This is a genomic window from Pseudomonas sp. zfem001 (genome assembly GCF_032621725.1).
GTDB classification, from domain to species: domain Bacteria; phylum Pseudomonadota; class Gammaproteobacteria; order Pseudomonadales; family Pseudomonadaceae; genus Aquipseudomonas; species Aquipseudomonas sediminis.
The window spans coordinates 1-56,775 of the sequence record NZ_JAVYJI010000008.1 but is presented as its reverse complement, the minus strand read 5'-3'; the positions used below and the strand labels follow the sequence as shown (position 1 = coordinate 56,775).

The 56,775-nt window shown below is 61.8% G+C and carries 53 protein-coding genes and 2 tRNA genes (1 of these 55 only partly in view); 30 read left to right on the top strand and 25 right to left on the bottom strand.

All coding sequences use genetic code 11. The annotated features are described in order from the left end of the window. The 13 genes from tpiA to RTH74_RS22285 all read left to right on the top strand — a co-directional run. Positions 1-212, top strand: the 3' end of a protein-coding gene (gene tpiA / locus RTH74_RS22350; protein ID WP_316916100.1) for a triose-phosphate isomerase. Its footprint begins 544 nt before the window's first position; only the last 212 of its 756 coding nucleotides appear in the window; its start codon lies beyond the left edge, outside the window; it ends in the stop codon at positions 210-212. Positions 213-215: 3 nt separating this feature from the next. Beyond that, positions 216-593, top strand: a complete 378-nt coding sequence (gene secG, locus RTH74_RS22345) for a preprotein translocase subunit SecG (RefSeq protein ID WP_125835137.1) — start codon at positions 216-218, stop codon at positions 591-593. Positions 594-600: 7 nt separating this feature from the next. Next, positions 601-686 (top strand) — tRNA-Leu (locus RTH74_RS22340). 97 nt (positions 687-783) lie between these two features. Then, positions 784-860: transfer RNA gene (locus RTH74_RS22335), tRNA-Met, on the top strand. Positions 861-989: 129 nt separating this feature from the next. Then, entirely contained in the window at positions 990-1,448 is a 459-nt protein-coding gene (gene rimP, locus RTH74_RS22330) for a ribosome maturation factor RimP (protein ID WP_099526098.1), read from the top strand. A 160-nt stretch (positions 1,449-1,608) separates the two neighbouring features. Then, the gene (gene nusA / locus RTH74_RS22325) at positions 1,609-3,090 is read left to right on the top strand and encodes a transcription termination factor NusA (RefSeq protein WP_099526097.1); all 1,482 of its coding nucleotides are present in this window, start codon (positions 1,609-1,611) and stop codon (positions 3,088-3,090) included. A 27-nt stretch (positions 3,091-3,117) separates the two neighbouring features. Further along, entirely contained in the window at positions 3,118-5,604 is a 2,487-nt protein-coding gene (gene infB / locus RTH74_RS22320; RefSeq protein ID WP_316916099.1) for a translation initiation factor IF-2, read from the top strand. A 109-nt stretch (positions 5,605-5,713) separates the two neighbouring features. Then, positions 5,714-6,106 (top strand): 30S ribosome-binding factor RbfA, encoded by a 393-nt coding sequence (gene rbfA / locus RTH74_RS22315; protein WP_004424397.1) that lies wholly within the window; start codon positions 5,714-5,716, stop codon positions 6,104-6,106. A gap of 3 nt (positions 6,107-6,109) precedes the next feature. After that, positions 6,110-7,030, top strand: coding sequence for a tRNA pseudouridine(55) synthase TruB (gene truB / locus RTH74_RS22310; protein WP_125880305.1), 921 nt, complete (start codon positions 6,110-6,112; stop codon positions 7,028-7,030). Between the two features lie 170 nt (positions 7,031-7,200). After that, positions 7,201-7,470, top strand: a complete 270-nt coding sequence (gene rpsO / locus RTH74_RS22305) for a 30S ribosomal protein S15 (RefSeq protein ID WP_004424394.1) — start codon at positions 7,201-7,203, stop codon at positions 7,468-7,470. 171 nt (positions 7,471-7,641) lie between these two features. Further along, positions 7,642-9,747 carry a polyribonucleotide nucleotidyltransferase gene (pnp, locus tag RTH74_RS22300; RefSeq protein ID WP_125835134.1) on the top strand — a complete coding sequence of 702 codons (2,106 nt, stop codon included), beginning with the start codon at positions 7,642-7,644 and terminating at the stop codon, positions 9,745-9,747. Between the two features lie 348 nt (positions 9,748-10,095). Beyond that, positions 10,096-10,449, top strand: coding sequence for a BON domain-containing protein (locus tag RTH74_RS22295; RefSeq protein ID WP_099526094.1), 354 nt, complete (start codon positions 10,096-10,098; stop codon positions 10,447-10,449). A gap of 189 nt (positions 10,450-10,638) precedes the next feature. After that, entirely contained in the window at positions 10,639-10,836 is a 198-nt protein-coding gene (locus RTH74_RS22285; protein WP_017675326.1) for a CsbD family protein, read from the top strand. 280 nt (positions 10,837-11,116) lie between these two features. Here RTH74_RS22285 and RTH74_RS22280 read toward each other — a convergent pair whose 3' ends face one another. The 16 genes from RTH74_RS22280 to dksA all read right to left on the bottom strand — a co-directional run bounded on the left by RTH74_RS22280 (position 11,117) and on the right by dksA (position 31,233). Then, a complete protein-coding gene (locus RTH74_RS22280; protein ID WP_316916098.1) occupies positions 11,117-11,419 on the bottom strand; it encodes a DUF2845 domain-containing protein in 303 nt (100 codons plus the stop codon). A 13-nt stretch (positions 11,420-11,432) separates the two neighbouring features. Beyond that, positions 11,433-11,741 (bottom strand): DUF2845 domain-containing protein, encoded by a 309-nt coding sequence (locus RTH74_RS22275; RefSeq protein ID WP_179544096.1) that lies wholly within the window; start codon positions 11,739-11,741, stop codon positions 11,433-11,435. Then, on the bottom strand, positions 11,738-14,620 hold the full coding sequence (locus tag RTH74_RS22270; protein WP_316916097.1) for a DUF748 domain-containing protein: 2,883 nt from the start codon (positions 14,618-14,620) through the stop codon (positions 11,738-11,740). The genes RTH74_RS22275 and RTH74_RS22270 overlap by 4 nt, the downstream gene beginning before the upstream one ends. A gap of 102 nt (positions 14,621-14,722) precedes the next feature. Further along, positions 14,723-15,739 (bottom strand): class I SAM-dependent methyltransferase, encoded by a 1,017-nt coding sequence (locus RTH74_RS22265; protein WP_316916096.1) that lies wholly within the window; start codon positions 15,737-15,739, stop codon positions 14,723-14,725. A 73-nt stretch (positions 15,740-15,812) separates the two neighbouring features. Continuing rightward, positions 15,813-16,685, bottom strand: coding sequence for an oxygenase MpaB family protein (locus tag RTH74_RS22260; RefSeq protein ID WP_316916095.1), 873 nt, complete (start codon positions 16,683-16,685; stop codon positions 15,813-15,815). Between the two features lie 70 nt (positions 16,686-16,755). After that, positions 16,756-18,693 carry an acetate--CoA ligase gene (acs, locus tag RTH74_RS22255; RefSeq protein ID WP_316916094.1) on the bottom strand — a complete coding sequence of 646 codons (1,938 nt, stop codon included), beginning with the start codon at positions 18,691-18,693 and terminating at the stop codon, positions 16,756-16,758. 149 nt (positions 18,694-18,842) lie between these two features. Next, positions 18,843-20,507, bottom strand: coding sequence for a glucose-6-phosphate isomerase (pgi, locus tag RTH74_RS22250; RefSeq protein WP_099526087.1), 1,665 nt, complete (start codon positions 20,505-20,507; stop codon positions 18,843-18,845). 80 nt (positions 20,508-20,587) lie between these two features. Further along, positions 20,588-21,445, bottom strand: coding sequence for a pantoate--beta-alanine ligase (gene panC / locus RTH74_RS22245; protein ID WP_099526086.1), 858 nt, complete (start codon positions 21,443-21,445; stop codon positions 20,588-20,590). Beyond that, a complete protein-coding gene (gene panB / locus RTH74_RS22240) occupies positions 21,442-22,242 on the bottom strand; it encodes a 3-methyl-2-oxobutanoate hydroxymethyltransferase (protein WP_143506239.1) in 801 nt (266 codons plus the stop codon). Before panB ends, panC begins: the two co-directional genes overlap by 4 nt. Positions 22,243-22,506: 264 nt before the next feature. After that, complete coding sequence (gene folK, locus RTH74_RS22235) at positions 22,507-22,995, bottom strand: 2-amino-4-hydroxy-6-hydroxymethyldihydropteridine diphosphokinase (RefSeq protein ID WP_316916093.1); 489 nt, start codon at positions 22,993-22,995, stop codon at positions 22,507-22,509. Continuing rightward, a complete protein-coding gene (locus RTH74_RS22230) occupies positions 22,992-24,386 on the bottom strand; it encodes a polynucleotide adenylyltransferase PcnB (RefSeq protein WP_316916092.1) in 1,395 nt (464 codons plus the stop codon). The genes folK and RTH74_RS22230 overlap by 4 nt, the downstream gene beginning before the upstream one ends. A gap of 769 nt (positions 24,387-25,155) precedes the next feature. After that, complete coding sequence (locus RTH74_RS22225; protein WP_316916091.1) at positions 25,156-26,589, bottom strand: sigma-54 dependent transcriptional regulator; 1,434 nt, start codon at positions 26,587-26,589, stop codon at positions 25,156-25,158. Between the two features lie 53 nt (positions 26,590-26,642). Beyond that, positions 26,643-29,597: a sensor histidine kinase gene (locus tag RTH74_RS22220; protein WP_106735405.1), complete on the bottom strand. Its 2,955-nt coding sequence runs from the start codon at positions 29,595-29,597 to the stop codon at positions 26,643-26,645. Further along, positions 29,581-29,757 (bottom strand): hypothetical protein, encoded by a 177-nt coding sequence (locus tag RTH74_RS22215; RefSeq protein ID WP_003244646.1) that lies wholly within the window; start codon positions 29,755-29,757, stop codon positions 29,581-29,583. The genes RTH74_RS22220 and RTH74_RS22215 overlap by 17 nt, the downstream gene beginning before the upstream one ends. A 94-nt stretch (positions 29,758-29,851) precedes the next feature. Next, complete coding sequence (gene gluQRS, locus RTH74_RS22210) at positions 29,852-30,736, bottom strand: tRNA glutamyl-Q(34) synthetase GluQRS (protein ID WP_316916090.1); 885 nt, start codon at positions 30,734-30,736, stop codon at positions 29,852-29,854. 50 nt (positions 30,737-30,786) lie between these two features. Further along, entirely contained in the window at positions 30,787-31,233 is a 447-nt protein-coding gene (dksA, locus tag RTH74_RS22205) for an RNA polymerase-binding protein DksA (protein ID WP_099526079.1), read from the bottom strand. A gap of 258 nt (positions 31,234-31,491) precedes the next feature. Between dksA and RTH74_RS22200 the strand changes: the two genes are divergently transcribed. Both RTH74_RS22200 and sfsA read left to right on the top strand, forming a co-directional pair. Then, positions 31,492-32,673: a pyridoxal phosphate-dependent aminotransferase gene (locus tag RTH74_RS22200; protein ID WP_316916089.1), complete on the top strand. Its 1,182-nt coding sequence runs from the start codon at positions 31,492-31,494 to the stop codon at positions 32,671-32,673. Continuing rightward, positions 32,663-33,370, top strand: a complete 708-nt coding sequence (sfsA, locus tag RTH74_RS22195) for a DNA/RNA nuclease SfsA (protein WP_316916088.1) — start codon at positions 32,663-32,665, stop codon at positions 33,368-33,370. Before RTH74_RS22200 ends, sfsA begins: the two co-directional genes overlap by 11 nt. Positions 33,371-33,424: 54 nt before the next feature. On the opposite strand, the gene RTH74_RS22190 is transcribed toward sfsA, so the two are convergent. Both RTH74_RS22190 and RTH74_RS22185 read right to left on the bottom strand, forming a co-directional pair. Continuing rightward, on the bottom strand, positions 33,425-33,742 hold the full coding sequence (locus RTH74_RS22190) for a Rieske (2Fe-2S) protein (RefSeq protein WP_316916087.1): 318 nt from the start codon (positions 33,740-33,742) through the stop codon (positions 33,425-33,427). A gap of 137 nt (positions 33,743-33,879) precedes the next feature. Continuing rightward, positions 33,880-36,090 carry a TonB-dependent hemoglobin/transferrin/lactoferrin family receptor gene (locus RTH74_RS22185; protein WP_316916086.1) on the bottom strand — a complete coding sequence of 737 codons (2,211 nt, stop codon included), beginning with the start codon at positions 36,088-36,090 and terminating at the stop codon, positions 33,880-33,882. Positions 36,091-36,282: 192 nt separating this feature from the next. Between RTH74_RS22185 and RTH74_RS22180 the strand changes: the two genes are divergently transcribed. The 6 genes from RTH74_RS22180 (at position 36,283) to RTH74_RS22155 (ending at position 41,470) form a co-directional block, all read left to right on the top strand. Further along, complete coding sequence (locus RTH74_RS22180) at positions 36,283-37,347, top strand: ChuX/HutX family heme-like substrate-binding protein (RefSeq protein WP_316916085.1); 1,065 nt, start codon at positions 36,283-36,285, stop codon at positions 37,345-37,347. Between the two features lie 53 nt (positions 37,348-37,400). Further along, positions 37,401-38,297 (top strand): ABC transporter substrate-binding protein, encoded by an 897-nt coding sequence (locus RTH74_RS22175; RefSeq protein ID WP_316916084.1) that lies wholly within the window; start codon positions 37,401-37,403, stop codon positions 38,295-38,297. Positions 38,298-38,347: 50 nt separating this feature from the next. Beyond that, on the top strand, positions 38,348-39,334 hold the full coding sequence (locus RTH74_RS22170; RefSeq protein WP_316916149.1) for an iron chelate uptake ABC transporter family permease subunit: 987 nt from the start codon (positions 38,348-38,350) through the stop codon (positions 39,332-39,334). Continuing rightward, positions 39,334-40,101 carry a heme ABC transporter ATP-binding protein gene (locus RTH74_RS22165; RefSeq protein WP_316916083.1) on the top strand — a complete coding sequence of 256 codons (768 nt, stop codon included), beginning with the start codon at positions 39,334-39,336 and terminating at the stop codon, positions 40,099-40,101. The genes RTH74_RS22170 and RTH74_RS22165 overlap by 1 nt, the downstream gene beginning before the upstream one ends. Before the next feature lie 15 nt (positions 40,102-40,116). Then, entirely contained in the window at positions 40,117-41,001 is an 885-nt protein-coding gene (locus RTH74_RS22160) for a ChaN family lipoprotein (protein ID WP_316916082.1), read from the top strand. A gap of 61 nt (positions 41,002-41,062) precedes the next feature. After that, positions 41,063-41,470 (top strand): nuclear transport factor 2 family protein, encoded by a 408-nt coding sequence (locus RTH74_RS22155; RefSeq protein WP_179574394.1) that lies wholly within the window; start codon positions 41,063-41,065, stop codon positions 41,468-41,470. Between the two features lie 294 nt (positions 41,471-41,764). Here the strand turns inward: RTH74_RS22155 and RTH74_RS22150 are convergent, their stop codons facing one another. The 4 genes from RTH74_RS22150 to RTH74_RS22135 all read right to left on the bottom strand — a co-directional run bounded on the left by RTH74_RS22150 (position 41,765) and on the right by RTH74_RS22135 (position 45,041). Then, positions 41,765-42,562, bottom strand: coding sequence for a cyclic nucleotide-binding domain-containing protein (locus RTH74_RS22150; RefSeq protein ID WP_316916081.1), 798 nt, complete (start codon positions 42,560-42,562; stop codon positions 41,765-41,767). Positions 42,563-42,667: 105 nt separating this feature from the next. Beyond that, complete coding sequence (locus RTH74_RS22145) at positions 42,668-42,940, bottom strand: TfoX/Sxy family protein (RefSeq protein ID WP_099526068.1); 273 nt, start codon at positions 42,938-42,940, stop codon at positions 42,668-42,670. Positions 42,941-43,046: 106 nt separating this feature from the next. Then, a complete protein-coding gene (locus RTH74_RS22140; RefSeq protein WP_099526067.1) occupies positions 43,047-43,391 on the bottom strand; it encodes a pentapeptide repeat-containing protein in 345 nt (114 codons plus the stop codon). Between the two features lie 87 nt (positions 43,392-43,478). Next, entirely contained in the window at positions 43,479-45,041 is a 1,563-nt protein-coding gene (locus RTH74_RS22135) for an AAA family ATPase (RefSeq protein ID WP_316916080.1), read from the bottom strand. Between the two features lie 114 nt (positions 45,042-45,155). Here RTH74_RS22135 and mrcB point away from each other — a divergent pair, with 114 nt between their 5' ends. Genes mrcB through RTH74_RS22120 form a run of 3 tightly spaced genes read left to right on the top strand, consistent with a single transcriptional unit; the run spans position 45,156 to position 48,551 of the window. Beyond that, positions 45,156-47,474, top strand: coding sequence for a penicillin-binding protein 1B (mrcB, locus tag RTH74_RS22130; protein ID WP_316916079.1), 2,319 nt, complete (start codon positions 45,156-45,158; stop codon positions 47,472-47,474). Between the two features lie 43 nt (positions 47,475-47,517). Further along, complete coding sequence (locus RTH74_RS22125) at positions 47,518-48,222, top strand: tetratricopeptide repeat protein (protein ID WP_316916078.1); 705 nt, start codon at positions 47,518-47,520, stop codon at positions 48,220-48,222. Beyond that, on the top strand, positions 48,222-48,551 hold the full coding sequence (locus RTH74_RS22120) for a YqcC family protein (RefSeq protein WP_316916077.1): 330 nt from the start codon (positions 48,222-48,224) through the stop codon (positions 48,549-48,551). The genes RTH74_RS22125 and RTH74_RS22120 overlap by 1 nt, the downstream gene beginning before the upstream one ends. Positions 48,552-48,569: 18 nt before the next feature. On the opposite strand, the gene RTH74_RS22115 is transcribed toward RTH74_RS22120, so the two are convergent. After that, on the bottom strand, positions 48,570-49,004 hold the full coding sequence (locus RTH74_RS22115; RefSeq protein ID WP_316916076.1) for a DUF4124 domain-containing protein: 435 nt from the start codon (positions 49,002-49,004) through the stop codon (positions 48,570-48,572). Between the two features lie 402 nt (positions 49,005-49,406). Here RTH74_RS22115 and RTH74_RS22110 point away from each other — a divergent pair, with 402 nt between their 5' ends. Then, positions 49,407-51,131 (top strand): acetolactate synthase 3 large subunit, encoded by a 1,725-nt coding sequence (locus RTH74_RS22110; protein ID WP_316916075.1) that lies wholly within the window; start codon positions 49,407-49,409, stop codon positions 51,129-51,131. A gap of 1 nt (position 51,132) precedes the next feature. Next, the gene (gene ilvN, locus RTH74_RS22105) at positions 51,133-51,624 is read left to right on the top strand and encodes an acetolactate synthase small subunit (protein ID WP_003462832.1); all 492 of its coding nucleotides are present in this window, start codon (positions 51,133-51,135) and stop codon (positions 51,622-51,624) included. A 53-nt stretch (positions 51,625-51,677) separates the two neighbouring features. Here ilvN and ilvY read toward each other — a convergent pair whose 3' ends face one another. Further along, the gene (gene ilvY, locus RTH74_RS22100) at positions 51,678-52,559 is read right to left on the bottom strand and encodes an HTH-type transcriptional activator IlvY (RefSeq protein WP_316916074.1); all 882 of its coding nucleotides are present in this window, start codon (positions 52,557-52,559) and stop codon (positions 51,678-51,680) included. Positions 52,560-52,685: 126 nt separating this feature from the next. Between ilvY and ilvC the strand changes: the two genes are divergently transcribed. The 4 genes from ilvC to msrQ all read left to right on the top strand — a co-directional run bounded on the left by ilvC (position 52,686) and on the right by msrQ (position 56,368). Next, on the top strand, positions 52,686-53,702 hold the full coding sequence (gene ilvC / locus RTH74_RS22095) for a ketol-acid reductoisomerase (protein ID WP_037001483.1): 1,017 nt from the start codon (positions 52,686-52,688) through the stop codon (positions 53,700-53,702). A gap of 147 nt (positions 53,703-53,849) precedes the next feature. Then, positions 53,850-54,665, top strand: coding sequence for a CDP-diacylglycerol--serine O-phosphatidyltransferase (pssA, locus tag RTH74_RS22090; protein ID WP_026088416.1), 816 nt, complete (start codon positions 53,850-53,852; stop codon positions 54,663-54,665). A 66-nt stretch (positions 54,666-54,731) separates the two neighbouring features. Continuing rightward, positions 54,732-55,742 carry a protein-methionine-sulfoxide reductase catalytic subunit MsrP gene (gene msrP / locus RTH74_RS22085; protein WP_316916073.1) on the top strand — a complete coding sequence of 337 codons (1,011 nt, stop codon included), beginning with the start codon at positions 54,732-54,734 and terminating at the stop codon, positions 55,740-55,742. Further along, positions 55,742-56,368, top strand: coding sequence for a protein-methionine-sulfoxide reductase heme-binding subunit MsrQ (gene msrQ / locus RTH74_RS22080; RefSeq protein ID WP_316916072.1), 627 nt, complete (start codon positions 55,742-55,744; stop codon positions 56,366-56,368). The genes msrP and msrQ overlap by 1 nt, the downstream gene beginning before the upstream one ends. 82 nt (positions 56,369-56,450) lie before the next feature. On the opposite strand, the gene RTH74_RS22075 is transcribed toward msrQ, so the two are convergent. Beyond that, positions 56,451-56,775: hypothetical protein (locus tag RTH74_RS22075; protein ID WP_316916071.1), on the bottom strand; the 325-nt coding region annotated here is incomplete at its 5' end.

Sequence of the window (56,775 nt, the reverse complement as noted above, 5' to 3'; positions counted from 1 at the left end):
AAGCTCAGGAAGTGCATGCGGCGATCCGCGCGCAAGTTGCGCAGCTCGATGCTGATGTCGCGAGTGAGTTGAGAATTCTTTATGGCGGCAGTGTAAAGGCCGCCAGTGCTGTCGAGTTGTTCGGCATGCGGGATATCGATGGGGGGCTCGTAGGTGGTGCCTCTCTGAATGCGGATGAATTCGGTGCGATCTGTCGCGCTGCAGGAAACTGAAGAATGCTGGAAACAGTCATTGTTGTTTTGCACCTGATGGGTGCGATCGGGATTGTAGCGCTGGTGCTGTTGCAGCAGGGTAAGGGCGCTGACGCAGGTGCGTCGTTCGGTTCGGGTGCTTCGGCAACTGTATTCGGAAGCCAAGGTTCCTCTACCTTTCTGAGTAAGTTTACTGGTATACTCGCCGCAGCTTTTTTCATTACCAGCTTGGGTTTAGCGTACTTTGCTAAAGAAAAAGCTGATGCACTGACTCAGGTTGGTCTGCCAGATCCAGCGGTTCTGGAAGTTCAACAAAAACCGGCTGTCGAAGACGTGCCGGTGCTCGAAGAGCAAGCTCCAGCGTCTGATGCTTCGGACGTGCCGGAGGCTCCAGAGCAGTAACAGTTTTGCCGAGGTGGTGGAATTGGTAGACACGCTACCTTGAGGTGGTAGTGGCCATAGGCTGTAGGGGTTCGAGTCCCCTCCTCGGTACCATACTCAAGAAAGCCCGCAGTTCGCGGGCTTTCTTGTTGCTGGAGTGTTTGGTTGACCCTCGCCAGGGGGTGGCCGTATAATTCCGGCCCAGCTTTGACGCGGGGTGGAGCAGTCTGGTAGCTCGTCGGGCTCATAACCCGAAGGTCGTAGGTTCAAATCCTGCCCCCGCAACCAGTTTCAGCAGGCCCCTTTTCAGGGGCTTTTTGTTAGCTGAAAGACAGTGTCCGTTGGTATTCACGGCGGATTGAAGGGATGGGCGTTTCGCCCATTTTTTATTTGCACAGCATGCACGAGGGCCGTTAAGTGTCGAGCAAGCTAGAACAGTTGCAGGCCTTGTTGGCCCCAGTAATCGAGGCGCTCGGTTACCAATGTTGGGGCATCGAGTTCCTGTCGCAGGGGCGTCATTCGCTGCTGCGTGTCTATATCGATAAAGCCGATGGCATCCTCATCGATGATTGTGAAATCGTCAGCCGTCAGCTCAGTGGTGTACTCGATGTCGAGGATCCGATTACCTCGGAGTACACACTGGAAGTTTCTTCTCCTGGCATGGATCGTCCGTTGTTCACCATCGAACAGTTTGCGACGCATGCCGGTGAACAGGTGAAGATCAAGCTGCGTTCGCCTTTCGACGGGCGTCGTAACTTCCAGGGCCTCCTTCGCGGTGTGGAGGAGCAGGACGTGGTAGTTCAGGTGGATGACCACGAGTATCTGTTGCCGATCGACCTGATCGACAAGGCCAATATCATCCCCCGATTTGATTGATATGCGGATTTTGTGGCGCTGCTGAACTGCCGATTTTCGGCGCAGCGCGAGCGACACAGATGGCGCGAAGGTAGCGCGGCAGCTCACGACGATAGCGCCAATGGCGTGAACGTGACGCGGACTGCGCAGAACCAATGGATTGCGAAAGGCGAGGCGTACGATGAGCAAAGAAGTACTGCTGGTTGTTGAGTCGGTATCCAACGAAAAAGGTGTACCGGCCGGCGTGATTTTCGAGGCGCTGGAGCTGGCTCTGGCGACCGCCACCAAGAAACGTTTCGAGGACGAGGTCGACCTGCGTGTGTCGATCAACCGTCAGAACGGTAGCTACGAAACTTTCCGGCGCTGGACCGTGGTCGACGAGTCCGAGTTCGAGGACCCTGCCTACCAGGTGACCGAGGATATGCCGCAGGCCGTTGAGGCCAACGCCAAGATCGGTACCGTGCTCGAAGAGAAGGTCGATTCCATCGAGTTCGGCCGCATCGCCGCGCAAACCGCCAAGCAGGTCATCGTGCAGAAAGTGCGTGAGGCCGAGCGTGCCCAGGTGGTAGACGCCTACCGCGAGCGCCTGGGTGAGATCATCTCCGGCACCGTGAAGAAGGTCACCCGCGACAACGTCATCGTTGACCTGGGTAACAACGCCGAGGCGCTGCTGGCCCGTGAAGACATCATCCCGCGTGAGACTTTCCGCGTTGGTGTGCGTCTTCGTGCCCTGCTCAAGGAAATTCGTACCGAGAACCGCGGCCCGCAGCTGATCCTGTCGCGTACCGCTCCGGAAATGCTGATCGAGCTGTTCCGCATCGAAGTACCGGAAATCGCCGAAGGGCTGATCGACGTCAAGGCCGCCTCCCGTGATCCGGGTTCGCGCGCCAAGATCGCCGTGCGCTCCAAGGACAAGCGTATCGACCCGCAGGGTGCCTGCATCGGTATGCGTGGTTCGCGCGTCCAGGCCGTTTCCGGTGAGCTGGGCGGTGAGCGCGTCGATATCGTGCTGTGGGACGACAACCCCGCGCAGTTCGTCATCAATGCCATGTCGCCGGCTGAAGTGGCTGCGATCATCGTCGATGAAGATGCCCATGCCATGGACATCGCCGTCGGCGAAGACAACCTGGCCCAGGCCATTGGTCGTGGCGGTCAGAACGTGCGTCTTGCCAGTCAATTGACCGGCTGGACCCTGAACGTGATGACCGAAGCGGACATTCAGGCCAAGCAACAGGCAGAAACCGGCGACATCATGCAGTCCTTCATCGACGAGCTGGAAGTCGACGAAGAGCTGGCACAAGTCCTGGTTGAAGAGGGTTTCACCAGTCTCGAAGAGATTGCCTACGTACCCATGGAAGAAATGCTCAGTATCGACGGCTTCGACGAGGAGATCGTCAATGAGCTGCGTGCACGGGCCAAGGATCGTCTGCTGACCAAGGCGATCGCCAACGAGGAGAAGTTGGCCGATGCCCATCCGGCAGATGATTTGCTGGAACTGGAAGGCATGGACAAGGCGCTGGCTCTGGAGCTTGCGCTGCGCGGCGTGATTACCCGTGAAGACCTGGCCGAGCAGTCGATTGACGACCTGCTCGACATCGACGGCATCGACGAAGAGCGTGCCGGCAAGCTGATCATGGCCGCCCGAGCCCATTGGTTCGAATAAGCGGTTGCGGCCTGAGGAGAAAGATGCATGACGCAAGTCACGGTGAAAGAACTGGCCACAGTGGTCGACACCCCGGTTGAGCGCCTGCTGCAGCAGATGCGTGAAGCTGGCCTGTCCCACGACAGTGCCGAACAAGTAGTGACCGATAGTGAGAAACAGGCCCTGCTGGCCCATCTCAAGAGCAGTCACGGCGACAAGGTCGAAGAGCCGCGCAAGATCACCTTGCAACGCAAGACCACCAGCACGCTGCGCGTTGCTGGTAGCAAGACCATCAGTGTTGAAGTGCGTAAGAAGAAAACCTTCGTCAAGCGCAGCCCGGAAGAGCTCGAAGCCGAGAAGCAGCGTGAGCTGGAAGCTCAGCAGGCAGCTGCCGAGGCCGAGCGCCTGAAGGCCGAGGAAGACGCCAAGCGCAAGGCCGAAGAAGAGGCCAAGCGTCAGGCTGCAACTGCTACTACCGATACTGCCGCACCTGCTGCCGCGCCGACGCCTGTCAGCGAGCCGGTGGTTGCCGCTCCGGTCATCGAAGTCGAGCGCAAGAAAGAAGAAGTGCGTCGCCCCGAGAAGGCACGCTCTGATGAAGACGAGCGTCGCGACCGCAAGCACACTCAGCATCGTCCTGCTACCAAGGAGAAGGCGCCTGCTCCGCGCGTCGCTCCGCGTAGCGTCGATGAAGAAAGCGACGGTTTCCGTCGTGGTGGCCGCGGCAAGTCGAAGATGAAAAAGCGCAACCAGCATGGCTTCCAGGCTCCGGCCGGTCCCGTGGTGCGTGATGTGGCCATTGGCGAAACCATCACTGTGGGCGATCTGGCTCAGCAGATGTCGGTCAAGGCTGCCGAAGTCATCAAGTTCATGTTCAAGATGGGCACTCCGGCCACCATCAACCAGGTGCTGGATCAGGAAACTGCCCAGCTGATCGCCGAAGAGCTGGGCCACAAGGTCAAGCTGGTCAGCGACACCGCTCTGGAAGATTCCCTGGCCGAGTCGCTGAAGTTCGAAGGTGAAGCCTTCTCCCGTGCTCCGGTCGTGACCGTAATGGGCCACGTCGACCACGGTAAGACCTCGCTGCTCGACTACATCCGTCGCGCCAAAGTGGCCTCCGGCGAAGCGGGTGGTATCACCCAGCACATCGGTGCCTACCACGTGGAAACCGACCGCGGCATGGTCACCTTCCTCGACACCCCCGGTCACGCCGCGTTTACCGCGATGCGTGCACGCGGTGCCAAGGCGACCGACATCGTCATCCTGGTCGTCGCAGCTGACGACGGCGTGATGCCGCAAACTCAGGAAGCCGTACAGCACGCGAAAGCGGCTGGTGTGCCGATCGTGGTTGCAGTGAACAAGATGGACAAGCCGGAAGCCAACCCGGACAACATCAAGAACGGCCTGGCCGCACTGGATGTGATTCCGGAAGAGTGGGGTGGCGACGCGCCATTCGTACCGGTTTCCGCCAAGGCCGGTACCGGTATCGACGAGTTGCTCGAGGCCGTGCTGCTGCAGGCTGAAGTCCTCGAGCTGAAAGCCACTCCGTCGGCCCCGGGTCGTGGTGTGGTGGTCGAATCGCGTCTGGACAAGGGCCGTGGCCCGGTAGCCACCGTGCTGGTTCAGGACGGTACCCTGCGTCAGGGCGACATGGTGCTGGTCGGCGTCAACTATGGCCGCGTGCGCGCCATGCTCGACGAGAACGGCAAGCCGATCAAGGAAGCCGGTCCGTCCATTCCGGTCGAGATTCTCGGCCTCGATGGTACGCCGGATGCCGGTGACGACATGACCGTGGTCGCCGACGAGAAGAAGGCCCGTGAAGTTGCCCTGTTCCGTCAAGGCAAGTTCCGCGAGGTCAAGCTGGCCCGTGCTCACGCCGGCAAGCTGGAAAACATCTTCGAGAACATGGGCCAGGAAGAGAAGAAAACCCTCAACATCGTGCTCAAGTCCGATGTGCGTGGTTCTCTGGAAGCCCTGCAAGGCTCGCTCAGCACCCTGGGCAACGACGAAGTGCAAGTACGCGTGGTCGGTGGTGGCGTCGGTGGTATCACCGAGTCCGATGCCAACCTGGCGCTGGCTTCGAACGCCGTACTGTTCGGTTTCAACGTCCGTGCTGACGCCGGTGCGCGCAAGATCGTCGAGGCCGAAGGCCTGGACATGCGCTACTACAACGTCATCTACGACATCATCGAAGACGTCAAGAAGGCGCTCACCGGTATGCTCGGCAGCGATGTTCGCGAGAACATTCTGGGCACCGCCGAAGTGCGTGACGTATTCCGTTCGCCGAAGTTTGGCGCGGTTGCCGGTTGCATGGTCATCGAAGGTACCGTCTACCGCAACCGTCCGATCCGCGTGCTGCGTGAAGACGTGGTGATCTTCGAAGGTGAGCTGGAATCGCTGCGTCGCTTCAAGGACGACGTCGCCGAAGTGCGTAACGGCATGGAGTGCGGTATCGGCGTGAAGAGCTACAACGACGTCAAGGTCGGCGACAAGATCGAAGTGTTCGAGAAAGTCCAGGTGGCTCGCAGCCTGTAATCGCGAGTCGCAACACGCAACGCCCGGCCCCGCATTCGCGCGGCCGGGCGTTTGCCGCTTTTGAGTCCGCTGGCGAACAGGCAGCGGAGGAAGTAAAGGTAACTAGAAAATGGCCAAAGATTACAGCCGTACCCAGCGTATCGGCGACCAGATGCAGCGCGAGCTGGCCCAGCTTATCCGGCGTGAGGTCAAGGACCCGCGTCTGGGGCTGGTGACCATCACCGCCGTCGATGTCAGCCGTGATATCGGTCACGCCAAGGTCTTCATCACCGTCATGGGGCAGGACGACGCCGAGGCGATCAAGGAGAGCCTCAAGGTGCTGAACGACGCGGCCGGCTTCCTGCGCATGCAACTGGGCAAGGCGATGAAGCTGCGCAGCGTTCCGCAGTTGCACTTCCACTATGACGAGAGTGTCCAGCGCGGTGCTCACCTGTCGGCACTGATCGAGCGTGCCGTAGCGGAAGATCGTCTGCACGACGACACCGCAGGTTCCAAGGAGTAAGGCGTGGCGCAGGTCAAACGTATTCGCCGCAAGGTCGACGGCATCATCCTGCTCGACAAGCCGCACGGTTTCACGTCTAACGCCGCGCTGCAGAAAGTGCGTTGGCTGCTCAATGCCGAGAAGGCCGGTCACACCGGCAGCCTCGATCCACTGGCCACCGGTGTGCTGCCGCTGTGTTTCGGTGAAGCGACCAAGTTCTCCCAGTATCTGCTCGACGCTGACAAGGGCTACGAGACCGTCGCTCAGTTGGGCGTTACCACCACCACTGGTGATGCCGAAGGTGATGTTATCGAACGGCGCCCGGTGACCGTCGGTCGCGCCGAAATCGAGGCACTACTGCCGCGTTTTCGCGGTGAAATCAAACAGATACCGCCGATGTACTCGGCGTTGAAGAAGGACGGTCAGCCACTCTACAAGCTGGCCCGTGCGGGTGAAGTAGTGGAGCGCGAAGCGCGTTCTGTTACTATTGCGCGCCTGGAACTGCTGGCCTGCGAAGGCGAGCAGGCCCGTCTGGCGGTTGATTGTAGTAAAGGCACCTATATTCGTACGTTGGTCGAGGATCTTGGCCAATTGCTGGGCTGCGGTGCGCATGTCGCCGAGTTGCGTCGTACCAAGGCCGGACCGTTCGATTTGACGCGCACCGTGACGCTGGAAGAACTGGAAGCTGCACACGCCGAAGGTGGCAACGAGGCGCTGGATCGCTTCCTGCTACCGGCCGATAGCGGTCTGCAGGACTGGCCTTTGCTGCAGTTCTCCGAGCACAGCGCGTTCTACTGGTTGCAAGGGCAGCCGGTGCGAGCGCCGGAAGCACCGAAGTTCGGTATGGTGCGGGTGCAGGATCACAATGGTCGCTTCATCGGCATCGGTGAAGTGAGTGACGATGGGCGTGTTGCCCCGCGTCGATTGATTTATACCGGTGCGTAGCACCGAACGATTCGGCCGAGATGGCTGAAAGCCTGATGCTGACGATGTCGTCATCAGGTACTGCGAGGGTGGCTGTTAGTAGGCACGGTCATACCTCTTTTTAAAACACGGGGAGCGATTCCCGGCCTATTGAGACTGCTTCGGCAGTTTCCAGATGAGAGGAAGCCAACATGGCACTCAGCGTTGAAGAAAAAGCCCAGATCGTTAACGACTACAAGCAAGCTGAAGGCGATACCGGTAGCCCGGAAGTGCAGGTTGCCCTGCTGACCGCCAACATCAACAAGCTGCAAGGCCACTTCAAGGCCAACGGTAAAGATCACCACAGCCGTCGTGGTCTGATCCGTATGGTTAACCAGCGTCGTAAGCTGCTGGACTACCTGAAGGGTAAAGACACCAGTCGTTACAGCGCCCTGATCGGTCGCCTGGGCCTGCGTCGTTAATAGACGCGAGCTGCACAAGTTGGAAGCTGGGAGTTCGGCGTCGCGGGTGGGGAGTGATCCTCACCTCGTGGCGCTGGGCTTCCAGCTTTTGGCTTTTCGAGGGATGCATCGGGTCCGACTCCCGCGCCTCTTTCCAATTTCCCCCAAGGCAACAAAGAGAAGGAAAACACCGTGAACCCGGTAATCAAGAAATTCCAGTTCGGTCAGTCGACCGTTACCCTCGAGACTGGCCGTATTGCCCGTCAAGCCTCCGGCGCAGTGCTGGTCACCGTTGACGACGACGTCAGCGTACTGGTCGCCGTAACTGGCGCCAAAACTGCCGACCCAAGCAAAGGCTTCTTCCCGCTGTCCGTGCACTATCAGGAAAAGACCTACGCTGCCGGCAAGATCCCTGGCGGTTTCTTCAAGCGTGAAGCGCGTCCTTCCGAGAAAGAAACCCTGACCTCGCGTCTGATCGATCGCCCGATCCGTCCGCTGTTCCCGGAAGGCTTCCAGAACGAAGTGCAGGTCATCTGCACCGTGGTTTCCACCAGCAAGAAGACCGATCCGGACATCGCTGCGATGATCGGTACCTCGGCTGCCCTGGCCATCTCCGGTATTCCGTTCAACGGCCCGATCGGTGCTGCGCGCGTTGCCTTCCACCCGGAAACCGGCTACCTGCTGAACCCGAACTACGAGCAACTCAAGGCCTCCAGCCTGGATATGGTCGTAGCGGGCACCAAGGACGCCGTGCTGATGGTCGAATCGGAAGCCAAAGAGCTGACCGAAGACCAGATGCTGGGTGCCGTACTGTTTGCCCACGAGGAATTCCAATCGGTTATCCAGGCTGTTACCGAGCTGGCCGCCGAAGCCGCCAAGCCGACCTGGGACTGGCAGCCGAAAGCCGAGAACACTGCTCTGCTGAGCGCTATCCGTAGCGAGTTTGGTGAGGCAATTTCCCAGGCTTACACCATCACCATCAAGCAAGACCGCTATGCGCGTCTGGGCGAGCTGAAAGATCAGGTCGTTGCCAAGTTCTCCGGTGAAGAAGGTCAGCCTTCCGCCGGTGAAGTCAAAGAAGCCTTCGGCGAAATCGAATACCGCACCGTGCGCGAGAACATCGTCAACGGCAAACCGCGTATCGATGGCCGTGACACCCGCACCGTGCGTGGCCTGAACATTGAAGTCGGCGTTCTGGACAAGACCCACGGCTCGGCGCTGTTCACCCGTGGCGAAACCCAGGCACTGGTCGTTGCCACCCTCGGTACCGCCCGTGACGCGCAACTGCTCGACACCCTTGAAGGCGAGCGCAAAGACCCCTTCATGCTGCACTACAACTTCCCGCCGTACTCGGTCGGTGAGTGTGGTCGTATGGGCGCCACTGGCCGCCGCGAAATCGGTCACGGCCGTCTGGCTCGTCGTTCGGTTCAGGCCATGCTGCCGGCTGCTGACGTGTTCCCGTACACCATTCGTGTGGTGTCGGAAATCACCGAGTCCAACGGTTCTTCCTCGATGGCTTCCGTCTGCGGCGCTTCCCTGGCCTTGATGGACGCTGGTGTACCGATGAAGGCGCCGGTTGCCGGTATCGCCATGGGCCTGGTCAAGGAAGGCGACAAGTTTGCCGTTCTGACCGACATCCTCGGCGACGAAGATCACCTGGGCGACATGGACTTCAAGGTTGCCGGTACCGCCAATGGCGTTACTGCACTGCAAATGGACATCAAGATCCAGGGCATCACCGAAGAGATCATGGAGCAGGCGCTGGAGCAGGCGCTGGAAGCTCGCCTGAACATCCTCGGTCAGATGAACCAGGTCATCGCCCAATCGCGCAGCGAGCTGTCAGCCAATGCGCCGACCATGATTGCGATGAAGATCGACCAGGACAAGATCCGCGACGTGATCGGTAAAGGCGGCGCGACCATCCGTGGTATCTGCGAAGAGACCAAGGCTTCGATCGACATCGAAGACGATGGCTCGATCAAGATCTTCGGCGAAACCAAGGAAGCCGCCGAGGCTGCCAAGCAGCGTGTACTGGCCATTACCGCAGAAGCCGAGATCGGCAAGATCTACGTCGGCAAGGTCGAGCGCATCGTCGACTTCGGTGCCTTCGTCAACATCCTGCCGGGCAAGGACGGCCTGGTGCACATCTCCATGCTGAGCGATCAGCGCGTGGAGAAGGTCACCGACGTGCTGCAGGAAGGCCAGGAAGTGAAAGTATTGGTACTGGACGTGGACAACCGCGGCCGTATCAAACTGTCGATCAAGGACGTAGCTGCTGCCGAGGCCTCTGGCGTCTAAGTACGGCTGACCTGTTCGAACGAAAAGGCTCCTTCGGGAGCCTTTTTTTGTGCCTGATCGTCAGGGGGCGCTCGAACTCTGCCACTGTCCAGATCATCCAGGGGCTGCTCCAGATTGCTTTAGACGCGCGCTGGTGGTGGCTTGGTGCCATGTTCATGCAAATTGCCCGAGGTCTTTTATGCGACTCGGCGAAATGCAATCAAAAGCGTAATGGCGGTTTTATTTAAGTTATTGTTTTTAAAGGATTTTTTATTATTTTAAAACCTGGCACAGGCCCTGCAATAGTACTAGTGAACCTGCAACCAGGAGTTGGTTTGCAGATTGTCTGGAATGTACAGGAGTCGAATCATGAAACAGCCAATCAACCGTTTTGCCGCTACTACCCTGACCGCTGCCGTGCTGAGCATGTCTCTGGCCTCCGCAGCCTTCGCCGCTGAGCCGACCATGCTGGCAGCCAGTGACACTGTGGATAAAGCCGAGCAGGCGGTATCCGACACCTGGATCACCAGCAAAGTGAAATCCACCTTCGTTGCTGACTCGAACCTCAGCGCGCTGGACATCAAGGTCGAGACCAACCAGGGCGTAGTTTCCCTGTCCGGCGTGGTCGCTACCGACGCCGAGCGTGATCTGGCTATCGCCAAGACCAAGGAAATCGAGGGTGTGCGTGACGTGTCCGCCGATGCCCTGAAAACCGCTGACTGATAGCCGGGCCGGGGGGGGGSSCTGTCCGGCGTGGTCGCTACCGACGCCGAGCGTGATCTGGCTATCGCCAAGACCAAGGAAATCGAGGGTGTGCGTGACGTGTCCGCCGATGCCCTGAAAACCGCTGACTGATAGCCGGGCCGGCCGGGCTAGCGCCCGGCCCCACCTTCTGTCACTGGGAGAATGACCATGAATAGCGACATCATCAAAGGCAAATGGAAGCAGCTTAGCGGTCGTATGAAGGAGCGTTGGGGCAACCTGACCGATGACGACCTGGACGTCGCCGAGGGCCACAGCGAGTACCTGGCTGGCAAGCTGCAAGAACGTTACGGCTGGACCAAGGAAAAGGCCCAGCAAGAGCTGCGCGATTTCAGCGACAAGCTCTAAGTAGGGATTATCTGGTAAGGATGCCGATTAAGCACGGAAAGCTATGGAAACGGATGTCTCAGCAGCACGGATGGCTGCAGGCAGGATGCCACAAACAGCATGGATGATCGCAGGCATGGTGCCTTACCAGTATGGATAGCTACAGGCAGGACGCCTGATCTGCACGGATAGCGAAAGCATGGATGCGCGAAGGCCCCGCCGGTGTGACCGGCGGGGCCTCGATTTTTGTGCTGAGCACTAGAAATGCGTCAGGCAGGTGCACCCGGCATGCAGGGTTAGATCAGCTACCGCGCTTGCTGCGGACCTCGATCAGGCGGCCGCCCTCGAAACGGAGAAAGTGGTACATGCCGCTTTTCGGGCCGTAGATCCACTCCTCGACACTCACCTCGCTACGGAAACCATAGCTGTCGACCACCTCCTTGTAACCGACAAAGTCGCGGCTGGAAGGCTCGCCACATTTGTTCAGCACCTCTGCAGTGGGCGCTGTCTTGCTGACCAGGGCGCTACCGCAGCGATAGGTGGAGGACGCCTCGGCCATCAGGGGCAGGCAGAGCAGGGTGAGCAGACAGCTGAATTTGCGCATGAAAACCTCCTGCTCAGCGTTCGCGCCGGCGTTCAATGACGGTCAGACGGTTACCCTCGAAACGCAGGATGCTGAGCATGCCGTTGCTCGGGCCGTATACCCATTCCTCGATCATGTACTCACGACGGTCATAGGAGCCCAGGGTGTAGCCGACCGGGTCACGGTGCACTGGCGCGCCACATTTGCGCTCGACCTCGAACGGGCGGTCGCCCAGGCTGACCAAGGCGCTGCCGCAACGTAGCGTGTCGGCCTGCGCGTTGGTACTGCTCAGGCCGGTGACCAAGGCGGTGAACGTGATGATGGATAAGCTGCGCATGATCATTGGCTGTCCAGGTGCAGGGTGGTGAGCACGCGGCCGTCGGCTTCGGGCTCACCCAGGTTGGCATCGATCAGGTAGACACGTTCATCGTACAACCCACCTTGTTCAACCAGATAATCCTTGATCGTTGCAGCGCGTTGCTGAGCCAGTTGACGCAGCAACAACTTGCTTTGCGCCCAGGAGTCCAATACTGCCTTGCGCATGTTCTGCTGGCGTTGTTCTTTGTCCAGCTCGGCCCACTCGGCTGGCGGCTGCTGCTTGAGTCGGGTGCGATAAATACCTTCGAGCAGGGCGGCTTGTTCATCTTCCGCGACCGTCAGTTCATCGGGGCTGGCCGGTACTTTGTCACCACGGCGTTGCAGCACCTTGTACCAGCCTTCGCGAAACTCGCGTTGCAGACGCTGTTCGGCCAGCAGCGGGCCGTCGGCACTCTGCGCGGCCTGACCTTCCACCTCCAGACGCAGATTCGGGCGTTCCTCGAGCGCTTTTGCCAGGGTGTCCAAGGCCTGGCGTGCGTCGCCCTCCAGCTCTGCAGAGCCCGCGGCGAATGGCACGGTACTGAGGTCGACGTTGCTGCCGCCGACCAGCCCGGCGATGAACTTGAATGGTGCCTGTGCCGCGCGCAACACCAGATTGCGCAAGGTCTGCCAGACGATGGGCATGACGCTGAACTGCGGATTGTTCAGGTCTCCCTGTACCGGCAGCTCGATGGCGATGCGCCCCTGAGTGTCCTTGAGCAGGGCCACTGCCAGGCGAATCGGCAGGTCGACAGCATCCGGGCTGTCGACACGCTCGCCCAGTTGCAGGTTCTCCACCAGCACCTTGTTCTCGGCATTGAGCTGGCCTTTCTCGATGCGGTAGTGCAGGTCGAGGTTGAGGCGACCCTTGCGGATGCGATAGCCGGCGAACTTGCCGGAATAGGGGGTGATGGTGGTCAGTTCGACGTTCTTGAAGCTGGTAGCGATATCCAGGCTGTTGAGCGGATCGAACGGCGTCAGCTTGCCCTTGATGCTCATTGGCGCGTAACGGTCGACCTTGCCCTGGATATCGACACTGGCGGCTTGCGGCTTCTGGTTATCGAGTACGCCGATGCGCCCGTTCATTTGCTGAACGGCGGTGGCGAAGCTGGGGGTCAGACTGAAGTCGGCGAAGTTGGCCGAGCCGTCATTGATGGCTACGCCGCCGATGCGGATCGCCAGTGGTTTGCCCGCATCGGCCTTGCTCTCGTTCGGCGTCGCCGGCTGCGGCACGATCAGTTCGCTGACGTTGGTGGTCAGGTCCTCGTTTATCACGAAACGTGCATAGGGCTGATCCAACTCGACGCGCTCGATGGCCAGGCTTTCACCGTGGCGGTAGTCGAGACCATTAACCCGAACCTGCTTCCAGCGCACGAAATCGCGTTCGCGCAGGGTATCGAGGGTGTGCAGTTGATCGACCCTGGCGCTGCCGGTGACGCTGAGTGCCAGCGGTTCGGTGCTCTTGAGTTGCACGTCGAGGTCGCTGCCGAGCAGGCCACTGCGCAGTTCCAGGTGAATGAATGGGCTCAGGTAGGCCTGCGCCAGGCGCAGGTCGATGTCCTGCGTGGCGACCTTGAGTTGAGCGCTGGTCGGGCTCAGTTGTACGTTGCCGGCTGCCTGCAGCTTGCCCTGTTTGCCGAGGCCGCTATCGAGCCTGAGTTCGAAAGGCTTGTCGCCCAGGCTGTCGAAGTTCTTCAGGTCCAGGTTCAGTGGGCCGACCTCCACCGCCACTTCCTGCTGCGGCACGCGGTCGGCCAGGTGAGCCTTGTAGTCGCGTAGCTGCACATCTTGCAGCAGCACTTGCCAGGGCTTGCTATCGCCGGCTTGCGACGTTGGCTCGACAGTCTCGCTACTGGCGCTTTCGGGTTTGGCGAACAGTTTCTGCCAATCCAGCTGGCCGTCGGCTTCGCGCGCCGCCCAGGCTTCGAGGCCCTGGCTACGCACCTGGCCGATCACCACCTGCTGCTTGGCCAGGTCGAGACTGGTGTTGTCGATATCCAGCCGCTGCAGGCGTACCAGCGGTTTGCCTTGCGGATCGTCGATGGCGAAGGGGGCCAACTGCACCTTGACCTTGCTCAGTTGTAGCTCGGTGCCGCTGGAGAGGTCGAGGCGATAGTCGCTGCTGAGGTCGACCTGGCCTTCTTTCAGCACCAACGGCAAGGCATCCCGCACGTAAGGCCAGAAGGTGCTCAGGCGGCCATCGCTGATGCTCAGACTGCCGCTGGAGGTGATGGGCGTCAGGCTGACCTGGCCGCGCCAGTCGATCTGCGCGCCGTGCGGGCCACTGGCGGTCATGGTCATTTCGGCGTTGTCACCGGCCAGGGTGCTGAGGTTGTGCAATTCCAGATCGAGCGCGTCATAGGCGAATTCCACAGCCTCGCTCGGGCGCAGGTCCTGGAAGCGCAGAGACTTTTCGCGCAGACGGATGCTGTCGATGCGCAGCGGGAAGGGCTCGCTGCTTTCTGTCTTGGGTTCCGCCTGACTTTCCGGCAGGTGGAACAACTGGGTGAGATTAAGCGTACCGTCTTTGGCGAAGAGTATTTCAGTGCGCGCACCGTCAAGCTCGACGTCACTCAGGTGCAAGGCACCGCTCCACAGGCTGTCACTTTGCAAGTTGGCGTAGAGGCGCTGGAAGCTCACTTGCTCCTGGCCACTCTCGCCGATACGCAGGCCCCAGAGGCTCAGCTCGAGCGTGAAGGGGTTGAGCTGCACGCGCTGCAGCGAGGCGGGCAGCGTGGCGTACTGCGCCAACTGCTGATTGGCGACACGCAGGGCGATGCCCGGCAGAATCAGGAAGCCGATCAGGCTGTAGAGGAAAACGGTGATCAACAGTGCGCTCAGCGCGCGCTTCAGTCCTTTGGGCATGGCTTGGCGTCATCTATCCAGACGAGGAGACGACTTGGAGTATGGCACGGCGGTTCGGTTCCGGTCGTTATCGCTGCACTCAGATTGCGTGCCGGCCGTGCTTCAAAGCTGCAGGATCAGGGTTTTCAGCGGCGGTTTGGCATCATGCGAAGGGAAGTCGGATGCAGGGACGATGACCTGGCAATCCTGCACTGAGCGGCCGAGTTTCTCGGCGCAGCGCAGCACTTGGGCGCGCCAGTCGCTCATCTCCACTTTTGCCAGGTTGTTGCAGCACACCAGGGTGCCGCCTTCGGCAGTGGCCAGCAGGGCTGGCTTGAGCAGGCTCTGGTAATCGCGCAGCAAATCGACCGTACCGAAGGCACTCTTGGCCCAGGCTGGCGGGTCGAGGAACACAAGATCGAACTGACGCGGTTGCAGGCGCGGGTAACTCGGCAGTTTTTGCCCGCGTCGGCTGCTGATCGGTAGATCGGCCAACTGACGAATCGCCGGGAAGTAATCGGACTGGATGAACTGCATGGCGGGCAACTCGGGGTTGAGCGCACCGTTTTCGCGGCCCACAGCAAGGTTACCCTGGGCGAAGTCGAGGTTGATCACCTCGCGTGCGCCACCCGCCGCGGCGCACAGACCGACGCCGCAGGTGTAGGCGAACAGGTTGAGCACGGACTTGTCGGCGCTGTTGGCCTTGATCCAGCCGCGGGCGTTGCGCAGGTCGAGAAACAGCAGCGGGTCCTGTCCGGCATGCCGGCCGCGTACGCGGTAATTCAGTCCCCATTCGTGGCCGACCATATCCTCCAGCGCTGCCTCGTCGGCCTGGAACAGGGTTGGGTCGCGATCGATCCGCGAATTGCCCTTGGAGCGGTCGTTGTAGACCAGGAGCAGCGGCTGACCCAGATGGGTTTCGACGTTGCCGACGATGCTGTGTAGCTCGCCGGCCTCAAGCGGTTGATGAAAACTCTGTACCAGCAACTGCGGGCCGTAGCGGTCCACGGTCAGGCCCGGCGCGCCTTCCTGGCTCCCGTGGAACAGTCTGTAGCAGTCGGTGCCTTGGGCGTGCAGGTCTGCGAGGAGGTTTTCGCGAGTGGCAAGGGCGGCGCGCAGCGCCTGGTCAAGAGAAGGCATGCGCGGCGTCTCGGAGAAAGGGAGGCGCAAGTTTATCAAGAAAAGCCGCAGGGGATGGACGTGGGACGGTGGCCTACAGGCGCGGCGCTAAACGACGGTGGGCGCGCTGTGCTGCGCTGTTACGAATCGCCCAGCGCAGCAGCGTGGCGGTGCGTTGCACGCTGCTGCGAATCAGCGGACGGCGCCAGGGGGCCTGGTGCTCGCCGAGCAGGTCGCTGGCCCAGTCCGGCAGCAGGTCTACACCGGCCTGCATCATCAGATTGCCGAAGGGTTTGGCGAGAATATTGGGCATCGGTGCGGCAGACAGCAGTCGCACCACTTCGCGTGTTCGCGCGTCACACAGCAATTGCGGGCGCATGCGCTGGAGGTAGTCGCTGATGGCCTGGTGCGACTTAGGCACGTCCTGCGCGCCGAGGCGTTCGGCGATCAATGCCACTTCGCGGTAGTAACGATCCTGTTCGGCCACCGGCAGTTGCGGGTCGACGTAGCGCAGGTAGCCGGCGAGAAACTGGCTGACCTCGGAGACATGCACCCAGGTCAGCAGCTCGGGGTCGCTGGCGGCATAGGGGCGACCGTCCGGCGCGCTGCCGACCACTTGAAGGTGGATGCGGCGCACCTTGTCGATCAATTGCTCGGCATCGTGCAGGCCACCATAGGTGGTGCCGGCGATGAACAGGCTGGTGCGGCGAAGGCGGCCGAGCATGTCCTGACGAAAGGTAGAGTGGTCCCATACGCCGGCCAGCGCCAAAGGGTGGAGCATCTGCAGGAGCAGGGCGGAGATGCCGCCGACCATCATCGCGGTGAAGTCAGCGTGGACTTTCCAGACCATCGACTCGGGGCCGAACAGGCCGGCATCACCGTGCGGCTGATCGAGGTCGAGCACGCCCAGCGAGGCGCCGGTGAGGCTGTGCACCTGTTTTTCGATTTGTCTGCGTAGGGTTTCCATGGCGCGCAGTTTCGGCGCTTGGCTGGCGCAAGACAAGATGAGCCCGGCCCTTTTGGGCCGGGCACGAGGGTCAGCGGTTCAGGCGCTGATCGATCAGGCTGTCGACCACGCTGGGGTCGGCCAGGGTCGAGGTGTCGCCCATGTTCTCCAGCTCGTTGCAGGCGATCTTGCGCAGGATGCGGCGCATGATCTTGCCCGAGCGGGTCTTGGGCAGGCCCGGTGCCCACTGGACCAGTTCCGGCTTGGCGAAGCTGCCGATCTCCTTGCCGACCAGGGTCAGCAGATCCTTCTTCAGCTCGTCGGAAGGCTCCTGGCCATTCATCAGGGTGACGTAGGCATAGATGCCCTGGCCCTTCACATCGTGCGGGTAGCCGACCACGGCGGCTTCGGCCACGGCATCGTGCAGCACCAACGCGCTCTCCACTTCGGCGGTACCGATGCGGTGGCCGGATACGTTGATCACGTCATCCACGCGGCCGGTGATCCAGTAGTAGCCGTCCTCGTCGCGGCGTGCGCCGTCACCGGTGAAGTAGTAGCCGGGGTAAGGCTTGAAGTAGGTATCGATCATGCGTTGATGGTCGCCGTAGACGCTGCGGATCTGGCTCGGCCAACTCGCCTTGATGGCCAGTACGCCGCTGCCGGGGCCATCGATCTCCTTGCCCTGTTCGTCGAGCAGCACCGGTTGTACGCCGAAGAACGGACGGGTGGCCGAGCCGGGCTTGAGGTCGGTAGCACCAGGCAGCGGAGTGATCAGGATGGAGCCTGTTTCGGTCTGCCACCAAGTGTCGACGATGGGGCAGCGGCTATCACCCACCACATGAAAGTACCACTCCCAGGCTTCCGGGTTGATCGGCTCGCCCACCGTGCCGAGCAGGCGCAGGCTGCTACGCGACGTGCTCTTGACCGGGGTTTGACCCTCGCGCATCAGTGCACGCAGGGCCGTGGGCGCGGTATAGAAGGTGTTGACCTGGTGCTTGTCGATCACCTGCCAGAAGCGCGAAGCGTCCGGGTAGTTGGGCACGCCTTCGAACATCAGGGTGGTGGCAGCGTTGGCCAGTGGGCCGTAGACGATGTAGCTGTGCCCGGTAACCCAGCCGACATCGGCGGTGCACCAGTAGATGTCGCCCTCGTGGTAGTCGAACACGTACTTGTGGGTCATCGCCGCGCCGAGCAGGTAGCCGCCGGTGGTGTGCAGCACGCCCTTGGGCTTACCGGTGGAGCCCGAGGTGTAGAGGATGAACAGCGGATCCTCGGCGTCCATTGGCTCGGCCGGGCAGTCGGCATCGACTTCCTTCAGAGCCTGGTGGTACCAGAGATCACGACCTTCCACCCAGGCGATATCGCCCTGAGTGCGTTCGACTACCACCACGGTGGAGACGTCCGGGCAGCTTTGCAGGGCCTTGTCGACGTTGGCCTTCAAGGGGATGTACTTGCCGCCGCGCACGCCTTCGTCGGCGGTGATCACCGCACGGCAGTCGGCATCGAGGATGCGGTCGCGCAGGGCATCGGGGGAGAAACCGCCGAATACCACCGAATGCACGGCGCCGATACGCGCACAGGCGAGCATGGCGTAGGCCGCTTCGGGAATCATTGGCATGTAGATGCACACCCGGTCGCCTTTCTTCACGCCACGGCCCTTGAGCACGTTGGCCAGTCGGCTGACGTTGTGGTGCAACTTGTTGTAGGTGATGTGTGCCGATTCGGCGGGGTTGTCGCCTTCCCAGATGATAGCGATCTGTTCGCCGCGCTTTTCCAGGTGGCGGTCGATGCAGTTGTAGGCAACGTTGAGTTGGCCGCCCTTGAACCATTCGGCGTGGCCCTGTTTCAGGTCGCTGGTATGCACCTTGTCCCAGGGTTTGAACCAGTCTAGAAAGGTCTTGGCCTGCTCGCCCCAGAAGGTCTCGGGTTGCTCGACGGACTGTTGATACAGGCGCAGATAGGCATCGTTATCCAGGTGCGCGCGCTGACGTACCGCGTCGGCCACGGGGTGGCGGGTGATCTCGAACATGGCGGGCTCCTTGTAATTGTTTGTCCGCAACAATCACAAGGGTGCACCCAAGCAGGCGCTTGGTTCAAGGGGTGATATTCGACGCAAGAGCGGCTGCGCGCCGTGAACACTGCCCGGCGCTTGGCCCCGGGCAGCGTCAGACGCGTGCATCAGCCGCGATGATGTTCGCGGAAATGAGCGATCAGGCCCTGGGTCGATGCATCCGATGCACTGCCATCGAGCTGGCCAGTCAGGCGCTGATACACCTCCTTGCCCATCTCCTTGCCCAGCTCCACGCCCCACTGGTCGAAGGCATTGATGCCCCAGATGGCGCTCTGCACGAAGACCTTGTGCTCGTACAGGGCAACCAGCGCGCCCAGCTCGAATGGTGCGATGCGATTCATCACCAGGATGTTGCTCGGGCGATTACCGGGGATCACTTTGTGCGGCGCCAGGCGCTGCACGTCGGCCTCGGCCATGCCTTTGGCGCGCAGTTCGGCCTCGGCCTCCTCACGCGTCTTGCCCTGCATCAGCGCCTGGGCCTGCGACAGGCAGTTGGCGAACAACCACTGGTGATGGTCTGACAGCGGGTTGTAGCTGTTGACGGGGACGATGAAGTCCGCCGGTACCAGCAGGCGGCCCTGGTGCAGCAACTGGTGGTAAGCATGCTGGCCGTTGCAGCCGACACCACCCCAGATGATCGGCCCCGTGGCGATGTCCAGCGCGCTGCCATCCTGGCGCACGCTCTTGCCGTTGGACTCCATGTCCAACTGCTGCAGGTGTTTGGTGAAGTTACGCAGGTAATGGTCGTAGGGCAGGATGGCGTGGCTCTGCGCGTCCCAGAAATTGGTGTACCAGATGCCCAGCAGGGCCATCAGCACCGGCATGTTCTCGGCCAATGGCGCCTGGGTGAAGTGCTGGTCCATGGCGTAGGCACCGGCCAGCAGTTCCTTGAAGTTGGACACGCCGATGGCCAGGGCGATGGGCAGGCCAATGGCCGACCACAACGAGTAGCGGCCGCCGACCCAGTCCCACATGGGGAAGATGTTCTCTTCGCCGATGCCGAACTCGATGGCAGCCTTGCGGTTGCTGGTTACGGCGATGAAGTGACGGTGCAGCTCTTCTTCCGGGCCGCCCATGGCCAGGTACCAGTCGCGCGCGGCCAGGGTATTCTTCAGGGTTTCCAGGGTGCCGAAGGACTTGCTGGAAACGATGAACAGGGTAGTTTCCGGGTTGAGGCGGGCGGTCAGTTCGCGGAATTCGCTGCCGTCGATATTGGCCAGGTAGTGGCAGCGCACGCCACGCTGGGTGAATGGGCGCAGGGCCTCGGAAACCAGTTGCGGGCCGAGGAAGGAGCCGCCAATGCCGATGTTGACCACTTCCTTGATCGGTTTTTCGCTGTAGCCGCGCCACAGGCCACTGTGAATGCGACTGACCAGCTCGGTGACCTGGTTCAGGACGCGGTGAACCTCGGGAATGATGTCATGGCCGTCGACCAGCAGGCGGCGGCCAATCGGGCTGCGCAGGGCGGTATGCAGCGCGGCACGGCCTTCCGAAGCGTTGACCTGTTCGCCGTGGTACAGGCTGGCGATGGACTCCTGCAGACCGGCCTGCTCGGCCAGTTGAATCAGCAGATCGAGGCCGTGCTCATCGATCAGGTTCTTCGAGTAATCCAGCAGCAGCCCGCAGCTGTCGAGGGAAAAGCGCTGGTAGCGCCGTGCGTCTGCAGCGAAGGCTTCGCGCATGCTGAAACCGGCCATCTTGGCGCGATGCTGCTGCAGGGCCTGCCAGGCGGGCAGGGTGGTGACGTCTTGAGGCTGCTGGTAATAGGCCATCGGAGCTCCTGGTCCACAAAAGCAAAAGGCCCGGATCGATCCGGGCCTTTGAGAGTGTAACCGGCTGCCTTTGCAGGCAGCTACTGGCGTGGCAGTTCAACCACCAGATTGTCGATCAGGCGGGTGCTACCCAGCTGTGCAGCGGTCAGCACCACCAGGTGATGATCGTCGAGCTGGGCCGGGCGCAGGTTCACCGCGTTACGGATCTCCAGGTAATCGGGGATGAAGCCGGCAGCACGTTGCTGCGCCTGGGTACTGTCGATAAGCCGTGCGTAATCGCGAGCGCCACGCTGCAGTTCTTCGGCGATCGCTTGCAGGCCTCGATACAGTGCTGGAGCGGCGGCGCGTTGCTCCTCGCTGAGGTAGCCGTTGCGTGAGGACAGGGCAAGGCCATCCTCGGCGCGTTGAGTTGGCGCTCCGATAATCTGGATCGGCATGTTCAGGTCCTGCACCAGTGCGCGGATCACTGCCAGTTGCTGATAGTCCTTCTCGCCGAACACGGCCAGATCAGGCTGGACCATGTTGAACAGCTTGGTCACCACCGTCGCGACGCCCTCGAAATGCCCCGGACGACTGGCGCCGCAGAGGCCTTCGGAAACACCGGGAACGATGACGCGGGCCTGGTCACCCATGCCGTGCGGGTAGATTTCCGCGACATCGGGGTGAAACAGCAGGTGGCAGCCGGCCGCCAGCAGTTTCTCCTGGTCGGCGGCGAGGGTGCGCGGATAGGTGTCCAGATCTTCACCGGCGCCGAACTGCAGTGGGTTGACGAAGATGCTGGCAACCACGAAGTCGGCACGTTGGGCGGCGATCTGTACCAGCGAAACGTGGCCCGCGTGCAGATTGCCCATGGTCGGCACGAAACCGATTTGCTTGCCCTCGGCCCGTGCCTGAGCGATGGCTGCGCGCAGCTCGCGCAGGGTCTTCACCGTGGTCATGCGGAAAAACCATGCTCGGCAGCCGGGAAGCTGCCGTCTTTGACGGCCTGTACGTAAGCGCTGAAGGCACCCTGAATGCTGCTTTGGCCTTCCATGAAGTTACGTACGAACTTCGGTGCACGACCGGACAGCGACAGCCCGAGCATGTCGTGCTTGACCAGCACCTGACCGTCGGTGGCGCTGCCAGCGCCGATGCCGATCACCGGAACCTTCACCGCCTGGGTGATTTCCGCGGCCAGCTCGCTCGGTACGCATTCGAGCAGCAGCATGGCCGCCCCGGCCTGCTCCAGTGCCATGGCGTCGGCACGCATCTGCCGCGCCTGCGCTTCCTGGCGGCCTTGAACCTTGTAGCCGCCGAGAATGTTCACCGCTTGTGGGGTCAGGCCCAGATGCGCGCATACCGGTACGCCGCGCTCGGCCAGCAGGCGGATCGGCTCGGCCAGCCAGCCGGCGCCTTCCAGTTTGACCATGTGCGCGCCGGCCTGCATCAGCTTGGCGCTGTTGTGCAGGGCTTGCTCGGTGGTGGCATAGGCCATGAACGGCAGGTCGGTGACGATCAGTGCGCCCTGGTTGCCGCGTTTGACGCAGGCGGTGTGGTAGGCCATCTCCTCGACGCTGACCGGCAGGGTGCTGTCGTGGCCCTGCAGGACCATGCCCAGGGAGTCGCCGACCAGCAATACGTCGACACCCGCCTGGCAGGCCGCATGGGCGTAGGTGGCGTCATAGCAGGTCAGCATGGCGATCTTTTCACCGTTCTGCTTGAGGCTCTGCAGGGTGGTCAGGGTAACGTCAGGCATTTCAAAGGTCCTCGCTCAGGCTCGGTATACCGCTTCTATCTGGCTGCAATCCGGCCTGGATTGGCATCAAAGGTGCGCCCGGCGCTGGGCGACGGGACGCCTATAGTCCTGATGGGGGGGCGTGAAGTCAATTGCAGGTGTTACCGCTCTGTTACTGGCGTTACCGCCAATGCCCGTGGCGAACGGCCGAGCTAGAGCTGGCGCGGGCTTGCGGCGGGTAGCAGGCGCAGAACAACGTGAAGGTGGCTGGCGGTTGCTCGGGTGTCACTCCGGCAGGCGCTCCAGGCCGGTGAAGGGGCAGGCTTCGAGCAATGCATTGAGGTTGCGGCCGTCCGGCAACTGCAGCTCTGCGGCCAGCTCGGCCAGCGGGTAGAGCACGAAGGGCCGCGCATGCATGTGGTAGTGCGGCACGGTCAGGCGCTCGTCGTCGATCAGGCGCTCACCGAACAGCAGGATATCCAGGTCCAGTGTGCGCGGTCCCCAGCGTTCGGCCTTGCGCACACGACCTTGCTCCTGCTCGATGCGTTGCAGCGCGTCGAGCAACTGCCAGGGCTCCAGTGCGGTCTCCAGCGCTGCCACGGCGTTGACGTAACGCGGCTGATCCGCCGGGCCCAGGGGGTCGCTGATGTAGAACGACGAATGCGCCTGCAAGCGGCTGTGCGGCAACTGGGCGATAGCATGCAAGGCCGCGCGCAGCTGTTGCAGCGGCTCGGCCAGGTTGCTGCCAAGGCCGATGTAAACCCGCTCCATCATTCGCCGCCGCTTTCGTCGCTGCGCTTACGCCGATTGTTGTTGCTGCGGCGACGTTTGCGTGGCGCGGTGCCGGTGCTTTCGCCTTTGCCAGCGAGGTCGCGAATCATCTGCCGGCGCTCACTGTCGTTGGCGTCCTGATAGTCCGTCCACCATTGGCCCAGGCCACCGGTGTCTTCCCCAGCCAGTTCGCGCAGCAGGAGGAAGTCATAGCCGGCGCGGAAGCGAGGGTTCTCTAGCAGCAGATCGGCACGCTTGCCGCTGCGTCGCGGCAGGCGCTCCTGCATATCCCAGATTTCGCGAATCGGGATGGTGAAACGCTTGGGTACGGCAATGCGCTGGCACTGCTCGGCGATGAGTTCGTGGGCGGCTTCCTGCATGGCCGGAATCGGCGGCATGCCTTTGCTTTGCAACTGCAGTACACGGGCGGGCAGGGCAGGCCACAACAGTGCGGCGAAGAGGAAGGCCGGCGTAACCGACTTGCCATCGTGGATGCGGTCGTCGGTGTTGATCAGCGCCTGGCGAATCAGCTTCTCGGTGTACTGCGGGTTCTGCTTGAGCGCTGCGCCGCTGGCCGGGAAAAGTTGAGCGAACAGGTCGTGCTCGAGCAGCAGGTCAAAGGTGTATTCGGCGTAACCGGCGAGGAACAGCTTGAGCACTTCGTCGAACAGGCGTGCCGAGGGAATGTCGCGCAGCATCGGCGCCAGACGGCGAATCGGCGCGGCGCTGTGCTTCTCGATATCGAAATCCAGCTTGGCGGCGAAACGCACCGCACGCAGCATGCGCACCGGGTCTTCCAGGTAACGCTGCTCAGGGTCGCCGATCAGGCGTACCTGATGGTTGCGCACATCGTGCATGCCGCGGGCGTAGTCGAGGATGTGCTCCTGGGTTGGATCGTAGTACAGCGCGTTGATGGTGAAGTCGCGGCGCTGCGCATCGTCTTCCAGGGTGCCGTAGACGTTGTCGCGCAGGATGCGGCCGCTTTCGTTGCGTGCCGCCTGGTTGCTGTTTTCCTCTTCCTCGCCTTGAGGGTGGTTGGCGCGGAAGGTGGCAACCTCGATGATCTCGCGGCCGAAATGCACGTGAACCAGCTTGAAGCGGCGACCGATCACCCGGGCGTTACGGAATTCGGCACGCACCTGCTCAGGCGTGGCGCTGGTGGCGACGTCGAAATCCTTGGGGTCGATATCCAGCAACAGGTCGCGAACGCAACCACCGACCAGATAGGCCTGGTAGCCGGCCTTCTGCAGGCGCTCGACCACGCTGATGGCGTGACGGCTGATCTCGTTGCGCTTGAGCGGATGTTGGCTGCTGCTCAGCACTTCGGGAGTGCTGCGTGGGCGTGGGGCACGGCGCAGAGGTGAGTGGAAAGATTTGAACAGCTTTTTCAGCATGGGATGCACTGTTTGGAGTAGTGGTCGGCCTGCTGCGCATGCGCTTGAAAATCGAATTGCGTGGGCATCACGGCGTTAAACGCAGTTTGCTTTGGCAAGGTTTTTCAACTGCATGCGAAACGATGACCGCATGATTGCTGCGGATTCTAGCATCGTGTAGGGAGAAGGTGTGTAGAAGGGCGGCAGGCGGGGATCTGAGGACCGGAAGCTACTGGGGGAGCCGAAGCTCCCCCCCAAGTTGGTGCGTGCTCTGTTTTTATTGTTATTGAGGGCCTGTTGTTTTTGTTGTTTGGCCCTTCCCGGCTTGCCGTGGCTTACCGGGTGCTCCCCAGAGAGGGGAGCCAATAGCAAACGGATTTCTTTGGACGCTGATGCTGCCTTAATCAACCAGTTCTGGCGCTGCCTTGAAGCAGTTTTATTGTTCTCAGCCTGGTCGCTGGGGCGAACCCCTCGCGGCAACTCCTCTCCAAAAGAATCAGTTAGCTGCGCCTCCGTACCTTGTTGTTTTTGTTGTTCTGGAGTCGTTACGTCTTGTTCTTATTGTGTAGGGCATTGCTTGTTATTGTTGTTGTGCCAGAGATAAAGCAGATGCCGTGCCAGTTTTTGTGATTCCTTGTAAATCAAGGGCTTGCGGCATTTGTGGGTGTTCGGTGGGGGATAAAAAGGCCGGGTTTTCGTTACCGATAGACCCGGCCTTTGTTACGAGATATTGAAACGGTAACAACCTGTGGAACCCATGTGCGGGCAGGTTGTCACCGTCGCCGTGCCGTCAAGGGCCGCTGGTCACACCGGATTTGCGTCGCGGAATGCCCAGGCGCTGGCGGCGTTCCCACAGGCATTTGCGACTGATGCCCAGCTTGCGCGCCAGCTCGGTCTCGGTCATGTGATCCTGGTGCTCGAGGACGAAGTGCTGGAAGTAATCCTCCAGTGACAGGTCCTCCGTCGGCTCGTGGCTGTTACCACTGCTCTGCCCGGCCACTGCCGGCAGGCCGAAGTCCTCGTCATCCAGATCGTCCAGCTCGATATCGATGCCCAGCAGGTCGGCGGAAATTTCCGCACCCTCGCAGAGAATCACTGCGCGCTCGATGGCGTTTTCCAGTTCGCGCACGTTACCCGGCCATGGGTAGTGGCGGATCGCTTGCTCGGCATCATGGGCGAAACGCAACGGCTCGCGGCCCATGCGGGTGTACTGGCGCACCAGGAAGGCCTGGGCGATCTCGATCACGTCGCTACCGCGCTCGCGCAGCGCCGGCAGCTTGAGTGCGATGACGTGCAGGCGGTAATAGAGGTCCTCACGGAATTGGCCGGTCTTGGCCAGGGTCTTCAGGTCGCGGTGAGTGGCGGCAATCAGGCGCACGTCCACTTTCTGCGATTGCACCGAGCCGACCCGGCGAATTTCGCCTTCCTGCAGTACGCGCAGCAGGCGCGCCTGGGCTTCCAGCGGCAGTTCGCCAATCTCGTCGAGGAACAGCGTGCCACCGTCGGCCGCTTCCACCAGGCCCGCGCGCCCGGCGCTGGCGCCGGTGAAGGCGCCTTTTTCGTGGCCGAACAGCTCGGACTCGATCAGGGTTTCCGGAATGGCGGCGCAGTTCACCGAAATCAGCGGTGCCTTGGCGCGCTTGGACAGGTTGTGCAGGGCGCGTGCGACTAGCTCCTTGCCGGTACCTGACTCGCCCTGCACCAGCACATTGGAGTCGGTGGGGGCGACCTTGCGAATCTTGCTGTAGAGCTCCTGCATGGCGGCGCAGGAGCCGATGATGCCGATCTCGCCATTGGCGTTATCCACCACCTTCTCGGCATTGCCACTGCGTGCGCTGCTACCGGTGGCTGGCGCGGGTGCGCTCTTGGCTTCCTGGCGGTCGCGCAGGATGCGAGCGACCGCTTGCAGCATCTCGTCGTGGTCGAAGGGCTTGGCGATGTAATCGACCGCGCCCATCTTCATCGAGTCCACCGCCGAGCGCAGGCTGGCATAGCTGGTCATGATCAGCACCGGCGTGCCTTCGGCCAGCTTGATCAGTTCGGTGCCCGGTGCGCCGGGCAGGCGCAGGTCGCTGACGATCAGGTCGAAGGTGGGAATGCCGTAGCGCTCCTGGGCTTCCTGTACCGAGCCAGCTTCGCTGACCTGGTACTGATTGCGTTCGAGCAGGCGGCGCAAGGCAGAGCGGATAATGGTTTCGTCTTCGACGATAAGAATATGTGGCATCAATTCGGTCTCTCGACGGTCACGGAGGTGCCATGGGCAGCCTCTCTCGCTGTTTACATCGCTACGGACGTCGCCTCGACATGCCTCGGTAGGGTGACCCGAATTCGAGTGCCCAATTGGCGCTCGGGGTCAGCCGGGCTGTCGATTGTTATCTGTCCATAATGCTCTTCCACGATCGAATAGACCAGCGCGAGGCCCAGGCCCGTCCCTTCGCCGGGGTCCTTGGTGGTGAAGAAAGGCTCAAACAGGCGGTCGATGATCGCCTTGGGAATGCCGCTGCCCTCGTCCTCGACGATCAGGTCCACGGTGTGCTCGCTGGCTTCGCTGCGCACGCGGATGGCACCGCCGGGTGGCGAGGCATCACGGGCGTTGGACAGCAGGTTGATCAGCACCTGGGCCAGGCGCTGCGGATCGCCGCAAGCCCAGTGCTGCGGATCGCAGAGGTTGTAGAACTGGATATCGAAGTTGCGCTTGTTCAGCGACAGCAGGCCGATGGCGTCCTGCGCCACATCGGCCAGACACACCGGCTCGTCGCTGCGCTGGTGACTGCCGGAGTGGGCGAAACTCATCAGCGACTGGACGATGCGTGACACGCGCTTGGTCTGTTCGAGAATCTGCCCGCTGATTTCGGTCAGCTCGGCGTCGGTCTCACGCTCCTCGCGCAGGTTCTGCGCCAGGCAGGCGATACCGGTGATCGGGTTGCCGATCTCGTGGGCGACGCCCGCAGCGAGGCGGCCGATGCTGGCCAGGCGCTCGGAGTGCACCAGTTTGTCTTCGAGCATCTGGGTTTCGGTCTGGTCCTCGACCAGTAGCACCAGGCCGCTGTTACCGGGTGCCAGTGGCTCGTTGATGGCCGCCTTGTGCAGGTTGAGCCAGCGGATCTGGCCATCGAGCGCCAGGTGCTGTTTATGCAGGTGCTGGTCGGGGCGTTCGATGAAGTCCTGCAGCAGGCTCTGCCAGGGTTCGCTCAGGGTGCTCAGCCGCGAGCCGACGATGCGTTGCGCGGGGATGTCGGTGAGCTCTTCCATGGCCCGATTCCACATCAGGATCTCCTGGTCCTTGGCTAGCGAGCACACCCCCATCGGCAACTCCTGCAGGGTCTGGCGGTGATAGCGGCGCAGCGCATCGAGCTCGGCGGCCAGGCCGGTGAGGCGCGACTGGTAGTCCTCCAGGCGGCTTTCGATGAAGTGAATGTCCTCGGTGACGTAGCCCTCGGTGCCGGACTTGTAGGGCAGGAAGGTTTCCACGATGTCCTGCGCCACGCTCGGCCCCATCAGGCCGGAGAGGTTGGCCTCGATGCGGTCGCGCAGGCGGCGCAGGGCATAGGGGCGGCTTTCGTCGAAGGGCAGATGCAGGTCGCGCAGAGCCTGTTCCACCTCGCGCTGTGCGGTCTTGGCGCCAAGCGGCTTGGCCAGTTGCGCGGCGAAGTCCTGTGGCGAGTCGGCGACCAGCTCACGCCGTTGCGGGCGGCGCACGTTATCGACTGCGCAGGCTTCGGCGGCGCTCTTCTCCTCGGGGCTGGCGTCGGTGAACAGTGATACCAGGGTGAACACCAGAACGTTGGCGGCGAGCGAAGCGATGGCCGCGAGGTGCCAGCTGGCATCGTCGAGCACATAGATGACGTTGAACAGCGGCAGGTAGAAACCTTCCAGATTGCCCAGCAGCGGCAACAGCATGGTCAGCGCCCAGACGCTGATGCCGGCCAGCAGGCCGGCGAGGAAGCCGCGGCGATTGGCCGTCTGCCAATACAGCACCGAGAGCACGCCGGGCAGGAACTGCAGGGTGGCGACGAAGGCGACGATGCCCAGGTTGGCCAGATCTTGCTGCGCGCCGAGCAGCAGGTAGAAGCCGTAGCCGGCCATGATGATGAAGGCGATCAGGGCGCGGCGCGTCCACTTCAGCCAGCGGTAGATGTTGCCTTCGGCTGGGGGCTGGTACAGCGGCAGCACCAGGTGATTCAGCGCCATGCCGGACAGCGCCAGGGTCGAGACGATGATCAGGCCGCTGGAGGCCGACAGCCCACCGACATAAGCCAGTAACGCCAGGGTTTCACTGTTGACCGCGATCCCCAGGCCCAAGGTGAAGTATTCAGGGTTGGTGGTGGCACCAAGTTTCAGGCCGGCCCAGAGAATCAGCGGCACCGCCAGGCTCATCAGCAACAGGAACAGCGGCAGGCCCCAACTGGCGCTGACCATGGCGCGCGGGTTGAGGTTCTCGGTGAAGGTCATGTGGTACATGTGCGGCATGACGATGGCCGAAGCGAAGAACACCAGCAGCAGGGTGCGCCACGGGCCTTCCTGCAGCGGTGTGTGCAGGGTCGACAGCGCGGCCTGGTTCTGCACCAGCCACAGCTCCAGCTCACGTGGGCCGCCGAATACCTGATACAGCGCGTACCAGCCAATGACGCCCAGCGCGACCAACTTGACCAGCGACTCGAAGGCGATGGCGAATACCAGGCCCTCGTGTTTCTCGCGGGTGGCGATATGGCGTGCGCCGAACAAAATGGTGAACAGGATGATCAGGCCGCAGTAGCTCAGCGCGACCTTTTCCTGCAGTGGCTCGCGGCTGAGGATGCCGATGGAATCGGCCACCGCCTGGATCTGCAGGGCCAACAGCGGCAGTACGCCAATCAGCATGAACAAGGTGGTCAGCGCGCCGGCCCAGGTGCTGCGAAAGCGGAAGGCGAAAAGGTCGGCCAGTGATGACAACTGGTAGGTGCGGGTGATGCGCAGGATCGGGTAGAGCAGCACCGGCGCCAGGAGGAAGGCTCCGGATACGCCGAGGTAGCTGGCCAGGAAGCCGTAACCGTACTGGTAGGCCAGACCCACCGTGCCATAGAAGGCCCAGGCGCTGGCGTAGACGCCCAATGACAGGGTGTAGGTCAGTGGATGGCGGATGATCCAGCGGGGGATCAGACCGTGTTCACTGACCCAGGCGACACCGAACAGCACCAGCAGATAGCCGGCGCTGATCAGGATCAGTTCGCTCAGGCTAAAGCTCGTCAGCATCGCGTTGGCTCTGAAGGATGAAGGTAACGACGATCAGGATCAGCCACAGCAGATAAGGCCGATACCAGGCGCCATTGGGGTCGATCCACCAGTCCATGATGGCCGGTGAGAACAGGTAGATCCCCACTACCAGGATCAGAACCAGTCGGTAGATATACATGTGACATCTCGTCGAAAGATGCCGCGATGGTAAAGGAAGCTGCGCGCTTCAAGCCACAAACTTGAGGCTTGCCGTAGGGTGCGCCGCGCGCACCCTACCTTAATTGCGTTTCGGCCAGGGTGCGGCTGCGCGGAATGCGTGTGGCGTCCCAGTTGGCGATGCCCCAGGTCAGCAGCTCGGCAGATGCCGCGCCTTGCAATTCGGCGGGTGGTTGTTGCCCCAGCGCGCGCAGGGCGCGTAGCAGCAGAGGCCCGGCCTGATCGGCGGGTAGCGGTGGCGAGCGGTAGCTCTTGCCCAGCTTGTGCCCGTCCGGCTGAATGATCAGCGGCACGTGCAGGTAACGCGGTTGCGACAGCCCCAGCAGTTCCTGCAGATAGAGTTGGCGCGGGGTGGAGTCGAGCAGGTCGGCGCCGCGCACCACGTCGGTAACACCTTGCCAGGCATCGTCCAGCACCACGGCGAGCTGATAGGCGAACAAGCCGTCACGCCGGCGAATCACAAAGTCGCCGACTTCACGGCCCAACTGCTGGCGAAATTCGCCCTGCACCCGGTCGATGAAGTGATAGTCCAGCCCTGGCACGCGCAGGCGGATGGCCGCGTCGTGGTCAGGGTGGCAGGCATTACGGCAGAACCCCGGGTAAATGCCGGCGTGGCCTTCGAGCTGCTTGCGCGAGCAGATGCAAGCGTAGGCCAGGCCCTGGCTGAATAGCCGGGCGATCACCGCTGTGTACTCGGCGTGGCGCTCGCTCTGGCGTACCAACTCGCCGTCCCACTCGAAACCGTAGGTTTCCAGCGTGCGCAGAATCGCATCCTGGGCGCCAGGCACTTCCCGTGGCGGGTCGAGGTCCTCCATGCGCAGCAGCCAGCGACCGCCAACGGCACGGGCATCAAGGTAGGAGGCGAGAGCGGCGACCAGCGAGCCGAAGTGCAGATAGCCGCTGGGCGTGGGGGCGAAGCGCCCGATATAGGCAGTGTTCATGGAGCTAGGGCCAGAAACAGAGCGGGGCGCCTAAGCGCCCCGTTGTCAGATCAGGAACCGACCTGCTTTTCCTTGATTTCCGCCAGCGTCTTGCAGTCGATGCACAGCGTGGCGGTCGGGCGGGCTTCGAGGCGGCGAATGCCGATCTCTACACCGCAGGAGTCGCACCAGCCGTAATCGTTGTCTTCGATCAGCTGCAGGGTTTCGTCGATCTTCTTGATCAGCTTGCGCTCGCGGTCACGGGCACGCAGTTCCAGGCTGAATTCTTCTTCCTGGCTGGCGCGGTCGGCCGGATCCGGGAAGTTGGCCGCTTCGTCCTGCATGTGGTGCACGGTACGGTCGACTTCCTGCATCAGCTCCAGCTTCCACTTGTTGAGGATGCCGGTGAAGTGAGCGCGCATCGGCTCGCTCATGTATTCCTCGCCCTTCTTCTCTGGATAAGGCTCGAAACCACGAATCAGCTGGCTGGTGCTTTTGGCTTTTTCTTTTGTGGGCATGGATGACGCCTCTCACTCTTTCAAATCCATCGCGCAGGTTATTCCATTGCCAGGCGTTTGTCCGGCCCTGCGACTGCAAGCCGGCGAACTTACCAGATCAAATCGGGGCGCGCTACTCCCGGTTGTCTATGCCTTGTCCGGGGTGTGAGCGAAATCCGCAAGGGACTGCTCTGCAAGCGTAGCGGCGCTTTGGCGCCCTTGCCGTGGCCTTGAGCTGCCCTGCTAGAATCCGCGCCTCGCAACCCTGAAGACAGACCCATGGCTCAGCTCTACAGTGCGCGCAGTCGCGCCATCGAACCCTTCCACGTGATGGCCCTGCTGGCGCGTGCCAACGAGTTGCAGGCCGCCGGCCATGATGTGATTCACCTGGAAATCGGCGAGCCGGACTTCACCACGGCCGAGCCGATCATCCGTGCCGGCCAGGCCGCGTTGGCCGCCGGGCACACGCGCTACACTGCGGCCCGCGGCCTGCCGCAGCTGCGTGAAGCCATCGCCGGCTTCTACGCCGAGCGTTACCGGCTGAGCATCGATCCGCAGCGTATTCTGGTTACACCGGGCGGCTCCGGCGCACTGCTGCTGGCCGCCAGCCTGTTGGTCGACCCGGGCAAGCACTGGTTGCTGGCCGACCCGGGCTACCCGTGCAATCGCCATTTCCTGCGCCTGGTCGAAGGCGCCGCGCAACTGGTGCCGGTCGGCCCGGACGTGCGTTACCAGCTCACCCCGCAATTGGTGGAACGGCACTGGGACTCTGGCAGCGTCGGCGCCCTGGTCGCGTCGCCGGCCAACCCGACCGGCACCTTGCTGCACAAGGATGAGCTGGCGGCCCTGTCGACCTGCCTCAAACAGCGTGGCGGTCATCTGGTGGTGGACGAGATCTACCACGGCCTGACCTACGGTTGCGATGCACCGAGCGTGCTGGAAGTGGACGACGATGCCTTCGTCCTCAATAGTTTCTCCAAATATTTCGGTATGACCGGCTGGCGCCTGGGTTGGTTGGTGGCGCCTGAGGCGGCGGTGCCTGAGTTGGAGAAGCTGGCGCAGAATCTCTATATCAGTGCGCCGAGCATGGCCCAGCATGCCGCGCTGGCCTGCTTTGAACCGGCCACGCTGGCGATCTTCGAAGAGCGGCGCCATGAATTTCAGCGTCGCCGTGACTACCTGCTGCCGGCATTGCGTGAGCTGGGCTTCGGTATCGCCACCACGCCTGAGGGCGCCTTCTATCTATATGCCGACATCAGTGCCTTTGGCGGCGACGCCTTCGCTTTCTGCCGGCACTTCATCGAAACCGAGCATGTGGCCTTCACTCCGGGTCTGGATTTCGGCCGTTACCAGGCTGGGCACCATGTGCGCTTCGCCTATACGCAGAACGTTGAGCGCCTGCAGCAGGCGGTCGAGCGTATCGCGCGCGGCCTGAAGAGCTGGAAGCCCGATGCACTTTGATCCGCCGCTGGAGGAAGGGCGGCTGTTGCGCCGCTACAAGCGCTTTCTCGCCGATATCGAGACGGCCAGCGGCGAGCAGATGACCATCCACTGCGCCAACACCGGCTCGATGCTCAACTGCATGAGCGAAGGCTGTCGGATCTGGTTCAGCCGCAGTAACGATCCCAAGCGCAAGTTGCCGGGCAGTTGGGAAATCAGCGAAACGCCGCAGGGGCGCCTGGCCTGCATCAACACCGCGCGGGCCAACGCGCTGGTGGAAGAAGCGCTGCGTGCCGGCGTAATCCGCGAACTGGCTGGCTTTATCGCGCTCAAGCGCGAGGTGGCTTACGGGGTGGAAAACAGCCGCGCCGATTTTCGTCTGGATTACCCGGACGGGCCGGCCTTTGTCGAGGTCAAGAGCGTGACGCTGGGCTTCGATGGCAGCGATGTGGCGGCCTTTCCCGATGCAGTGACGCAGCGCGGTGCCAAGCACCTGCGCGAGCTGGCCGCGCTGGCGCGTGCCGGTGTGCGCACGGTGCAGCTGTATTGCGTGAACCTCTCCGGCATTCGCGCCGTAAGGGCGGCTGAGGAGATCGATCCTGCCTACGCGGCGGGATTGCGTGATGCCAAGGCTGCGGGGGTGGAGGTGCTGGCCTACGGCGCCGAGCTCAGCCCTGAAGGGATCACCCTGGTCCGCCGGCTGGATGTCCTTGCGTAGGGTGCGCCGTGCGCAACGGCTACTGCTTTGGGAACGCCGTGCGCACAGCGTATCCTAGGGCGCAATCCAGATTCCGTTCGCGTCTTCCTTGCACGCCAGCCTCTGCAGTGCCTGGCCCTCGCACGGGCCGGCCACGCATTCACCGCTCTCGATCAGAAACAGCGCGCCGTGAGTCGCGCAGCTGATCAGGCTGCCGCTGTCATCGAGAAAATCGTCTGGCCGCCACTCCAGGGCAATGCCGCGATGTGGGCAGCGGTTGATATAGGCGTGCACCTGACCGTCCCTGCGTACCGCAAGCAGGTTCAACTGGTCGAGCACGAAGCCCCGGCTCTGACCCTCGGCCAGTTCCTGTGGGGCGCACAAGCGAATCATCGCGGTTTCCCGTTAGCGTGAAGGTCGACGACCTCGGATGACCTTCCTCCGGCAGGAAGAAGGTGGCGCATAGCGCCGCAAGACGGGCGAATTATCCCGCAAGAAGAAGGAGGGCGCATCCTTGCGCCAAGTGGAACTCAGAACTGCCAGGAGGCCGACACGCGGAAGGTGCGACCCGGCTCGCTGTAGTAGTCGACCGGTTGAGGTGTGGTGCGGCCGCCAATGCTGGGCACATTGAGGGCGTTCCAGTACTTCTTGTCGAACAGGTTGAACAGACCGGCCTGCAGCCGGACGCCATCCAGCGCTGCCGGTTGCCAGTAACCGGTGAGGTCGACCACGCCATAGCCGGGGGCCTTGAAGTCGCTGTCGTTCTCGACCTTGTCGCGACGCCGGGCGGCGGTCAGCATCAGGTCCGCACCGTAGTGCTGCTGGGTGTAGCTGAGACCGAGGGTGCCGGTCAGTGGGGCGACCGAGTTCAGGTGCTGTTTGGTTTCGCGGTCCTTGCCCACGGCCCAGGCGACCGAGCTCCAGGCTTGCCAGGAGGGTGCGAACTGCCAGTGCGCGGTGCCTTCGGCGCCATAGATGCGCACCTTGTCGCGGTTCTCCATCACCTCGAAGAAAGTCGGGAATTCGCCGGGTTGGAAGCCGTAGTCCTCTTCGTTGGCGGTAATGCTGTCGATGAAGTTCTTGTAACGGTTGTCGAACAGGCTGACGGAGCCGCCCAGATGCTTGTCGCCCAGGCGTGCGCCGACTTCGTAGCCGGTGCTTTCTTCGGGCTTGAGGTTGGGATTGCCGACGCGCGCGTAGCCCATGCCGGAGTTGGTGAAGGTGCTGTACAGCTCGTTGACGTCCGGTGCCTTGAAGCCCTGAGCCCACTGCGCGTAGAGGGTCGCCAGCTCGTGCGCCTGCCAGGTCAGCAGCAGGCTGCCGGACCACTTGGAGTCCTTGTTCTCGGTGAGCATCACGCTGTCGCCTGCCAGCACGTAACCGCTGGTGCCGCTCTTGGGTTTGTACTCGTAGCGGTCATAGCGCACGCCTGGCGTCAGGGTCAGTGTGTCGCTGAGGGCGATGTCATCTTTCAGGTAGAGGCCGTACAGGTTGCCCGGCGTCTTCGGCATTTCGGCCTGATTGGTGTGCAGGTTGATGCAGGAAAAGTAGATGCCGGCGGGCGTGCTGTCCGGGCGCGGCGGGAAGGGCGGTACCAATACGCTGGGGCAGGCATCGTAGCCGCCGCTGTACTGCTCGGCCTCAATGCGGCTCCACTCCGCACCCAGGGTCAGGTTGTGCTGCCCCAGTTGCTTGCCCAGGCTGCCGTTGATGCCGTATTGGATTTTCTCGATTTCGTTGTTACGGCCGAACGGGCCGGCGAGGGTTCCGGCGCGAGTGGCGTCCACCTCGTCTTCGCGACGCAGCTTCTGCCAGTAGACGACGGTGTCGGCCCAATCCAGCAGGCTGTCGCTGCTCTCGGCACGGTACTGGTGGTCGAAGGACAGGCGCTTGCGCTCGTTGCTCTCGCGGGTTTCATAGTGCCGTGGATAGTTGGCGGTGCCCTGGTTGATGCGGCTGTCCATGTCCTCGGTGCGCTCGAACAGTTCGGCGGTCACACCAACGCGGTGACCGCCGGCAAGTCTCTGCTGAACCTTGAGCAGCAGGCTGTGCTGATCGGTGTCGCTGGGGTTGGCCTCGGTGCGCTGGCTGCCCAGAACATCACGGTTGCCCTGGTTGTCGAGCTCGTGCCCCTTGCGCCCGCCAGCCTGGAGCAGCCAGGAGGTGTCGTTGAAACGACCGGCCAGCGCGGCATTGAGCCCCCAGCTGCGGTCGGCGCTGTCGTAGTCGTTCTTGATCATGCCGGCGAACTCGTCCTTGTCGCCCAGTAGGTCGTCCGGGTTCAGCGTACGCAATTGCAGCGCTCCGCCGAGGGCGCCTGAGCCAACCTGGCTGGAGTTGGCGCCGCGCACCACGTCGATGGAGGACAGGCCCTGGAAGTCGATGCTGTTGAGGCCGCCGTTGACGTCGCGCACGGCGTCGTTCAGCCAGGGCATGCGAATACCATCGAGGGTGGTGAGCACACGGTCGCGGTCCAGACCACGGATGTTGATGCTGTTGTTGCTGCGGTTGTAGTTCAGTCCCGGCTCGGCACGGCGCGACAGGTCATCGAAGCTGCGAATCTGTCGGCGTTCCAGCGTCTGGGCGTCGGTCTGGGTCGTGGTCGGCAGCGGTTGCTTGGCCGCCACTCCAGTGACCTCGACAGCGGGTAGCTCGGCCGGCGTTTCAGCCAGAGCCAGCGAAGGGCACAGCAACAGCAGCGCGAGCCAGGAGCGGCGAGCGAAGGGCGGGCGAACGTGCATGGTGATACTCCGGTGCATGCGTGGCAGCTCTGCGACTGCCTGGTTGGCGACGGCGCAAGACGTTAACCAGATTACTTATTTGATGCAAATAATTCTCAGGTAGATTATCGTTCTCTCAAATTGCACTGCCGTGTCGGTACGCGTTCGCGTCGCCGACGGTGGTGGTCACTGCCCGTGAGAGAGGAAATCCCGATGAGTACCGCAAATAACTTGGCAGCCCCGGCTGCCGGTCTTTACCAGGCCTGGCAAGCGCTGCGTGATGAGCAACCCCGCCTGCGCGCCCGGGAAGCAGCGGCGCAGCTAGGTGTCAGCGAGGCCGAGTTGATCGCAAGCCGTCTGGGTATCGATGCACAACGCCTGCGCCCGGATTGGGCCGCGCTGCTGCCGGCGCTTGGCGAGCTCGGTCGGGTCATGGTGCTGACGCGTAACGAGCATTGCGTCCATGAGCGCAAGGGGCTGTACCGTGAAGTGAGCGTTGCCACATCCGGACAGATGGGCCTGGTGGTGTCTGCCGACATCGACCTGCGCCTGTTCCTCGGTGGTTGGGCCAGCGTGTTCGCCATCGCCGAGGAAACCGCCAAGGGCACCCAACGCAGCATCCAGGTGTTCGACCAGCAGGGCGTCGCCGTGCACAAGGTCTACCTGACCGAGCGCAGCGAGCTGGAAGCCTGGCAGCCGCTGGTCGAGCGTTTCGCCGGCGAGCAGAATGCCGAGCTGCAATTGCTGCCACCGCCAGTCGCTCCGGTGCGTAAAGCCGATGCGGAGGTCGACAGCCAGGCGCTGCGTGAGGGCTGGTCGACACTGCAGGACACCCACCATTTTTTCGCCCTGCTGAAAAAGCATGAAGTCGCGCGCACCCAGGCGTTGCGCCTGGCGGGTGAGCAATGGGCGCAGCCGCTGGCGACCTCCGAGCTGACAGTGCTGATGGAGCAGGCCGCTGCCCGTGAAGTGCCGATCATGGTGTTCGTCGGTAACCGTCACTGCATTCAGATCCACACCGGCCCGGTGCACAACCTGCGCTGGATGGACAGCTGGTTCAACGTACTTGACCCCGACTTCAACCTGCACCTGCAGACCCGTGGTGTGGTCGAGCTGTGGCGCGTGCGCAAGCCCAGCGTAGATGGCGTGATAACCAGCCTGGAGGCCTTCGATGCCGACGGCGAGCTGGTCGTCCAGCTGTTCGGCGCACGCAAGCCTGGCATGGCTGAGCGTGATGACTGGCGCGAGCTGGCCGAGTCGCTGCCGGTACTGGCCTGATCCGGGCCGGCCCCTCTGGGGCCGGTCGATGTCACATTCGAGGAGTCGAGACCATGCGTCTTGCGAGTATTCTGGGCGGCCTGGCGGCTGTCTTGCTGTTTCCCAATCTGGTGCTCGCCGAGCCATTACCGCAGCGCTGGGTGAGTTCCGGTGGTGCCCTGAGTGAGTGGGTGGTGTTGCTGGGCGGCGAGAGCAAACTGGTGGGTGTCGATACCACCAGTCGTCATCCGGCGTCGCTGACCAAGCTGCCCAGCGTCGGTTATCAACGGCAACTGGCTGCCGAGGGCATTCTCGCCCTGCGCCCGGACCTGCTGCTGGGCAGCGAGGAGATGGGGCCGCCACCGGTGCTCGAACAACTGGCTGCAGCCGGCGTGCGTATCGAACGTCTGACGGCGCGCGCGGAGCTGGACAGTCTGCAGGCCAACCTGAAACGTCTGGGCCAGTTGCTCGGGGATGAAGCGGCAGCGCAACGCGCCTTCGCCGATTACCAGGCACGTCTGCAGACTCAGCAGCAGTGGGTCGAGCAGGCCCAGCGCAGCCAGGACGCGCCTGGTGTGTTGCTGCTGCTCGGGCACGCCGGTGGCAGCCCGCTGGTGGGCGGCGTCGATACGGCGGCCGACTGGCTGATCAGTCGCGCCGGTGGGCGCAACCTGGCCAGTCACAATGGCTACAAGGCTCTGTCCAGCGAAGCACTGCTGGCGCTCGACCCACAGGTCGTGGTGGTCGCTGATCGCGCTCTTGAAGGCGATGCCGCGAGGCAGGCCCTGCTTCAGCAGAACCCGGCCCTGGCCGGTACGCGTGCGGCGCGTGAGGGGCGTTTGCTGGCGCTCGACCCGACCCTGCTGGTCGGCGGTCTTGGACCGCGTGTGCCGGATGGGCTGGCGATGCTCGGCGCAGGCTTTTATCCTGCCAGCCACTCTCTTACAGCTGAAGCCAAACGCGCGCCATGACCTCACCTCTTTCGACGCGCCCATTGTTCATCGCACTGGGCCTGCTGCTCGTGCTTGCGCTGTGGCTCTCGCTGGCGCTCGGCCCGGTCAGCCTGCCGCTGGGCGACACTCTGCGTGCCGCTCTGCGTCTGCTGGGCGTGCCGCTTGCAGCAGATGCGTCGGTGCAGCAGGCGGAACTGATCCTGGCGCAGATCCGTATGCCGCGCACGTTGCTCGGGCTCGCCGTGGGCATGGTGCTGGCGCTCTGTGGTGTGGCGATGCAGGGGCTGTTTCGCAACCCTCTGGCGGACCCTGGCCTGGTCGGCGTCTCCAGCGGGGCCGCGCTGGGCGCTGCGGTGGCCATCGTTGGGGGCGCCGCGTTCGGCGGTTTGCCCGAAGCCTTCGCGCCTTATTTACTGTCGGCCTGTGCCTTCGTCGGTGGCTTGCTGGTGACGGCGCTGGTCTACCGCCTGGGCCGGCGTGACGGGCAGACCCACGTGGCGACCATGTTGCTGGCCGGCATTGCCTTGACCGCACTCGCTGGTGCGGTCATCGGCCTGTTCACCTATCTGGCTGACGATGCGACGTTGCGTACCCTGACGTTCTGGAATCTTGGCAGTCTCAATGGCGCCAGCTACGCACGGCTCTGGCCGTTGTTGCTGGCAACGCTGGCCGTGGCGCTGTGGTTGCCGCGACGGGCACGAGCGCTGAACGCGCTGCTGCTGGGCGAGTCGGAGGCGCGCCACCTCGGTTTCGATGTGGAGCGCCTCAAGCGCGAGCTGGTGTTCTGCACGGCGCTGGGTGTCGGCGCAGCAGTGGCCGCCGCCGGCCTGATCGGCTTTATCGGGCTGGTGGTTCCGCACCTGATGCGGCTGCTGGTCGGCCCCGATCATCGCTTGCTGTTACCGGCATCCGCACTGGCCGGTGCCAGCCTGCTGCTGCTGGCTGATCTGGTTGCACGCCTGGCGTTGGCACCTGCCGAGTTGCCGATCGGCATCGTCACGGCGCTGATCGGCGCACCGTTCTTTCTTTATCTGTTGGTGCGGGGGCGAAGCTGATGCTGCAGGTCGAACGGTTGGAAGTTCGCCGCGGGCCCTGTGTGGTGCTCAGTGGCATCGATCTGCAGCTGCGTCCAGGCGAAGTGCTGGGTGTGCTGGGGCCGAATGGTGCGGGCAAGAGCACCTTGCTGGCAGCGCTGACCGGCGAGTTGCCGGCCAGTGCCGGGCAGGTGACGCTGGAGCAGCGCGCGCTCGATGAATGGTCGGGGCCGGAGCGTGCCCGGCGGCTTGCCGTGCTACCGCAGAGTTCGAGCCTGAATTTCGCCTTCCGCGTCGAGGAGGTGGTCGCCATGGGCCGCCTGCCTCACGACAGCGGTCGCGTGCGCGATGCGCAGATCGTCCAGGAGGCGCTGCACGCAGCCGATGCGGCGCACCTGGCCGGGCGCAGCTACCTGGCCCTGTCCGGTGGTGAGCGTCAGCGCGTGCACCTGGCGCGAGTGCTGGCGCAGCTGTGGCCGGGCGGCGAGGGGCAGATTCTGCTGCTCGACGAGCCAACCTCGATGCTCGACCCCCTGCATCAGCACACCTGCCTGCAGGCGGTTCGTCGTTTGGCTGAATCCGGTGCGGCCGTGCTGGTGATCCTCCACGACCTCAATCTGGCTGCGCGTTACTGTGATCGCCTGTTGTTGCTGGAGCAGGGCAGGGCGCATGCACTGGGTACGCCTGCCGAGGTATTGCGGGCCGAGCCACTGCAGGCCGTTTTCGGCCTGGAGGTGCTGGTACAGACTCACCCTGAGCGCGGCCATCCCCTGATCGTCGCACGCTGAGCCTTGGAGAGTTCGATGCGAGTGGTTCTGCTGAGTTGTCTGATGCTGCTGGCCGCCTGCCAGAGTCGAGATGTGCTACCGCCCCCGTCGCCCCTCGCTCTGCAGGGCCGCGAGCACGCCGACCTGGGTCGTATCGTCGATCTTGCCAGTGGGCAAACCATCAGCCCTGAGCAGTTGCTGAGTCGCCTGGCGCCGGCCCAGCGGGTGTTGGTCGGCGAGCAGCATGACAATCCCGATCACCATGCCGTGCAGCTCTGGCTGTCGCGTGAGCTATCCCGGCGACGCCCGCAGGGCAGTATGTTGATGGAGATGCTCAATCCCGATCAGCAGGGCAGGGTCGATCAGGCTCAGGCCGCTGTACGCACAGGGCAGGTGCCAGCAGATCCGTTCGACGCGCTGGGCTGGCAGTCGGGATGGGATTGGTCGCTGTACGGGCCGCTGGTGCTACATCAGTTGCGTCAACCTTATCCCCTGCTCGCGGCCAATCTGGACCGTGCCGAGATCATGCAGATCTACCGCCAGCGTCCGACCTTGCAGGGCGAGCGCTCCAGTGCAGGCGAGGTGCAGGCGCGTTTGCTGGCGGATATCCGCGAATCGCACTGCGACTTGCTGCCTGACAGCCAGTTGCCGGCGATGCTCGCCGTGCAGCAGCAGCGCGACCGGCGCATGGCCGAGGCGCTGTTGGCCGCACCGCTGCCAAGCCTGCTGCTGGCTGGCGCCTTCCACGTGCGTAAGGACCTCGGCGTGCCGCTGCACCTGGACGATCTCGGCGCGCAGACCGGCAATGTGGTGCTGATACTGGCCGAGGTCGGCCGTGCGGTGGACGCGTCCATGGCTGACTACGTCTGGTTCACCGCCGCGCAGCCTACGCAGGATCACTGCGCCAAACTGCGACCCTAGCCGCCTTTCGCAGGCAGGCCGCAAGGTATCCTCGGCGCTTTGCCGCTCTGGAGCCTGCCCTATGTCCACTGACGTCCGCGACCTGCTGCAAGGTTATTTCAACGCCCTCAATGATCGGGATATTCGCGCCTGCCTGGCACGGGTCAGTGACGAGCTGATTCTGGAGCCCAATCAGGGGTTCGCCGAGCACGGGCGCGACGCCTTCGCCGCTTTTCTCGAGCGGCAACTGCATTGCTATCGCGAGACGGTCGACGCATTGGTGATTCTGGCCGAACCACAGGGGCGGCATGCAGCCTGCGAATACCGCGTCATTGGCGAGTACCTGGCGACCGACGATGGACTGCCGGAGGCCTGTGGGCAGCGTTACGAGATACGGGTGGGCGCGTTCTTCGAAATCGGCAATGGGCTGATCACGCGCATCAGTCTGCATTTCAACCTGCCGGACTGGCTGGCACAGGTCGACGATTAAATCCGGCTAGGGGCATCGGCTGGAGACAGCAGGACGGACTTTCGTCCAGGCAAAAAAAGACCCGGCAAGAGCCGGGTCAATAACCGTGATTAGCCTGATGAGGAGATAATCTGAAGAGTCCGACTGAATGGTCTCTTTAGCTTATCGGCTGATCTCTCGACCAGTTGAGATAATAATAACAATTCTCATTTCATAGTCAACGCCCTTTTGAGAATTTTTCTCAGAAAGTTTTTGCCGAGCTCAGAAATGCAAAACCCCGGCGATGGCCGGGGTTGGTCGAGACCCTATGAAGTCTCAGGACTCGCCGGGCAGGCGCAGCTGAGTCACTTCCTTGTTCAGCAGGTCGATGCGCCGGGCCATGCTTTCGATCAGGCTGTGAGCGATGCGCGGGTTGCTCTGCATCAGGCTGAGGAACTGCTCCTTGGGGATCACCATGACCGTGCAAGGTTCGCTGGCGACCACCGTGGCGCTACGCTTCTCGCGCGTGAACACTGCCATGGCACCGAAGATTTCGTCCTTCTGCACGTCACCGACCTTCTGGCCGTCGACGTAGGCCTCGGCGTGGCCCTCGATGATGATGAACACGTGGTCGGCTTCATCGCCCTGGTGGATCAGTTCCTCACCGGCCGCGAAATGCTGGAAGCCAGTCGCCGGACGGATCTCCGGTTGTTTCAGGCGTGCCAGTGCGTCGGACAACAGGGCGGTATGGCCGATCAGGTATTGAATGAACTGTTCCTGGCGCTGCTCGCTGGCATAGATGTGTTGGAACACGTCACTGCGCGAATAGGGAATCAGGCTGATGGGTTCTTCACTACTGTAGCGGCAGGAGGGCAGATCAATGCCCTGACGCAGGCCGACCAGATCGCCCTCCTGCAGATAGAACAACGGGCGCTCGTCGACCAGCGCATGCAACAAGCCATTCTCGATGATGAATAGCTGATTGCCAGGCAGTACCTGAGCCAGGTCATCGACACGTTCCAGGCGCAGTGGCTCACCCGCGGGTTGCAGCCCTTCCAGCAGCTGAGTGGGGATACTCTGTAGGCGATTGATCAACTGATCGGCGTAGGCCGGTTGCTCCCCGAGTAAATACATAACCGTAATTCCTTGAACTGGCTGGGCTGGCTGACCACACGAAGGTCCCTGAAACAATAGGCTGTGCGGCTCTTCGAGTAAATCACCTTGCACTGGTGTTGTGAGCTAGCTCTTGTTGTGGCTCTGGGCTTCGTCCAGCTTGCCGTTCAGTTCGGCCTTGTGCGCCGCAGGTAGCTCACTCCAATGCACATCGAGCAGCGCGCCCTCGATGGCGTAAAGCAGCACCTTGGAGGCACGGAAGCCACGCGCCCTGACCGCGCGATAGGCGCCGACAGCGCCATAGCGGCGCAAGTCGTTAGCGCTGTGAATACCTACGGCGTGCAGCCACTGCGCCGAGGTCTTGCCCAGGTTTTTCAGGTGTTGCAGTTCGTCGTTCATCGGGCCTCCATGCGTGCGAGTGAAAAGTTCACGTTGGCGTGCCTGCCAAAAAGTGTAGCGGCCAATTGCCTGAGTCTGAGTAGCGCATAGCGTGGTACGTACGCTGCTACTTGGTGCGATAACGCAGGCGCGTGCCGAAATTCACCGACATGAGAATTTCATCGGCGGTGAGTTCGACGGGGAAGTAGGCGCCGGAGATCTGGGCGTGGGCCAGGCTGGCGCCTTCGATCTTGGCGTTACGGAAATCCAGGCCGCGTAGGTCGGCGCCGCGAAAATAGGCGTCGGTGAAGTTGATGGCGTCGGTGTCCATGTTGCGCAGGTCAAGCCCGCGAAAGTCGCCGCCGGACAGGTCGACTTCGACACCCTTGGGCTTCTGCGCATTGAAGCCCTTCACGTCGTCGTTATGCAGGAGGTGGTAGAGCGGATGATCAAGCTGGCGTGGCTGGCTCATGGCAGATACCGGTGGTGGTCTCACCGGCAGTATAGAAGCCCTGCCAGGGTTTGCCTGGCAGGGCGTGCCGACTGCTTGGGGCTATGCTCAGATCCCTGGCAGGCGCTGGCGAATACGCTCGACCAGGCTGTCCAGGCTTGCGCTGTCATGTGTATCGACACGCTTGCTGTGGCTCTGCTCCTCATCGTCGAGTGGTTCGCGACTGGTTTGCTGGGCTTGAATAACGTCCAGCGTCGCATCGGACGGGTCCTGACCTTCGTTCTGGCGCTGCTGCAGCCAACTGGCGATGACGGCTTGCGGTGCATGGCAGTCGAGAATCAGGAACGGCACTCCAGTCTCTTCAGCGACTTCGCTGGCAGCCTGGCGTTGCGCTGACTTGAGATAGGTTGCGTCGATCACCACAGGAAAGCCCGCCAGTAGTGCCTGGCGCGCCAGCTGGTGCAGGCGTTGGTAAGTCGCCTGGCTGGCGTCGCTGCTGTAGATGCCGGCGCTTAACTGGTCCTTGGCTTCGGCACTTTGCACGCCAAACAGGCGCTTGCGCTCGATGTCGGAGCGCAGGCGAATGGTGCCCAGTGCTTCGACCAGACGCATGGCGACATGGCTTTTACCTACAGCGGATACGCCATGGGTGATGGCCAGGAAGGGCGATGGAATGGCGCTGTAGCTCTCCGCCAGAGCGGCGTAGCCACGGTACTGGCGCAGGATCACCGCTCGCTGCACCGAGTCCTGTTCCTGACCCAGGCGGAACAACGCGACTTTGCCGCGAACCATGGCGCGGTAGGCCTTGTAGAAGTTCAGCAGTTGCAGGGCTGCATAGTCGCCGGTGCGCTCCAGCCAGCCGCTGATGAAGCGGCGTGCCAGGCACTTGAGGCCGCGGTCTTCGAGGTCCATCGCGAGGAAGGCGATATCGGCGGTGACGTCGGTAAAACGGAAGGGTTCGTTGAACTCGATGCAGTCGAACAGCACCACGTGACCGTCGATCTGGGCGGCGTTGCCCAGGTGAATATCACCATGGCATTCGCGGATGAAACCCTGCGTCTTGCGTTCGCTCAATAGTGGTTGCAGGCGTTCGTAGCTGGACTGAGCCCAGGCCTCGAGGGCGTCGAGTTGCTGCAGGTCTGCCTGCTCGCTGAGCATCGGACGAATCTGCTCGAAATTTTGTTGCACCGGAACCATTACCGCTTCGGCAGTGCCCAGCGGATGCTCCTGCGGTACCTTCGGTGCGTTCAGGTGAAAAGTGGCGATCTGCTCGGCCAGGGCGTCGATATGGGCGTCGTTCAGTTCGCCGCGGGCCTGAATGGCGCTGAGCAGTTGCTCCTGCGGAAACTGGCGCATTCTCAGCGCATATTCGATGGCTGGCGTGCCGCTATCGAGGCTGGGTGCGTCTTCACTGCCGCTGATCGGCAACACGTCCAGATACAAATCCTTGGTCAATCGCTGGTTGAGGCGCAGCTCTTCTTCGCAGAAATGACGGCGTGCATCGAGCTCGGTGAAATCGAGAAAACCGAAGTTGACCGGTTTTTTGATCTTGTAGGCGTATGGGCCAGTGAGCAAAACCCAGGAAATGTGGGTCTCAATGACCTGAAACCCATCCACAGGGTGCGGATACAGGGCCGGGTTCTGCAATGCGGCAATCAGGGCTTGGCTCACGTTCGATCCTTGTTCTAGACGCTGTTCGAGCTGGGCATTATGGCCGCTGTGAGCTGCTCTGCAAACCATCCGGGCGGCCTGCTGGCCCCTATGTAAAGTGCGTATAATCCCGCCATGACTCGAAAACGCTCCCCCCGCTCAAACAAAAAATCCCGCTCGTCCGGCATGCGTCCCTGGCTTGCATGGGGCCTCAAGCTCGGTCTGGTTGGCCTGGTGATCCTGGCTGGCTTTGCCGTTTACCTCGATGCCGTGGTGCAGGAAAAATTCTCCGGCAAGCGCTGGACCGTGCCCGCAAAGGTCTACGCCAGACCGCTGGAGCTCTTCGTGGGCCAGAAATTGGCCAAGGATGACTTCCTGCGCGAACTCGACGCCTTGGGCTATCGCCGTGAAAGCACAGTCAATGGACCTGGCGCGGTATCGGTGGCGGGTAACAACATCGAACTTAACAGTCGCGGCTTTCAGTTCTACGAGGGCGCCGAGCCTGCACGGAAAGTCCGGGTGCGCTTCTCTGGCGATTATGTGGCCGGGCTGACCCAGGCCGATGGCAGCAATCTAGCGGTGGCGCGGCTGGAACCGATGCTGATTGGCGGGCTTTACCCGGCGCACCAGGAAGATCGCATTCTGATCAAGCTAGACCAGGTGCCGGCCTATCTGATCGATGCATTGGTGGCGGTAGAGGATCGCGACTATTTCGAACACTTCGGCGTATCGCCCAAGGGCATCGCTCGCGCACTATGGATCAACGCCACGTCGGGGCGCCTGGTGCAGGGCGGTAGTACCCTGACCCAGCAGTTGGTGAAGAACTTCTACCTGACCAACGAGCGTACCCTGCTGCGTAAGGGCACCGAAGCGATGATGGCGGTGCTGCTGGAGCTGCATTACGACAAGCGCGAGATTCTCGAAGCCTATATGAACGAGGTGTTCCTCGGTCAGGACGGGCAGCGCGCCGTGCATGGCTTCGGTCTCGCCAGCCAGTATTTCTTCAGTCAGCCGGTATCCGAGTTGAAGCTGGAGCAGGTCGCGTTGCTGGTGGGCATGGTCAAGGGGCCTACCTACTTCAACCCGCGACGCAATCCGGAGCGTGCGCTGGCGCGGCGTAATCTGGTGATCGACCTGCTCGCCGAGCAGGGTTCGATCACTCCCGAGGAGGCCGCCACTGCCAAGGAAAAACCGCTGGGCGTCACATCGCGCGGCAGCATGGCCGATAGCTCATTCCCGGCGTTCCTCGACCTGGTCAAGCGTCAGTTGCGTGAGGATTATCGTGAGCAGGACCTGACCGAAGAAGGCCTGCGCATCTTCACCAGTTTCGATCCGATTCTGCAGCTCAAGGCCGAAGAGGCTTTGGCCGAGACGCTCAAGCGCCTGGCCGGGCGCAAAGGCGTGGATGAAGTGCAGGCCGGTATGGTCGTGACCAACCCCGAGACCGGGGAGATTCAGGCATTGATCGGTAGCCGCCAGCCGCGGTTTGCCGGCTTCAATCGTGCTCTGGATGCAGTGCGGCCGATTGGCTCGCTGATCAAACCGGCTATCTATCTCTCGGCACTGGAGCGTCCCAGCCAGTACACCCTGACCAGTTGGCTGGAGGATGAAGCGTTTTCCATCAAGGGACAGGATGGCCAGGTCTGGACGCCGCAGAACTACGACCGCAAGTCCCACGGCACCATCTACCTGTATCAGGGGCTGGCGCAGTCCTACAACCTGTCTACGGCCAAGCTCGGCCTGGAGATCGGCGTGCCCAATGTGCTCAAGACTCTCGAGCGATTGGGCGTCGAGCGCAAGTGGCCGGCCTATCCGTCGATGCTGCTCGGTGCTGGGGCTCTGACGCCGATGGAAGTGGCGGGCATGTACCAGACCCTGGCCAACGGGGGGTTCAACACGCCCTTGCGCGGAATTCGCAGCGTATTGACCGCTGACGGCGAGCCGCTCGGGCGTTATCCGTTCAAGATCCAGCAACGTTTTGATCCGGGGGCCATTTACCTGGTGCAGAACGCCATGCAGCGCACCATGCGTGAAGGCACGGGGCGTTCGGTGTACAGCCAACTGCCTAGCTCGCTGAATCTGGCGGGCAAGACCGGCACCAGTAACGACTCTCGTGATAGCTGGTTCGCTGGCTTCAGTCAGGATCTGCTGTCGGTGGTGTGGCTGGGGCGTGATGACAATGGCCCAACCCCGCTGACCGGGGCAACCGGTGCACTGCAGGTCTGGACCGGCTTCATGCGCAAGGCTGATCCGCTGCCTCTGGATATGCCGATGCCGGACAACGTCACCCAGGCTTGGGTGGATCGTCAGACGGGTCTGGGCTCGGCTTCGGGCTGCCCGAACGCGGTGCAGATGCCTTATATTCGCGGCAGTGAACCTGCCCCGGGCTCCGCTTGCGGTATCCAGGCACCCGTCGAGTCGGTGATGGATTGGGTCAAGGGTTGGTTGGAATAACGGCCGAGTCGAGTGGCTCGGTGTTACCTGAAGAGGATTGGATGTGAACAAGAAGTGGCTTGCCACGATGCTGGCAACAGCGGTTCTGAGTGGTTGCAGTACGGTGCCGCAGGGGTCGATTCCGGTGATCGATGCCGGCTCTCCGCTATCGTCGGGTGGTTCTGGTCCGTCGGCCAGTCCAGCCCCCGCAGCTACGCCGCAGCGTATCGAGGAAGACTCCGGGGTTGTCGTGATGGTGCCGCAGGGTGCGGTCTCGACGCCGCTGAAGACAGACTCACAGCCGATCACCTCCAGTGGCGGCCTGACCTTTGATCCACCCGTGAGCAGTCAACCTTCTGCGCCGAGCCAAGGCAGTTTTGGTTCCTCGGCACCGAGCGTGCCCAGTGGCATTCCCAGTGGCGGCGGTCTGGCGGCCGACGAGCAACTGGATGGACCGGTTCTCGCGCTGCTGACCACTGCTCAACAGCAGCAGGGCGGTGGCGATCTGAATGGTGCCGCCTCCAGTCTGGAACGTGCCCAGCGCATCGCGCCGCGTGAGCCGCAGGTACTCTACCGCCTTGCCGAGGTACGTATGGCTCAAGGCGATGCAGCGCAGGCCGAGCAACTGGCACGTCGTGGTCTGACTCAAGCCAGTGGTCGTCCGGCGCTGCAGGCTAGCCTGTGGGATCTGATTGCCCGCGCTCGCGAGGGGCAGGGTGATCCCGCTGGTGCTGCCCAGGCCCGTGAGCGCGCACGAGTCAATCTCTGATGGATGCTCGCGTGAGCGCGCTGGCCGAACACTTGCTGCTGATCGAGCGTGAGTTGCGTGTGCTGGGTTGGTGGCAGGAGGAGGCGCCCAGCGCCGATGCCCTTGCTAGCCCGGAGCCGTTCTGTGTCGATACGCTGGCGTTCGAGCAATGGCTGCAGTGGATTTTTCTGCCGCGAATGAAAGTGCTACTGGAAACCGGCGCCGCCTTGCCGTCGGTGTCGGGTATTCAGGCAATGGCCGAGATGGTCTATCAGTCGCAGCCGGGCATTGCGCACCGGCTGCTTGAACTACTCGGCGAGTTCGATCGCCTGATCACGCGCACGCCCTGAAGGCGTGCGCGTAGTCCCTTACTTGCAGCTTTCCGTGATGGACTTCTTCAGCTCCGCGATGCGCTCCTGGCGCTCATCCTCGCCAATACGGCGCAGTTCGCCACCGTCTTCAATCCTGACTCGTGGGTTGTTTTCCAACTGAGCAAGGTTGGTGCGTGCTGTCTCGCAGTACTGCTTGCGCTCGGCTTCCTGCTTCGCCACATCTTCCTTGACCTTCTTGTCGATGGCCGCCTGCTCGGGATCGAGCTGCTCATCAAAACTGGGCGCCGGCTCACTGGGTGCCGGTCGGGGAGGTGGTGCTGCGGTATTGATGGTGGTGGCCTGTTGGCCCTGCGGAGGTTGCGCGCCGAAGTGGGTCACGCCCTTGTCATCTACCCACTTGTACACCTGGCTGGCCATGGCGGACGTGCTCAACGCGAGCATCAAGGTGCCAGTAAGAATCATGTGGCGCATGCTGTTTCCTTTATCGAGAGCGGCGGTGCTGATGGTTACTATAACCAAAAGCCGGCAATCTTCATCCTGCGCTGCGTCACAGCAGCAGGTTGAATAATAGGTTAGCCATCGCTTGACTTGCCCTCGCCGAACCCGAACAATCCAGCCTTCCCCCGTAGTGGAGTCCGCCGCAAGCGTCCTTCAGCTCGGGGAAAAGAGGCGCTACCCGCGCCGAACCGTGACACCCGCAACGCGTTACCTCGCGCTGGGAGGGCCAGCCCCGCAAGACCATGGGCTGCTCCGTTACTCGTCAAGCTGATGTTTCGAATCCACGATCACCGTCGTGCGTGTCCGCTGACAGTAAGAACCTACTTAGGGCTGCCCGTTGGCGGGTGGCATACTGGCGTTCAAGAGGTGAACAACGTGGAGCTTTTATCCGGCGCTGAAATGGTCGTCCGCTTCCTGCGTGACGAAGGCGTTAAGCATATCTATGGGTACCCTGGTGGTGCTCTCCTGCACATTTACGATGCCCTGTTCAAAGAACCAGAAGTGACTCACATCCTGGTGCGTCATGAACAGGCAGCGACCCATATGGCTGACGGCTATGCCCGCGCCACCGGCAAGGCCGGTGTGGTGCTGGTGACCTCTGGCCCTGGCGCGACCAATGCCATCACCGGTATTGCGACTGCCTACATGGATTCCATTCCGATGGTGGTGATCTCCGGCCAGGTGCCGAGCGCCATGGTCGGCACCGATGCCTTCCAGGAAACCGACATGGTCGGTATTTCCCGCCCGATCGTGAAGCACAGCTTCATCATCAAACACCCGTCGGAAATCCCCGAGGTGCTGAAGAAGGCGTTCTATCTCGCCGAGTCCGGTCGTCCCGGTCCGGTCGTGGTCGACATTCCGAAAGACATGGGCGATCCGACCCAGAAGTTCGAATACGTCTATCCGAAGAAGGTCAAGCTGCGCTCCTACAGCCCGGCGGTACGTGGTCACTCCGGCCAGATCCGCAAGGCGGCCGAGATGCTGCTGGCCGCCAAGCGTCCGGTCATGTACTCCGGCGGTGGCGTGATCATGGGCGGTGCCTCTGCGCCGCTGACCGAGCTGGCGCAGATGCTCAACCTGCCGGTGACCAACACCCTGATGGGCCTCGGTGGCTATCCGGGTACCGACCGCCAGTTCATCGGCATGCTCGGCATGCACGGCAGCTACACCGCCAACCTGGCCATGCACCATGCCGACGTGATTCTGGCCGTCGGTGCGCGCTTCGATGACCGCGTGATCAACGGCGCGGCCAAATTCTGCCCCAACGCCAAGATCATTCACATCGACATCGATCCGGCTTCGATCTCCAAGACCATCAAGGCCGACATCCCGATCGTTGGCCCGGTGGACAGTGTGCTGAGCGAAATGGTCGCCATCCTCAAGGAAATCGGCGAAACCCCGAACAAGGACACTGTTGCCAGCTGGTGGAAACAGATCGAAGAGTGGCGCGGTAGCGGCCGTCTGTTCCCGTACAACGAGGGCGACGGTTCGATCATCAAGCCGCAGACCGTGATCGAAACCCTGTGCGACGTGACCAAGGGCGATGCCTTCATCACCTCCGATGTGGGCCAGCACCAGATGTTCGCGGCGCAGTACTACCGGTTCAACAAGCCCAATCGCTGGATCAACTCCGGCGGCCTGGGCACCATGGGCTTCGGTTTCCCGGCCGCAATGGGCATCAAGCTGAACTTCCCGGATGCCGACGTGGCGTGCGTCACCGGCGAGGGCAGTATCCAGATGAACATCCAGGAGCTGTCGACCTGCCTGCAGTACGACCTGCCGGTGAAGATCGTCAACCTGAACAACGGCACCCTCGGCATGGTCCGCCAATGGCAGGATATGCAGTACAACAGCCGTTATTCGCACTCCTACATGGAGTCGCTGCCGGACTTCGTCAAACTGGCCGAGGCCTATGGCCATGTCGGCATGCGCATCACCTCGCTGAAGGACCTCAAGCCCAAGCTGGAGGAAGCCTTTGCCTTGAAGAATCGCCTGGTGTTCCTCGACATCGCGGTGGATTCCAGCGAGCACGTCTATCCGATGCAGATCAGAGACGGTGCGATGCGTGACATGTGGCTGAGCAAGACGGAGCGGACCTAAGATGCGACACATCATTTCCCTGCTGCTGGAAAACGAGCCGGGCGCCCTGTCGCGCGTGGTTGGTCTGTTCTCCCAGCGTAACTACAACATCGAAAGCCTCACCGTTGCGCCAACCGAGGATCCGACGCTGTCGCGCCTGACCCTCACCACCGTTGGACAGGATGAGGTGATCGAGCAGATCACCAAGAACCTCAACAAACTGGTCGAGGTAGTCAAGCTGGTCAACCTGTCGGAAAGCGCCCATATCGAGCGCGAGCTGATGCTGGTCAAGATCAAGGCCACTGGCGCTCAGCGTGCCGAGGTCAAGCGTACTACCGACATCTTCCGCGGCCAGATCGTGGATGTGACCAGCAGCGTCTACACCGTGCAGCTGACCGGTACCAGCGACAAACTGGACAGCTTCATTCAGGCTGTCGGTACTGCATCGATCCTGGAAACCGTGCGCAGTGGTGTCACGGGCATCGCTCGCGGCGACAAGGTACTGAGTATCTGATCGTCATGGTAAAAAGAGCCCCGCCTGGTGCGGGGCTTTTTATTGTCCGAAATTCAGCGCTGGCGATTCCAGAAAGCGGCGATCAGCGGGTCCTTGAGGCGTTTTTCCAGCGCGAAGAGACCAATGTCATAAGCGGTTAGCGGTGGCTGGATGTCGTAGATGCGAATGCGTGCGGTCAGTGGACTGTTGTCCAGCACGATCTGCGGCACCACCCCGATACCGAAACCCAGGCTAACCATACTGACGATCGCTTCGTTGCCGCTGACCTGGGCATAGATGCGCGGCTTGATGTTGTGGCTTTTCAGCCAGCGATCGGTACGTGTCCGTGCCAGGCCCTCTTCCGAAAGAATCATCGGCACGTCTTTCCAATTCTCTGCCGTTGGATTCTTTAGTTGTTCCTCGTTCAGCAGTTGGGGCGCTTGGGGGCCGATAAAACGTAAGTCAGAGCGCGTGATCGACTGAAACTTGACCCCGGCCGGCAGACTGTCGGGTAGGGCGCCGATGGCCAGGTCTTCCAACCCTTGTTGCACGCGCTCCACTGCTTTCGCGGGATCGCCAGTATGCAGTTTCATTTCGATGCGCGGGTAGTCCTGGCGAAAGCTGCTGAGGATGTCGTAGAGGAAGCTGTAGCTCGCGGTGACCGAGCAGTACAGCGACAGCTCGCCGTGCAGATTCAACTGGTCCTGCATGAAGGTCTGGCGAATCGCCTGCCAGCCATTGATGACCTCGCTCGCGTACTCGCGAAACTGCTGGCCCTCGCGGGTCAGGCGAACTGAACGGTTGTCGCGAACGAACAGCGCAGCACCGACTTCGTCCTCTAGCTGCTTGATGCTACGGCTGAGCGCAGAAGGGCTGACATGCTGCTCGCGGCTGGTTCGACCGAAGTGCAGGTTGTCAGCCAGGGAGAGAAATAGCCTGAGGGAGTGACTGTCCATTTATATTTCATAAATCGGCATGTGGTGTTGCAAATATATCATTTTACGCAATGGTTCGAATCACTTAAGGTCTCTCTGTCGCGGTGCTCCGCACCCCATCCTTTTCGATACACAAGAGCCAAGAACATGAAAGTTTATTACGACAAAGACTGTGACCTCTCGATCATCCAGGGCAAGAAAGTTGCCATCATCGGCTACGGCTCCCAGGGCCACGCTCAGGCGTGCAACCTGAAAGACTCCGGCGTCGACGTCACCGTCGGTCTGCGTAAAGGCTCCGCTACCGTTGCCAAGGCTGAAGCCCATGGCCTGAAAGTCGCTGACGTGGCTTCCGCCGTCGCCGCTGCCGACCTGGTAATGATCCTGACCCCGGACGAATTCCAGGGCCAGCTGTACAAGAACGAGATCGAGCCGAACATCAAGAAGGGCGCCACCCTGGCCTTCTCCCACGGCTTCGCCATCCACTACAACCAGGTCGTACCGCGTGCTGATCTCGACGTGATCATGATCGCACCGAAGGCCCCGGGTCACACCGTTCGCACCGAGTTCGTCAAAGGCGGCGGCATCCCTGACCTGATCGCTGTTTACCAGGACGCTTCCGGCAATGCCAAGAACGTTGCCCTGTCCTACGCCTCGGGCGTTGGCGGCGGCCGTACCGGCATCATCGAAACCACCTTCAAGGACGAGACCGAAACCGACCTGTTCGGTGAGCAGGCCGTTCTCTGCGGCGGTACCGTCGAACTGGTCAAAGCCGGTTTCGAAACCCTGGTCGAAGCTGGCTACGCGCCGGAAATGGCCTACTTCGAGTGCCTGCACGAGCTGAAGCTGATCGTCGACCTCATGTACGAAGGCGGTATCGCCAACATGAACTACTCGATCTCCAACAACGCCGAGTACGGCGAGTACGTCACCGGCCCGGAAGTGATCAACGCCGAATCCCGTCAGGCCATGCGCAATGCACTCAAGCGCATCCAGGACGGCGAATACGCCAAGATGTTCATCAGCGAAGGCGCCACTGGCTACCCGTCGATGACCGCCAAGCGTCGTAACAACGCCGCTCACGGTATCGAAGTCATCGGTGAGCAACTGCGTTCGATGATGCCGTGGATCGCTGCCAACAAGATCGTCGACAAGGCCAAGAACTAAGGTCTGCGATGTGCGAAAGAACGCGGCTTTATGCCGCGTTTTTTCATTCTGGGGCGAGGCTTCTGGTATAAAGCCAGCTCGCTGATTGGCGAACTGAGTTCAGTCGTCCCGGTCGAAATTTGTCAAACCCGTTGCAAGGTGCTGTTCATGAGTGAAGGTCCCGAGGATCAAAAGCCGGCTGGCGATAATCTGGAAAGCCTGCTGCCGATCGACGAGCACATAGAGGAAGGGCAGGACGCGGAAGGGCGCAAGGTGCGTCACCGTGGTATTTACCTGCTGCCCAATCTGTTCACCACGGCAAACCTGTTCGCCGGTTTCTACTCCATCATCAACGCGATGAACGGCAACTTCTATGTGGCTGCTGCCGCTGTGTTCGTCGCTATGGTGCTCGATGGTCTGGACGGCCGCGTGGCGCGTTTGACCAATACGCAAAGTGCGTTCGGCGCCGAGTACGACTCGCTTTCCGATATGGTGGCCTTCGGCGTTGCGCCAGCTCTGCTGGCATTCGAATGGGCGCTGGGTAGCATGGGCAAGGTAGGCTGGATGGTCGCCTTCATCTATGTTGCTGGCGCGGCATTGCGTCTGGCGCGCTTCAATACGCAGATCGGCAGCGTCGACAAACGTTACTTCATCGGCCTGGCCAGTCCGGCTGCGGCGGGTGTGGTTGCCGGTACGGTGTGGGCGTTCAGCGACTTCGGTATCAAGGGCTCGAACATGTCCTTTGCGGTGGCGCTGCTGGTCGCGGCTGCAGGGTGCCTGATGGTCAGTAACATCAAGTACTACAGCTTCAAGGATCTGGATCTGAAAGGCCGCGTACCTTTCGTGGCCATTCTGGCCGTGGTGCTGGTATTCGCGGTGGTGTTCAGCGATCCGCCCCGTATCCTGCTGCTTATCTTCCTCGCTTACGCAGCCTCTGGTCCGATTCAGTACCTGTTGCAATTGCGTCGTCGTAAATCTGCCTGACGCTGTAATTTCTCCTGCACTCCGTGGTCTACAGTTCGTTTCTCGAACTGTAGTCGCGGAGTTGCCATGCTCATCCGAGTACTTCCTTCTTCTCGGGCTCTTGAGTCCGAAGTCACCCCGGAATCCGTTTACCTCTCCCGTCGCAAGCTGATGCAGGGCTCGCTGGCGCTGGCTGCGATGGCGGCTATGCCCGGTTGGGCCAGTGCCGAAGCTCAAGGGCGCTACAGCGATGTCGAGCCCGCCAAGGCGCCTGGCTGGTTCGAAGAGAAACTGGCGGCCACGCGCTGGCAAGCGATTACGGCTGAAGGTGAAAGCATCACGCCGTTCAAGGACGCGACGCACTACAACAACTTCTATGAGTTCGGCACAGGTAAGGGCGATCCGGCGGCCAATGCCGGCAAGCTGCAGGTCGAGCCCTGGACAGTGATGGTCGATGGCGAGGTGGGCAAGCCGGGGCGCTATGCCATCGAGGATCTGGTCAAGCCGCATGCGTTCGAAGAGCGCATCTATCGACTTCGCTGTGTCGAGGCCTGGTCCATGGTCATTCCCTGGTTGGGCTTTCCTCTGGCCGAACTGCTCAAGCAGGTCGAGCCCACCTCATCGGCTCGCTATGTGCGCTTCGAAACGTTGGTCGATCGTGAGCGCATGCCGGGCCAGCGCTCGGGGTTCTCTCTGATCGATTGGCCTTATGTCGAGGGCCTGCGTCTGGACGAGGCCATGCATCCGTTGGCCTTCATGGCTGTCGGCATGTACGGCCGAGTGCTGCCAAACCAGAACGGTGCTCCCTTGCGTCTGGTAGTGCCTTGGAAATATGGCTTCAAAAGCATCAAGTCCATCGTACGTATAAGCCTGGTCAACGAGGCGCCTAAAACTACCTGGGAGCGCATTGCGCCGAATGAGTACGGCTTCTATGCCAACGTCAACCCGCAGGTGGATCATCCGCGCTGGTCTCAAGCAACCGAGCGGCGTTTGCCCAGCGGGTTGTTCAGCCCCAATGTGATCGACACCCGGATGTTCAATGGCTACGAGGAGGTCGCTGACCTCTACGCGGGCATGGATCTGGCGAGGTACTACTGATGCGCTACAGGCTCTGGCGCGTCAGCGTATTCCTGGCTGCATTGGTGCCGCCGCTGTATTGGCTGTACTGCGCTGTCTTCGATTCGTTGGGACCTGACCCTGGAAAGGTTCTGGTGGATAACCTGGGGCTCGGTGCTCTGATCCTTCTGTTGATCACCTTGGCAATGACGCCACTGCAGCAGCTGACCCGCTGGAGCGGTTGGATCGCTGTACGCCGACAGTTAGGTCTATGGTGCTTTGCCTACGTAACGCTGCACCTGTCCGGCTATGGGCTGTTTATCGCCGGGTTGCGTCTGGAGCTGGTGCTTCGCGATCTTTCCGAGCGTCCTTACATCATCGTTGGGGCGCTGGCGTTCATTGGGTTGCTGGCATTGGCCGTTACCTCGAATCGTTTCAGCATCAGAAGACTGGGGCGCAAGTGGAAGGCTCTGCACCGTCTGGTCTACGTCATCCTGTTACTGGCCTTGGTGCATATGCTCTGGGTGGTACGTGCGGATCTAGGCGAGTGGCTCGCTTATGCGTTCATCGGTGGGGCGCTGCTGCTGATGCGTGTTTCTGCAGTGGCGAGTGGGTTGCAGCGAGCTGGAGCTCTTTGGCGAGAAAATCCGAAGAAAGTTGAAATATAAGCTTGACGTACCGTTCTCTGGCGGTAGAATGCGCGCCACTTCAGCGATGAAGCGCTTCAAAAACTTCTTATTAATCAATAAGTTAAGTTGAATGAAGGGCTTGCAAAGCTGGATCTGGCGTGTAGAATGTGCGCCGGTCGACAGGGCGGTGGTTTAGTCCTGTTGGTGGTTCGGTCGAATGGATCGAAAGCGGTAGAAAAGAGGTGTTGACAGCGGTTTTGAACGCTGTAGAATGCGCCTCCCGCTGGAGAGAAGAAGTTCGGATCGAAGGCGCAAGTGGTTGAGTAGAAAGAAGTTTCTCCGGAAACAAATTCGAAAAACAGCTTGACAGGTAGAGGGGCTGCTGTAGAATGCGCGCCTCGGTTGAGGCGAAAGGCTTAACCAACTGTTCTTTAACAACTGAATCA

Coding starts and splice junctions, on each gene's coding strand:
- RTH74_RS22260 (WP_316916095.1), bottom strand. CDS start 16,685: ATGGAAACCCTACGCAGACAAATCGAAAAACAGGTGCACAGCCTCACC.
- rbfA (WP_004424397.1), top strand. CDS start 5,714: ATGGCCAAAGATTACAGCCGTACCCAGCGTATCGGCGACCAGATGCAG.
- nusA (WP_099526097.1), top strand. CDS start 1,609: ATGAGCAAAGAAGTACTGCTGGTTGTTGAGTCGGTATCCAACGAAAAA.
- ilvY (WP_316916074.1), bottom strand. CDS start 52,559: ATGGACAGTCACTCCCTCAGGCTATTTCTCTCCCTGGCTGACAACCTG.
- RTH74_RS22200 (WP_316916089.1), top strand. CDS start 31,492: ATGGCTCAGCTCTACAGTGCGCGCAGTCGCGCCATCGAACCCTTCCAC.
- RTH74_RS22180 (WP_316916085.1), top strand. CDS start 36,283: ATGAGTACCGCAAATAACTTGGCAGCCCCGGCTGCCGGTCTTTACCAG.
- folK (WP_316916093.1), bottom strand. CDS start 22,995: ATGATGGAGCGGGTTTACATCGGCCTTGGCAGCAACCTGGCCGAGCCG.
- ilvN (WP_003462832.1), top strand. CDS start 51,133: ATGCGACACATCATTTCCCTGCTGCTGGAAAACGAGCCGGGCGCCCTG.
- RTH74_RS22225 (WP_316916091.1), bottom strand. CDS start 26,589: ATGCCACATATTCTTATCGTCGAAGACGAAACCATTATCCGCTCTGCC.
- pgi (WP_099526087.1), bottom strand. CDS start 20,507: ATGGCCTATTACCAGCAGCCTCAAGACGTCACCACCCTGCCCGCCTGG.
- RTH74_RS22285 (WP_017675326.1), top strand. CDS start 10,639: ATGAATAGCGACATCATCAAAGGCAAATGGAAGCAGCTTAGCGGTCGT.
- gluQRS (WP_316916090.1), bottom strand. CDS start 30,736: ATGAACACTGCCTATATCGGGCGCTTCGCCCCCACGCCCAGCGGCTAT.
- RTH74_RS22215 (WP_003244646.1), bottom strand. CDS start 29,757: ATGTATATCTACCGACTGGTTCTGATCCTGGTAGTGGGGATCTACCTG.
- mrcB (WP_316916079.1), top strand. CDS start 45,156: ATGACTCGAAAACGCTCCCCCCGCTCAAACAAAAAATCCCGCTCGTCC.
- RTH74_RS22165 (WP_316916083.1), top strand. CDS start 39,334: ATGCTGCAGGTCGAACGGTTGGAAGTTCGCCGCGGGCCCTGTGTGGTG.
- RTH74_RS22115 (WP_316916076.1), bottom strand. CDS start 49,004: ATGCGCCACATGATTCTTACTGGCACCTTGATGCTCGCGTTGAGCACG.
- msrQ (WP_316916072.1), top strand. CDS start 55,742: ATGCGCTACAGGCTCTGGCGCGTCAGCGTATTCCTGGCTGCATTGGTG.
- msrP (WP_316916073.1), top strand. CDS start 54,732: ATGCTCATCCGAGTACTTCCTTCTTCTCGGGCTCTTGAGTCCGAAGTC.
- RTH74_RS22220 (WP_106735405.1), bottom strand. CDS start 29,597: ATGCTGACGAGCTTTAGCCTGAGCGAACTGATCCTGATCAGCGCCGGC.
- secG (WP_125835137.1), top strand. CDS start 216: ATGCTGGAAACAGTCATTGTTGTTTTGCACCTGATGGGTGCGATCGGG.
- sfsA (WP_316916088.1), top strand. CDS start 32,663: ATGCACTTTGATCCGCCGCTGGAGGAAGGGCGGCTGTTGCGCCGCTAC.
- RTH74_RS22140 (WP_099526067.1), bottom strand. CDS start 43,391: ATGAGCCAGCCACGCCAGCTTGATCATCCGCTCTACCACCTCCTGCAT.
- pssA (WP_026088416.1), top strand. CDS start 53,850: ATGAGTGAAGGTCCCGAGGATCAAAAGCCGGCTGGCGATAATCTGGAA.
- panB (WP_143506239.1), bottom strand. CDS start 22,242: ATGCCTGACGTTACCCTGACCACCCTGCAGAGCCTCAAGCAGAACGGT.
- panC (WP_099526086.1), bottom strand. CDS start 21,445: ATGACCACGGTGAAGACCCTGCGCGAGCTGCGCGCAGCCATCGCTCAG.
- RTH74_RS22270 (WP_316916097.1), bottom strand. CDS start 14,620: ATGCCCAAAGGACTGAAGCGCGCGCTGAGCGCACTGTTGATCACCGTT.
- infB (WP_316916099.1), top strand. CDS start 3,118: ATGACGCAAGTCACGGTGAAAGAACTGGCCACAGTGGTCGACACCCCG.
- RTH74_RS22295 (WP_099526094.1), top strand. CDS start 10,096: ATGAAACAGCCAATCAACCGTTTTGCCGCTACTACCCTGACCGCTGCC.
- RTH74_RS22280 (WP_316916098.1), bottom strand. CDS start 11,419: ATGCGCAAATTCAGCTGTCTGCTCACCCTGCTCTGCCTGCCCCTGATG.
- RTH74_RS22185 (WP_316916086.1), bottom strand. CDS start 36,090: ATGCACGTTCGCCCGCCCTTCGCTCGCCGCTCCTGGCTCGCGCTGCTG.
- dksA (WP_099526079.1), bottom strand. CDS start 31,233: ATGCCCACAAAAGAAAAAGCCAAAAGCACCAGCCAGCTGATTCGTGGT.
- rpsO (WP_004424394.1), top strand. CDS start 7,201: ATGGCACTCAGCGTTGAAGAAAAAGCCCAGATCGTTAACGACTACAAG.
- ilvC (WP_037001483.1), top strand. CDS start 52,686: ATGAAAGTTTATTACGACAAAGACTGTGACCTCTCGATCATCCAGGGC.
- acs (WP_316916094.1), bottom strand. CDS start 18,693: ATGTTCGAGATCACCCGCCACCCCGTGGCCGACGCGGTACGTCAGCGC.
- RTH74_RS22265 (WP_316916096.1), bottom strand. CDS start 15,739: ATGCCTTCTCTTGACCAGGCGCTGCGCGCCGCCCTTGCCACTCGCGAA.
- RTH74_RS22190 (WP_316916087.1), bottom strand. CDS start 33,742: ATGATTCGCTTGTGCGCCCCACAGGAACTGGCCGAGGGTCAGAGCCGG.
- RTH74_RS22175 (WP_316916084.1), top strand. CDS start 37,401: ATGCGTCTTGCGAGTATTCTGGGCGGCCTGGCGGCTGTCTTGCTGTTT.
- RTH74_RS22120 (WP_316916077.1), top strand. CDS start 48,222: ATGGATGCTCGCGTGAGCGCGCTGGCCGAACACTTGCTGCTGATCGAG.
- RTH74_RS22150 (WP_316916081.1), bottom strand. CDS start 42,562: ATGTATTTACTCGGGGAGCAACCGGCCTACGCCGATCAGTTGATCAAT.
- RTH74_RS22275 (WP_179544096.1), bottom strand. CDS start 11,741: ATGATCATGCGCAGCTTATCCATCATCACGTTCACCGCCTTGGTCACC.
- RTH74_RS22155 (WP_179574394.1), top strand. CDS start 41,063: ATGTCCACTGACGTCCGCGACCTGCTGCAAGGTTATTTCAACGCCCTC.
- RTH74_RS22230 (WP_316916092.1), bottom strand. CDS start 24,386: ATGCTGAAAAAGCTGTTCAAATCTTTCCACTCACCTCTGCGCCGTGCC.
- RTH74_RS22145 (WP_099526068.1), bottom strand. CDS start 42,940: ATGAACGACGAACTGCAACACCTGAAAAACCTGGGCAAGACCTCGGCG.
- RTH74_RS22160 (WP_316916082.1), top strand. CDS start 40,117: ATGCGAGTGGTTCTGCTGAGTTGTCTGATGCTGCTGGCCGCCTGCCAG.